The 57671-nt window shown below is 41.0% G+C and carries 52 protein-coding genes (1 of these 52 running past the window's edge); 26 read left to right on the top strand and 26 right to left on the bottom strand.

Features of this window, described 5'->3' with window-relative positions; genetic code table 11:
• The 3 genes from QZT69_RS12385 to sucD form a co-directional block, all read right to left on the bottom strand.
• Nucleotides 1-380: the 5' portion of a 7-carboxy-7-deazaguanine synthase QueE gene (locus tag QZT69_RS12385; RefSeq protein WP_294674584.1), read on the bottom strand. It extends 235 nt beyond the left edge of the window; 380 of the gene's 615 nt are visible here — the first part of the coding sequence; the start codon lies at nucleotides 378-380; its stop codon lies beyond the left edge, outside the window.
• A gap of 80 nt (nucleotides 381-460) precedes the next feature.
• Entirely contained in the window at nucleotides 461-1402 is a 942-nt protein-coding gene (locus QZT69_RS12380) for an ion channel (RefSeq protein WP_294674582.1), read from the bottom strand.
• 144 nt (nucleotides 1403-1546) lie between these two features.
• A complete protein-coding gene (sucD, locus tag QZT69_RS12375) occupies nucleotides 1547-2425 on the bottom strand; it encodes a succinate--CoA ligase subunit alpha (protein ID WP_294674580.1) in 879 nt (292 codons plus the stop codon).
• Nucleotides 2426-2707: 282 nt separating this feature from the next.
• On the opposite strand from sucD, the gene QZT69_RS12370 reads away from it, so the two are divergent.
• Nucleotides 2708-3604 carry a hypothetical protein gene (locus QZT69_RS12370; protein WP_294674579.1) on the top strand — a complete coding sequence of 299 codons (897 nt, stop codon included), beginning with the start codon at nucleotides 2708-2710 and terminating at the stop codon, nucleotides 3602-3604.
• A 57-nt stretch (nucleotides 3605-3661) separates the two neighbouring features.
• The gene (locus QZT69_RS12365) at nucleotides 3662-4588 is read left to right on the top strand and encodes a hypothetical protein (protein ID WP_294674577.1); all 927 of its coding nucleotides are present in this window, start codon (nucleotides 3662-3664) and stop codon (nucleotides 4586-4588) included.
• Here the strand turns inward: QZT69_RS12365 and QZT69_RS12360 are convergent.
• From QZT69_RS12360 to QZT69_RS19185, 7 genes are all read right to left on the bottom strand, one after another.
• Nucleotides 4554-5009 (bottom strand): FKBP-type peptidyl-prolyl cis-trans isomerase, encoded by a 456-nt coding sequence (locus QZT69_RS12360; protein ID WP_294674575.1) that lies wholly within the window; start codon nucleotides 5007-5009, stop codon nucleotides 4554-4556. The genes QZT69_RS12365 and QZT69_RS12360 overlap by 35 nt on opposite strands.
• Nucleotide 5010: 1 nt before the next feature.
• Nucleotides 5011-5856: a TraB/GumN family protein gene (locus QZT69_RS12355; protein ID WP_294674572.1), complete on the bottom strand. Its 846-nt coding sequence runs from the start codon at nucleotides 5854-5856 to the stop codon at nucleotides 5011-5013.
• A gap of 1 nt (nucleotide 5857) precedes the next feature.
• Nucleotides 5858-6577, bottom strand: coding sequence for a bifunctional 2-polyprenyl-6-hydroxyphenol methylase/3-demethylubiquinol 3-O-methyltransferase UbiG (locus tag QZT69_RS12350; protein WP_294674569.1), 720 nt, complete (start codon nucleotides 6575-6577; stop codon nucleotides 5858-5860).
• 73 nt (nucleotides 6578-6650) lie between these two features.
• Nucleotides 6651-7190, bottom strand: coding sequence for a hypothetical protein (locus QZT69_RS12345; protein WP_294674567.1), 540 nt, complete (start codon nucleotides 7188-7190; stop codon nucleotides 6651-6653).
• 125 nt (nucleotides 7191-7315) lie between these two features.
• The gene (locus tag QZT69_RS12340) at nucleotides 7316-8743 is read right to left on the bottom strand and encodes an HD domain-containing protein (protein ID WP_294674564.1); all 1428 of its coding nucleotides are present in this window, start codon (nucleotides 8741-8743) and stop codon (nucleotides 7316-7318) included.
• A gap of 30 nt (nucleotides 8744-8773) precedes the next feature.
• Nucleotides 8774-9331 (bottom strand): L-threonylcarbamoyladenylate synthase, encoded by a 558-nt coding sequence (locus tag QZT69_RS12335; RefSeq protein ID WP_294674562.1) that lies wholly within the window; start codon nucleotides 9329-9331, stop codon nucleotides 8774-8776.
• Nucleotides 9332-9350: 19 nt separating this feature from the next.
• The gene (locus tag QZT69_RS19185) at nucleotides 9351-9689 is read right to left on the bottom strand and encodes a winged helix-turn-helix transcriptional regulator (RefSeq protein WP_367242230.1); all 339 of its coding nucleotides are present in this window, start codon (nucleotides 9687-9689) and stop codon (nucleotides 9351-9353) included.
• Between the two features lie 239 nt (nucleotides 9690-9928).
• On the opposite strand from QZT69_RS19185, the gene QZT69_RS12330 reads away from it, so the two are divergent.
• The 5 genes from QZT69_RS12330 to QZT69_RS12310 all read left to right on the top strand — a co-directional run bounded on the left by QZT69_RS12330 (nucleotide 9929) and on the right by QZT69_RS12310 (nucleotide 13897).
• On the top strand, nucleotides 9929-10612 hold the full coding sequence (locus QZT69_RS12330) for a response regulator transcription factor (protein ID WP_294674561.1): 684 nt from the start codon (nucleotides 9929-9931) through the stop codon (nucleotides 10610-10612).
• Complete coding sequence (locus QZT69_RS12325) at nucleotides 10609-11976, top strand: HAMP domain-containing sensor histidine kinase (protein WP_294674559.1); 1368 nt, start codon at nucleotides 10609-10611, stop codon at nucleotides 11974-11976. The genes QZT69_RS12330 and QZT69_RS12325 overlap by 4 nt, the downstream gene beginning before the upstream one ends.
• Nucleotides 11977-12070: 94 nt before the next feature.
• Nucleotides 12071-12553, top strand: a complete 483-nt coding sequence (locus QZT69_RS12320; RefSeq protein ID WP_294674558.1) for a hypothetical protein — start codon at nucleotides 12071-12073, stop codon at nucleotides 12551-12553.
• Nucleotides 12550-13011 carry a hypothetical protein gene (locus QZT69_RS12315; protein WP_294674556.1) on the top strand — a complete coding sequence of 154 codons (462 nt, stop codon included), beginning with the start codon at nucleotides 12550-12552 and terminating at the stop codon, nucleotides 13009-13011. Before QZT69_RS12320 ends, QZT69_RS12315 begins: the two co-directional genes overlap by 4 nt.
• Nucleotides 13012-13081: 70 nt before the next feature.
• Nucleotides 13082-13897, top strand: coding sequence for a YoaK family protein (locus QZT69_RS12310; protein WP_294674554.1), 816 nt, complete (start codon nucleotides 13082-13084; stop codon nucleotides 13895-13897).
• Here the strand turns inward: QZT69_RS12310 and trmD are convergent, their stop codons facing one another.
• Nucleotides 13898-14590 (bottom strand): tRNA (guanosine(37)-N1)-methyltransferase TrmD, encoded by a 693-nt coding sequence (gene trmD / locus QZT69_RS12305; RefSeq protein ID WP_294674552.1) that lies wholly within the window; start codon nucleotides 14588-14590, stop codon nucleotides 13898-13900.
• Between the two features lie 27 nt (nucleotides 14591-14617).
• The gene (locus tag QZT69_RS12300; RefSeq protein ID WP_294674550.1) at nucleotides 14618-15721 is read right to left on the bottom strand and encodes a hypothetical protein; all 1104 of its coding nucleotides are present in this window, start codon (nucleotides 15719-15721) and stop codon (nucleotides 14618-14620) included.
• A 112-nt stretch (nucleotides 15722-15833) separates the two neighbouring features.
• Between QZT69_RS12300 and QZT69_RS12295 the strand changes: the two genes are divergently transcribed.
• Complete coding sequence (locus tag QZT69_RS12295) at nucleotides 15834-16037, top strand: hypothetical protein (RefSeq protein ID WP_294674548.1); 204 nt, start codon at nucleotides 15834-15836, stop codon at nucleotides 16035-16037.
• Nucleotides 16038-16331: 294 nt separating this feature from the next.
• Here QZT69_RS12295 and QZT69_RS12290 read toward each other — a convergent pair whose 3' ends face one another.
• On the bottom strand, nucleotides 16332-17213 hold the full coding sequence (locus QZT69_RS12290; RefSeq protein ID WP_294674545.1) for a DMT family transporter: 882 nt from the start codon (nucleotides 17211-17213) through the stop codon (nucleotides 16332-16334).
• A 260-nt stretch (nucleotides 17214-17473) separates the two neighbouring features.
• On the opposite strand from QZT69_RS12290, the gene QZT69_RS12285 reads away from it, so the two are divergent.
• On the top strand, nucleotides 17474-19894 hold the full coding sequence (locus QZT69_RS12285; RefSeq protein WP_294674543.1) for a TonB-dependent receptor: 2421 nt from the start codon (nucleotides 17474-17476) through the stop codon (nucleotides 19892-19894).
• A 1-nt stretch (nucleotide 19895) separates the two neighbouring features.
• On the opposite strand, the gene QZT69_RS12280 is transcribed toward QZT69_RS12285, so the two are convergent.
• The 5 genes from QZT69_RS12280 to QZT69_RS12260 all read right to left on the bottom strand — a co-directional run bounded on the left by QZT69_RS12280 (nucleotide 19896) and on the right by QZT69_RS12260 (nucleotide 27258).
• The gene (locus QZT69_RS12280; protein ID WP_294674542.1) at nucleotides 19896-20381 is read right to left on the bottom strand and encodes a YcxB family protein; all 486 of its coding nucleotides are present in this window, start codon (nucleotides 20379-20381) and stop codon (nucleotides 19896-19898) included.
• Nucleotides 20382-20470: 89 nt separating this feature from the next.
• On the bottom strand, nucleotides 20471-21556 hold the full coding sequence (locus tag QZT69_RS12275; protein ID WP_294674539.1) for a methyltransferase: 1086 nt from the start codon (nucleotides 21554-21556) through the stop codon (nucleotides 20471-20473).
• Nucleotides 21557-21592: 36 nt separating this feature from the next.
• Nucleotides 21593-25804, bottom strand: a complete 4212-nt coding sequence (locus QZT69_RS12270) for a T9SS type A sorting domain-containing protein (protein ID WP_294674537.1) — start codon at nucleotides 25802-25804, stop codon at nucleotides 21593-21595.
• A gap of 30 nt (nucleotides 25805-25834) precedes the next feature.
• A complete protein-coding gene (gene murQ / locus QZT69_RS12265) occupies nucleotides 25835-26644 on the bottom strand; it encodes an N-acetylmuramic acid 6-phosphate etherase (RefSeq protein WP_294674535.1) in 810 nt (269 codons plus the stop codon).
• Nucleotides 26645-26763: 119 nt separating this feature from the next.
• Nucleotides 26764-27258 (bottom strand): phosphoribosyltransferase family protein, encoded by a 495-nt coding sequence (locus QZT69_RS12260; RefSeq protein ID WP_294674534.1) that lies wholly within the window; start codon nucleotides 27256-27258, stop codon nucleotides 26764-26766.
• 143 nt (nucleotides 27259-27401) lie between these two features.
• Here QZT69_RS12260 and QZT69_RS12255 point away from each other — a divergent pair, with 143 nt between their 5' ends.
• From QZT69_RS12255 to QZT69_RS12235, 5 genes are all read left to right on the top strand, one after another.
• Complete coding sequence (locus tag QZT69_RS12255; protein ID WP_294674532.1) at nucleotides 27402-28067, top strand: ion channel; 666 nt, start codon at nucleotides 27402-27404, stop codon at nucleotides 28065-28067.
• A gap of 11 nt (nucleotides 28068-28078) precedes the next feature.
• Nucleotides 28079-29086 carry a bestrophin family protein gene (locus tag QZT69_RS12250; protein ID WP_294674531.1) on the top strand — a complete coding sequence of 336 codons (1008 nt, stop codon included), beginning with the start codon at nucleotides 28079-28081 and terminating at the stop codon, nucleotides 29084-29086.
• A gap of 80 nt (nucleotides 29087-29166) precedes the next feature.
• Nucleotides 29167-29592, top strand: a complete 426-nt coding sequence (locus QZT69_RS12245; RefSeq protein WP_294674529.1) for a hypothetical protein — start codon at nucleotides 29167-29169, stop codon at nucleotides 29590-29592.
• Nucleotides 29593-29760: 168 nt separating this feature from the next.
• A complete protein-coding gene (locus QZT69_RS12240; protein ID WP_294674527.1) occupies nucleotides 29761-30606 on the top strand; it encodes a hypothetical protein in 846 nt (281 codons plus the stop codon).
• 17 nt (nucleotides 30607-30623) lie between these two features.
• Nucleotides 30624-32051, top strand: a complete 1428-nt coding sequence (locus QZT69_RS12235; protein ID WP_294674525.1) for a hypothetical protein — start codon at nucleotides 30624-30626, stop codon at nucleotides 32049-32051.
• Between the two features lies 1 nt (nucleotide 32052).
• Here QZT69_RS12235 and QZT69_RS12230 read toward each other — a convergent pair whose 3' ends face one another.
• The gene (locus tag QZT69_RS12230) at nucleotides 32053-32526 is read right to left on the bottom strand and encodes a hypothetical protein (protein ID WP_294674523.1); all 474 of its coding nucleotides are present in this window, start codon (nucleotides 32524-32526) and stop codon (nucleotides 32053-32055) included.
• A 463-nt stretch (nucleotides 32527-32989) separates the two neighbouring features.
• Between QZT69_RS12230 and carB the strand changes: the two genes are divergently transcribed.
• Both carB and QZT69_RS12220 read left to right on the top strand, forming a co-directional pair.
• Nucleotides 32990-35806: a carbamoyl-phosphate synthase large subunit gene (carB, locus tag QZT69_RS12225; RefSeq protein ID WP_294674521.1), complete on the top strand. Its 2817-nt coding sequence runs from the start codon at nucleotides 32990-32992 to the stop codon at nucleotides 35804-35806.
• 199 nt (nucleotides 35807-36005) lie between these two features.
• Nucleotides 36006-36281 (top strand): hypothetical protein, encoded by a 276-nt coding sequence (locus QZT69_RS12220; RefSeq protein ID WP_294674519.1) that lies wholly within the window; start codon nucleotides 36006-36008, stop codon nucleotides 36279-36281.
• Nucleotides 36282-36438: 157 nt separating this feature from the next.
• On the opposite strand, the gene QZT69_RS12215 is transcribed toward QZT69_RS12220, so the two are convergent.
• Nucleotides 36439-37209: an alpha/beta hydrolase gene (locus QZT69_RS12215; protein WP_294674517.1), complete on the bottom strand. Its 771-nt coding sequence runs from the start codon at nucleotides 37207-37209 to the stop codon at nucleotides 36439-36441.
• Nucleotides 37210-37544: 335 nt separating this feature from the next.
• Nucleotides 37545-38132, bottom strand: coding sequence for a Crp/Fnr family transcriptional regulator (locus QZT69_RS12210; RefSeq protein WP_294674514.1), 588 nt, complete (start codon nucleotides 38130-38132; stop codon nucleotides 37545-37547).
• A 262-nt stretch (nucleotides 38133-38394) separates the two neighbouring features.
• Here QZT69_RS12210 and QZT69_RS12205 point away from each other — a divergent pair, with 262 nt between their 5' ends.
• Genes QZT69_RS12205 through QZT69_RS12195 form a run of 3 tightly spaced genes read left to right on the top strand, consistent with a single transcriptional unit; the run spans nucleotide 38395 to nucleotide 40581 of the window.
• Complete coding sequence (locus QZT69_RS12205) at nucleotides 38395-38697, top strand: hypothetical protein (protein WP_294674512.1); 303 nt, start codon at nucleotides 38395-38397, stop codon at nucleotides 38695-38697.
• The gene (locus QZT69_RS12200) at nucleotides 38684-38968 is read left to right on the top strand and encodes a hypothetical protein (RefSeq protein WP_294674510.1); all 285 of its coding nucleotides are present in this window, start codon (nucleotides 38684-38686) and stop codon (nucleotides 38966-38968) included. Before QZT69_RS12205 ends, QZT69_RS12200 begins: the two co-directional genes overlap by 14 nt.
• 5 nt (nucleotides 38969-38973) lie before the next feature.
• Nucleotides 38974-40581, top strand: a complete 1608-nt coding sequence (locus QZT69_RS12195; protein ID WP_294674509.1) for a PepSY domain-containing protein — start codon at nucleotides 38974-38976, stop codon at nucleotides 40579-40581.
• A gap of 21 nt (nucleotides 40582-40602) precedes the next feature.
• Here QZT69_RS12195 and QZT69_RS12190 read toward each other — a convergent pair whose 3' ends face one another.
• The 4 genes from QZT69_RS12190 to QZT69_RS12175 form a co-directional block, all read right to left on the bottom strand.
• The gene (locus QZT69_RS12190; RefSeq protein ID WP_294674507.1) at nucleotides 40603-40944 is read right to left on the bottom strand and encodes a hypothetical protein; all 342 of its coding nucleotides are present in this window, start codon (nucleotides 40942-40944) and stop codon (nucleotides 40603-40605) included.
• A 3-nt stretch (nucleotides 40945-40947) separates the two neighbouring features.
• A complete protein-coding gene (locus QZT69_RS12185; RefSeq protein ID WP_294674504.1) occupies nucleotides 40948-45651 on the bottom strand; it encodes a gliding motility-associated C-terminal domain-containing protein in 4704 nt (1567 codons plus the stop codon).
• A gap of 329 nt (nucleotides 45652-45980) precedes the next feature.
• Nucleotides 45981-46847: a type IX secretion system membrane protein PorP/SprF gene (locus QZT69_RS12180; RefSeq protein WP_294674502.1), complete on the bottom strand. Its 867-nt coding sequence runs from the start codon at nucleotides 46845-46847 to the stop codon at nucleotides 45981-45983.
• 4 nt (nucleotides 46848-46851) lie between these two features.
• Nucleotides 46852-48051 carry a lipase family protein gene (locus QZT69_RS12175; RefSeq protein WP_294674500.1) on the bottom strand — a complete coding sequence of 400 codons (1200 nt, stop codon included), beginning with the start codon at nucleotides 48049-48051 and terminating at the stop codon, nucleotides 46852-46854.
• Between the two features lie 211 nt (nucleotides 48052-48262).
• Between QZT69_RS12175 and QZT69_RS12170 the strand changes: the two genes are divergently transcribed.
• Nucleotides 48263-49324 carry a T9SS type A sorting domain-containing protein gene (locus QZT69_RS12170; protein WP_294674498.1) on the top strand — a complete coding sequence of 354 codons (1062 nt, stop codon included), beginning with the start codon at nucleotides 48263-48265 and terminating at the stop codon, nucleotides 49322-49324.
• 89 nt (nucleotides 49325-49413) lie between these two features.
• Nucleotides 49414-50289: a diphthine--ammonia ligase gene (locus tag QZT69_RS12165; protein WP_294674496.1), complete on the top strand. Its 876-nt coding sequence runs from the start codon at nucleotides 49414-49416 to the stop codon at nucleotides 50287-50289.
• Between the two features lie 88 nt (nucleotides 50290-50377).
• Here the strand turns inward: QZT69_RS12165 and QZT69_RS12160 are convergent, their stop codons facing one another.
• Nucleotides 50378-50896, bottom strand: a complete 519-nt coding sequence (locus tag QZT69_RS12160; RefSeq protein WP_294674494.1) for a thioredoxin family protein — start codon at nucleotides 50894-50896, stop codon at nucleotides 50378-50380.
• A 165-nt stretch (nucleotides 50897-51061) separates the two neighbouring features.
• On the opposite strand from QZT69_RS12160, the gene QZT69_RS12155 reads away from it, so the two are divergent.
• From QZT69_RS12155 to bla, 5 genes are all read left to right on the top strand, one after another.
• Nucleotides 51062-51898, top strand: a complete 837-nt coding sequence (locus QZT69_RS12155) for a hypothetical protein (protein ID WP_294674491.1) — start codon at nucleotides 51062-51064, stop codon at nucleotides 51896-51898.
• 291 nt (nucleotides 51899-52189) lie between these two features.
• On the top strand, nucleotides 52190-54139 hold the full coding sequence (locus QZT69_RS12150; RefSeq protein WP_294674489.1) for a DEAD/DEAH box helicase: 1950 nt from the start codon (nucleotides 52190-52192) through the stop codon (nucleotides 54137-54139).
• 92 nt (nucleotides 54140-54231) lie between these two features.
• Nucleotides 54232-56028, top strand: a complete 1797-nt coding sequence (gene typA, locus QZT69_RS12145; RefSeq protein ID WP_294674486.1) for a translational GTPase TypA — start codon at nucleotides 54232-54234, stop codon at nucleotides 56026-56028.
• A 393-nt stretch (nucleotides 56029-56421) separates the two neighbouring features.
• A complete protein-coding gene (locus tag QZT69_RS12140; RefSeq protein ID WP_294674483.1) occupies nucleotides 56422-56739 on the top strand; it encodes a hypothetical protein in 318 nt (105 codons plus the stop codon).
• Between the two features lie 192 nt (nucleotides 56740-56931).
• Nucleotides 56932-57671, top strand: a 740-nt coding sequence (gene bla, locus QZT69_RS12135; protein ID WP_294674479.1) for a class A beta-lactamase, incomplete at its 3' end; no start/stop codon positions are given.

The following is a 57671-nucleotide window of genomic DNA, read 5'->3' as shown; positions in this document are numbered from 1 at the left end:
GCTTTAAATTTTTTCGGAGAGAAAGTATACCAATCTACATCTCCCGCCAAATCGCTGGTACCTGATGTTTCGATGGCTACATACTTACCAATAGCGTGGAGTGCATCTACTAAAATTGTTAAATCATACATGGCAGGTTCTCCGCCGGTTATAACGACCAATTCTCCGGGATATTGGGAAACAATATTCATTAGTTCTGCTACGCTCATCTTCGGATGAATGTCCGCGTTCCAGGATTCTTTCACATCACACCACACACAGCCGACATCACATCCTCCCAATCGAATGAAGTATGCAGATGTGCCCGTGTATTTTCCTTCACCCTGTAAAGTGTAGAAATGTTCCATAACCGGGTACAAAGTAGAACTGTATTGTGTCATACTTCAAAGTTAATTAAATTATCAATTAGCAATTATCAAGTGCAGCAAGGCTGGATAATTTAATCTTTGCTCATTGATAATTAGGAAAGGACTTCCAGGTCACTGATCTCATTGATGTTTAGAATGATTGTTCCGGTATCGTCTGCACTGAAGTTCTTTTTGAATTTTACACCGGTAGCCCATTGGTGCTCGGCGTAGGAATGTTTGCGGATCACTGTTTGTGAATAGGTTTCATCAAAAGCTTCAATAATGATGAGAAGTTCGGCTAATTTCCCCTTGATTTCGGTTAACGTAAGGTCATATAGAGGAGAATCTTCATTAATTACGTGCACAAGTGTCCAGGTAAGCGGAAAGTAGCGCACGAAATCGACTTCTAAGGGAATGGTGTAATATTGCCTTTTTAGCATGGCCGATTCCGAATCTTCATCTACCAATGACAGGTTAACGTGAACTTTTGTGTTTAGAAGTACACTGTTTCGCTGATTGACAATTTTGAACATCAGTGCCATTTGATCTTTGTGCGGGGTAATAATCACATTGTGCGAAAAAGCGATTTTGGTAGATGGTCTCGAAAAACGGCCATAGATCAAACCGGTTGCGATGGCAAAAGCAATTAATCCGACAAAGGCTTCCATAGCAGCAACAAAGGAAGTCAGATTTCCAGCAGGAGCAATGGCCCCGTATCCAACGGTTGTGAATGTTTGAGCACTGAAATAGTACGCTGCCACAAATTCATTTTGGTTCGGATTGATACCATGTAAATGTTCCGTTCCGATCCAGCAATAGATCCCCGCGAAGAAAAGGTTTGCGACCAGGAAACTTCCCACCAGGAAAAAACCGAATTTCCAGGCATTGAGGTCGACTAAGTATTTGTAAAAATCTTTGAGCATGCGGATGGTTCCAATCCGTTTGATATTGTAGGAACCATCTTCGTTCAGGATTCGTTTGACTGATTTCTGGTAAGCTGTTCCGAGCCCGGGGTCTTGTGATTCGTATTGTTTGAATTTGCGTTGTTTGTCCATAACGGCTTGTTTGTTCGAATGATCACCTGAAGGTAATCAATCGGATGGTTTCTTTGATATAATTGCGAAATTACGTCAGACTTTTGTAAAATAAAAAATCCCCCCGGCTTAGCCGAGGGGACCCTGTAGTATTAATTAGAGCGATTACGCTGTAACTCCTAAAATTTCTGCCATTTTCGAACCAATGTGAGCAGGAGAATCAACTACGTGGATTCCACACTCGCGCATGATACGTTTTTTAGCTTCTGCTGTATCGTCATCACCACCAACGATTGCACCTGCGTGACCCATTGTACGTCCTTTCGGTGCTGTTTCACCGGCGATAAATCCAACTACCGGTTTTGTACCGTTTTCTTTGATCCAGCGAGCAGCGATTGCTTCCAGGCTACCACCGATCTCACCGATCATGATAATACCTTCGGTTTCCGGGTCATTCATTAATAATTCTACGGCTTCTTTTGTTGTTGTTCCGATGATCGGGTCTCCACCGATACCGATTGCAGTTGTAATTCCCAAACCTGCTTTCGCAACCTGGTCAGCTGCTTCGTATGTCAGAGTTCCTGATTTGGAAACAATACCGATTTTTCCTTTTTTGAAAACGAATCCTGGCATGATACCCACTTTCGCCTCATCAGCAGTAATAACACCCGGACAGTTTGGCCCGATCAAACGAGCTCCCGTTCCTTTCAGGTATTCTTTTGCCTTCACCATGTCATTTACAGGAATACCTTCGGTAATACAAACGATTACTTTGATACCTCCGTTTGCTGCTTCCATAATAGCATCAGCTGCAAATGCAGGCGGAACGAAAATAATAGAAACATCAGCACCAGTTTTAGCTACTGCGTCAGCAACTGTATTGAAAACAGGACGATCCAGGTGAGTTGAGCCACCTTTCCCAGGAGTCACACCACCTACAACGTTTGTTCCATAATCAATCATTTGACCTGCATGGAAAGTACCTTCACTTCCTGTGAATCCTTGTACAATTACTTTAGAGTTTTTATTAACTAGAACACTCATGTTTGAGAAATTAGATTTCGTTTTTAAAATGCGATTCAAAAATAGCGGTTTCTTTTCGTTTTAACAATGTTTTGATTGATTTTATGTTTCGAAAAACTGCTTTTTTTAGTGATTTTTGAAAATGTATGAAAATGAGCTTTTTAGAGCTGATTGATGAAGGTTTTTCATTCCTATTTGAATATGGTTGGTTTTGTCTTTAGCGTTTCAGGGGTACAGGTCTTAGATGTTCTAACACAATAAATAAGTGATTACGCTGTTAATCAGTCATTAAAATTTATTTTTATGAAAACCTGCATAGCTCTATTATCGGTATTGATCACAGGAATTGGTTTTTCCCAGCAAAAAGATTCGTTGAACACCAAAAATCCCCGTTTTATTGTGAAGATGACACATGGAATGGCAAACAGTGTAGAATTTGATTTCACCCGTTCACAGTGGGATAAAATGACTCCGGGCTTTGATATTCCGGATTCTTTGACCACCTCACTCAATGGAAAGGATATCAACGACAATAATTATTCGACTTCTGCTAATCAGTATTATATGTTTTCATTTTCATTGATCAACGGTTCAGCGAAACAACCCGGTCGTAAATTTCTGGCTACAACGACTTTCCATCTGGGGTATGGTCCTGAACTGCGTGCTGAAAAACGCTGGTATCATGAGAACCGACAAATTATAGATACGCTGACATCCAGTCAAAATGGAATGGAATATTATGTTTATGGAAACAGAAATCAGACAATCGCAAAAAGGTATACCTCCAGAAGTATTGTGTTTGGAATTGGTCAGCACATTGCTACGAATCCCGCTAGATTGTTCCAGTTTGAAACAGGGTTTGATGCCTTATGTATGATGAGTATCCTTAGTGAAACCAGAGCTTCTTACCTGGATTCTTATCAGGTAGAAGGAATAGCCGAAAACGGTCCTGGATTTGGTTATCCGCAGCCTTTATTGAATGAAAGCCGTGCAGAAACATTTTCAAGCAATTTTATTATGGGAATACTTATGCGGGTGCCATTGGAAATGAGCTTCAAATTGTCGCGGAAAAGTCCTGTGGCGAGCCGCATGCGGATAGGAGCAGAACTGAATCCCGGACTCGCAACTGTTTTTACGGGAGGATTGATCACCACGAATTTCAATATGACCGGAGGAATGAATTTTCGTTTTGCTTTTTGATAAACCGAAGAAGGGATAAAGGTTTAATTGCTAATTTTGGGGCATTAAAACCAACTGATGAAAACCTTTATCCCTTTTTTATTTCTGTTAGTCACAGGAGTTAGCTTTTCTCAAAAACAAGATTCTCTGAAAACGAAAACCATTTCCTATGTTTTCAAAGCCGGGACAGGTGCTATTAATCCCAATAAAATTGCTTTTTCAGAAAAAGGTTGGGATCAGTTAACACCCGGATTCCAGGTTCCGGACTCGTTCGGGGTAAATGCGAATGGTGCAGATTATCTCAGTAGGAAAACAGATGATGGTTATACTTTGTTCTCATTTTCCTTCGTGAATAACACTAAAAAATGGGCCGGTAAGAAGTTCAGGTTCTCAACGACCATTCATTTTGGTTACGGATCGGAAGCTCAGGTTTCCGGATATTGGTACCATGAAAATAAAACCGTTATCGATACTTTAAATTCCAGTCAAACGGGAAGTCCCTATTATGTAATCGGAAACAGGAGGCAGGATATCCAAAAGTATTACCACGTCAAATCGACCATGATTGGAATCGGAGAGCGTTTTGCACTAAGGCCGGATCGGATTTTCCAGTTTGAGACAGGTTTGGATGTGTATTTTCTGTTTGCAAAACCTATGGTAGTTCAATCCCAGATCAGGGATAATTATTATATAGAAGGTGTGAATGAGAACAATTATCAGTCGCCGGTTCCTGCGCCAGATCTGAATGAAACACAAACTGCGGATTACACTGCAAAAATGGCGAAGGGATTATTGATATCCGTGCCTTTGGATATCAGTTTTGCCTTATCAAAGAAAAATCAATTCTTTAAAAGAGTCAGGTTGGGATTTGAAATGAATCATGGAATTGCTTTTCAATTCACCCCTGGTAAAACGAGCTATAATTACAGTAGAAGCGGGCTGGTGAGTTTACGTTATGAATTCTTTGAATTCAGAAGACCTTTTCAACCGAAATCTCAAAAATAAGGGTTGAATTCGCTGGGATTTTATCCAAAGCACCATCTCCATAACCCAAATGAGGCGGAACAACCATGCGTATTTTCGTTCCGGCAACATGTCCCAAAAGGCCTAACTGGAATCCGCCGATCAATCCTTTTAAATTGGATTTAAGTGGTTTTCCGGGTTCTGTCTGGTCAAATTTACGACCATTTATGAGTGTTCCTTTGTAGGAAAGTTCCAATTCACTCCCGCGCTGGATTTTTTCGGTTCCGGTTCCTTTTTCCAAAACTTCTACAACTAAACCTCCATCCAGGACTTCATATTTCCAGTGGTGTTTTTTGGCATATGCTTCCGCTTTTGAAACGAAACCCGTTTTCTCTTCTTCCGAATAAGTGTTGCAGCTCAAAACGAAAGAGCCTGTCAATAGTATAAATAACAGATTACGCATATTAATATCGAACGGGAGTTACTTCATATCCTTTTTGGCGCAGTAATTCAATTACTCCGTTTGGTCCGCCTAAATGTCCTGCACCCACTGCAAAAAAGCACGATTTGGTTTTCATCAGTTCTTCCATTTTTGGGATCCAGTTGTGATTTCTTTTGTCGAGAAGTTCCTCAGCAGAACTGCCGAACTCATCACTTTCCAGGATAAGTCTGGCCAGGCTTTCTAAGTCCTGCTGATAATAGAATAAGGCCATTTCCCTGAAAGTCTTTTCACCTTCTTCCGGATCTCTTACAGTTTTCATAATGAATTCGGCCATTTCTTTTGGAGGGATTTTATCGAAAATGGAAATTTGGTATTCCACCGTTTCCAATCCGCTCACAGGTATTTGATCACTTTTGGCCTTAGACTCAATTTCCATGTCAACCATGCGGACTTTTCCGGTTATCATTTTTTGGAAACTCAGCTGAAGCAGGGTGAAAGGTTTTACTTTTTCGAATCCCTTTTCAAATTGGGCAGGAGTAATCCCGGATAATTCCGCTCCCCAATTAATGACTGAATCCTTCTGTTGGGGAGTGAAAATGTCGAAACAGGAACCAGAATCAAGAACCATTAATTGCATCATTTTTCTTTGATCCGAAAGATTTGCGATTTCCAAAATGACTTCGTCCGATTTGGCGATAATTTTGTCCAGTTTTCCGGGAAAATAATAGAGCGAATCCGGGATCATATGGATCGTTCCAAATAGGTATGAAACCTTTTTGTCTTTTCCTTTCACCTGGTACAATAACGAATTGTTCTGTCCGAAAACAAAACCCGAAAGGAGTAAGAAGATCCAGGTCAAAAAACGCATCTTATTTCTCCAGTGTTATTTCAGCCAGGTAATGATCGTCTTCTTCCAGGACACGGCTTGCTTTCAAACCGACTTTTTTAGCTGCCTGGAATAAATTGTCAAAATCCACGTATAACCAGTCGAACCAGGGACCTTTTTGCTTTTTGTATTTCATCTGAAAGCGGAAATTTCCGTAGTATTCCGTATTCAGGTCTACCCACAATGCCCCGTCTTCATCTTCGTATAAAGAATGGATATCTGAAGAGTCACATAAGATCTTTCCTCCCGGATTCAAAAGGGATTTTGCATGCTCCAGTGTTTTTTCCAGGTTTGATAATTTTCCGGCGATCCCGATTCCGTTCATCAACATAAGGATTGTATCGTATTTTCGATCTTTCAATGAAAAGAAATTGATGCGTTCTGCATTCAGGTCGTTGCTTTTCAAATATTCAACGGCTCCTTCTGAAATATCGATACAGTCGACCTTGAATCCAAGATCCTGAAGATAAGTAGCGTGAATTCCTGCTCCGGCACCAACGTCAAGTACGTGTCCTCTTGCCAGGGAAAGAGCCTTTTGCTCGATCGGAGGCATTTCATCGTATTTCCTGAAAAGTACTTCCAACGGAATGATATCGTCTTCACAGATGTCGGAGGAAACGATAATATCTTCCGGACGTCTTTTATCTGCGTATTCTTTGATGGCTGCTCCAATCGGATCGCCGTATTTTTTTTCGTTGCTCATATTCTAATGTAATTATCAATGAGTTAATTATCAGTTATCAAGCTTTGATAATTAAACCATTCATAATTGATAATTAATATTCGTATTCTTCGTAACCTGACAAGTCGTCTTCGTCGTAGCCATCGCCGAAATCTTCGTCAAAATCATCGAAATCTTCGTCTTCTTCTCCAAAAAAAGCGTCATCCTGGATCATCTTTGAATCTTCAGGCGGAGCAGTTCCCACGGCTAGTGCTACTTGTGGTTTATCCGGTGTTTCTTCGGTACGCTCCTGCAATTCGATCAGGAAGATCCACATTCTCAGGAAATCGTATACCAGGATGATCTTTTGGTCCGGTGCTTCCATAAAATTATTCAGCTTAGCTTCCGACATCACGCTTGTGATCTCCGTATCTTCATCAGAATAGCTCATGTCCATCAAACTGATTTCATGACCTTTGTCCCATTCGTCGTTTGACATAAAGAATGAACCCATTTCTTTGCCTTCAAAGTTGAAAGAATTCAATATAGCCCGATAGAATGATTCAAAGTTCTCATCTTCACTGATGACAATGTCTCTGAATATTTCCTGATCTTTTTCAGAATCTAATAACACGCGGAATTTTAGCGCACCCATGCAGTTGTTTTTTACAAAAATACTTTAAATTGAAAAGTTAAAAGGTAAAATTGAAAAGTTTAAACTGTTCAACCGTTCAAAGAGTTTAAAAGGTTCAATCATTCAATTCTTTTAACTCTTGAACTTTATGGTTCCTTTTTAACTGTCAAGCCGATTTCTTCTCCGATTTGAAGCATCAATTTTTTTGCCGTTTCGAAGTCGTTTGGAATTTCTCCTTCCAGGATAGCTTCTTTTATGCGGTTTTTAATAGTTCCGATTTCTCCGCACGGTCCGATATTAAAGGTTGACATGATCAGTTCACCGGAAATAGGAGGCTGGAAGTTCCTAACATGGTCTTTTTCTTCCACGGCTTTCAACTTTTCAACAACCAATTCAAAGTTTTTCTTGTATTTCTTGACTTTGAATTCATTTTTGGAAGTAATATCTGCATTGCACAAGGTCATCAGATCGTCAATATCGTCGCCTGCCTCGAAAAGTAAACGCCTCACGGCTGAATCCGTCACATTGCTTTTCACCAGTGCAATTGGCCGCAGATGAAGTCGAACCAGCTTCTGTACATATTTCATTTTCAGGTCCAGTGGAAGTCTTAATCGGGCAAAAATCTTAGGAACCATTCGTGCTCCAAGTTCTTCATGTCCGTGAAAGGTCCACCCCACCTGTGCATCAAATCGTTTTGTAGGAGGTTTTGCAATATCGTGGAGGATTGCCCCCCACCTTAACCACAAATTATCGGAATTCAGTGCTACATTGTCTAATACTTCCAATGTATGATAGAAGTTATCTTTATGACTTTTCCCTTCTCTTGTTTCCACTCCATGCAATGCTATCATCTCCGGAAAAAACTGATGCAATAGTTTGGTGGAATTTAATAGTTCGAATCCTCTTGATGGTTTTTTTGCCAGGATGATCTTATTTAGCTCATCCATTATGCGTTCTTTCGAAATGATTTCTAAACGGGAGGCATTTTCCAGGATTGATCTCAAACTTCTGCTCTCGATTTGAAAATCCAATTGTGTTGCAAAGCGTATTGCACGCATCATCCGTAAAGGATCATCGGAATAAGTTGTGTCCGGATCAAGTGGTGTTCGAAGAATTCCCTTTTCCAAATCCGCCAGTCCATCGAACGGATCAATAAGATTTCCAAAAGTTTCTTCGCGCAAATCAAGTGCCAATGCATTAATTGTAAAATCGCGTCTTTTTTGGTCGTCACTCAGGGTTCCGTCTTCCACGATCGGTTTTCGGGAATCTCTTTGGTAAGATTCTTTTCGGGCACCAACAAATTCAACATCCAAATCTTTGTAATTGAATTGCGCCGTACCAAAATTCTTAAACAGGTTGACTTTTTTTACACGCAGTTTCTCTCCGGCCGCCTGGGCCAATTCCATTCCATTTCCAACCACAACTATGTCGATGTCTTTGGATGTCCTCTCCAATAATAAATCACGCACAAATCCGCCGATTACATAAGCTTCCAAGCCTTTTTCGGTAATGATCTGAGAAACAACCTTAAAAACAGGGTGTTTGAGTTTATGAGCGAAATTTTCTGTTTGCATGCGGGTGCAAAGTTACAGAATTAAGTGTAATCAGCTTCTGATAACCTGGATGGAACTGTCTAATCCGATTTTGATTATCTGAGAAGGAGTTGAAAGTTGCTCGGAGGTACGTAATTCAAGTACAGCGTCAACACGCTCTTTGATTTTTGGATCGATGTTATTGAAATTGGTAGGAAAAGGCTTACCGGAAATGTTTGCCGAAGTAGATACCAAAGGTTTGCGGATACTACGAATTAATGCAAGACAAATAGGATCTTTTGTCAGCCGGATTCCCACAGAACCGTCCTTTGCCAAAACACTTGGAGCCAGGCCCTGAGCGTTAGGATAAATAATCGTTAAAGGTTTGTCGGATAAATCGACCAGGTCATAACACACATCCGGAAATTCCGGGATGTATTTTTCAATCATTTGAAAACTGTCGGCCAATAAGATAAAGCTTTTATTCTCCGGTCGCTCTTTAATTTCAAGGATTCGTTGACAGGCTTCTTCATTAGTGGCATCACAACCGATTCCCCAAATGGTATCGGATGGATAAAGAATTGTTGCCCCTGTTTTTAGTGCTTCAAGGATGTTTTGATCGATGATCATTTTCTTTTTTTGAACAAAGTTACTCCAGATGACTCAAATGATAAGTCTTTCTTGTTTCAAAATTGAAGAGCGTTTCTAGTTTTTTGTAGTTCCTAATTTGTTCAGGTGTTATTTCAATACCAAGCGAATGTGGAAAGTAATTGATATTGATTAATCCTGCATCCCATAGTTTTTTGAGGTGAAGATGAACTGTGGATTTGGATAGATGTAGTATCTCTGTTAATTCCCTGTTCGTCAAATTCGGATACTTAATAAGTAATTCAATCATTTTGATTCTGCATGGATGAGCAAGAGCTCTTCCTGTAAGTGAAATGGAAATTTGTTTCGGAGAATAATCCTGAGGTCTTGACGTTGGCATAATGTGTTGAAAATTAAATAAATAAAGATGTTTTCTAAATTAAGTTAGGAAAAAACAGCTCATGAATCAAGCGGTTTTGGAAAAATAAAGACGAAAATTTAAGAATTCGAGAATTCGATTGTTCGCTAATTTGCGAACAGAATCTGATTTAGAACATTGTTTTTCAATTACTTATTATTTTTTAATTAAAATTTTTGTTCTCTCGCTTTTTACTAATTTTATCACTCAATCCATTTTCAGTGAAAAAAATATTGATAATCGAAGACGATCCGCAAATTAGCTCATTGGTGCAAAAAGGACTTGCGGAAGAGAACTTCGAAACCAAAATAGCTAACAACGGACTGAAAGGTCTGGACGAATTCCATTTTTGGAACCCGGATTTGATCATATTGGATATTATGCTTCCCGGACTAAATGGAATGCAGGTCTGTTCAAAGATCCGAGAAACCAGCCAGGTACCAATATTGATGCTTACGGCTCTTGGAACTCCTGAAAATGTTGCTCTCGGACTGGATTCCGGAGCAGATGATTACCTGCCCAAACCTTTCAAGTTCATAGAACTCAATGCACGTGTAAGATCATTACTCAGAAGGATTGATAACCAATCAACAAATCACAGTGTCCATTTTAATTTTGGAGATCTTGTTATAGATGATGACCGGAAAACAGTTACAAGAAATGGAAATCTGATTAGTCTTACATCGACAGAATATCGTTTATTGCTGCTTTTTGTCATGAATCCACGGAAGGTGTTTTCCCGGATGGATATTTTGGAGGAGGTATGGGGGATTGGTTTTGAATCAGGAACCAATGTGGTGGATGTTTACGTGAATTACCTGCGTAAGAAACTGATGCAGTTTGGCGGTTCCCGGTTGATCCATACTGTAATTGGAATGGGGTATGTAATGCGTGAGGAAGAATGAAAATTCGGGTACGGATCATTTGGCTGCTGAGCAGTACATTCGTTGTTTTGGTATTGCTATTCAGTACGATAGTTTATGTCTTGTCTTCAAACTATGTGTTCAATGATTTTTATGACCGGTTGGAGACACGTACCAATACAACCATTCGTATAGAGCTGGACCATCGTGGAGATAAGGAGTTTGTAAAGGAATTCAAACAGGAGTATTTGGAAAAATTACCGTATGAAAAAAGCATCGTAATAGAGTTGGATGATTCCGGAAAACCTTTGCTTAATTCAAGGCAGGCGAAAGAGGACTCCAATTTTATTTACAAGGTTATAAAACATAAAAGTGCAAAGGAACGAAGTAAAAACCTTTTGAGATTCGGAAAAATGTATGTTACGAAACAAGGGAAAAGTTACGTGGTTTATACCTCCGCTAAGAATATGTATTATACAAAGTACAAGCACTACTTAGGCGGATTGCTGATATCGATGTTTTTTTCTACCGTATTTTTAATCATTATTGTTTCGCTTTGGTTGTCTAAAAGACTTATAAAACCGATTACAGATTTAAGTAGCAGCGTTCATCGCATTGGTACCGAAAACCTTCATTTCAGAATTCAGAATAAACAAGAGGGCGACGAATTGGGTGAGCTTATCAAGACCATGAATAGTATGCTGGACCGTTTGGAAACCAGCTTTGAAACACAGAATAATTTTATCAGTAATGCTTCGCATGAATTAAATACACCCCTTACAAGTATCATTGGACAGGCAGATTTGATGCTGAGCAAAGACAGAAGTGCGGAGGAGTATAAAATTGCTCTGAACCATATCCTCGAAGAAGCGGAGAAACTGAATAAAAAAACAAAAGCATTGTTGTTTCTTGCTCAAACAGGTTTCGATGGCAAGAAGATGACCATTGAAAATCTACGGGTAGATGAACTTATTTTCGAAACAATAGAAACAGTCAATCGGATTATTCCGGGTAACAAGATCAAGTTTGATTTTAGTACGCTTCCGGAAAACCTGTATGCATTGGAAATAAAAGGAAACTCACAACTGCTTCAGCTGGCTTTATCCAATGTCCTATTAAATGCATCGAAATATTCCGAAAACCAGGATGTAAGAATTTATCTAAGTCATACCAAGGAAACAATTTCTATTCATGTCAAGGATAATGGGATTGGGATTCCTCCGCAGGACTTGAGTCATATTTATGATCCGTTCTTCAGGGCTTCCAATACAACCTCTTTTGAAGGATACGGAATCGGGTTGCCGCTGACCAGGAATATCATGCGCCAGCACAAGGGAAAAATTATCGTTCATTCGGAAGAAGAAAAAGGAACTTTGGTGAGTCTGGTAATTCCCTATAAATCCTAAAGAAAAGTTAAAACTAAAATTCTAATCCCGTTTTAATCCGGCTCTTATTCCGTCCTTATGACCGTGCTCTAAATTTGGTCAAAAATAAATGGACATGAGCACAACAATTCTTATACCAACAGATTTTAAAGTTTCCTCATTGGAACCCTTAAAAGCCTTACTTCAATTTCAAGCAGAGGATTCGATAAATGTGCTTTTGGTACACGGAATCTATCTTTCGAATTCCATTTCAGATCTGCTGTTCTTTGATCAGAGCGATTTGAAGATCGAAATGGCAGGAAAAGAGTACCTGTCAAAATTATACGATTTGGAAAAGGAACTAACACCAAAGGTAGCTTCTATTCAGGTTGTTTTTTTTACCGGTTTTACTCAAAGTTCATTCGAACAGTTTACGGAAACCAATAAGATCGACCGGATCATTATTCCATATGAACTGAATTTCGACTGGTCTCATAAAAAAAGTATGGACGTTATTCCATTCTTGCAAAAATCGAAAGTCAAAAAACAATTGATTGCCTGGGATAACAATCAGTATTCGAATAAATCCAATCAAATAATTGTCACTTCATTGATATGAAACGAAAACTAGTCATATCGGCATGTATTGCAGTGATCACACTGACGTCATTCGGCTATTATGTGTTCAGTCATTCCGCTTATCCTGAAGTGGCTATAGTAGGCGAGTGGAAAGAGGTTTCATGGGTATATGACAGGAATAATGTGGATGAAAAAGTGAAGCAGGAAATCGGTACCGATGAGCGGGTCGATATTGCAAACCATCTGGTAATCCATGAATTTGAGAATTGGACTTTCAGAAGGAATTACAGTATTAAGCTTCATGAACTCAACGGTAAAGAACATTGGGCTAAATGGCGCTTGAAAGACCGTGGGCGCATCCTGACATTATTGAATGCTGATGGAACGACGGAAGTTTACTCGGTCGAATCCTTAAAGAAAAATGAATTGGTTCTTCACTTTGATACGGATGTGCATGCGCGCGGAATCGTGAAGATTACACTTAAAAAAATCAACTAAGAGTTCGTCAGCTGACGATCGATGAAATATCCGCTAAAGTGGATTTCAAAACAAATTAAATTAGTACAATATGCTTCGCAGATTTAGTAATAGCAGGACTTTTCAGGATAATTTAAGACTGGGTGTATTCACCGCTCTCATTGCAGGAATGGTGAACGTTGCTTCATTGGTGCTGTTTTATTCCTTTACGTCGAATTTGACGGGACATTTCGCCATTCTTGCACAGGAAATTGCCGATGGTAAATGGTTCCAGATGCTGGTTGTTCTATTTTGGATACTTCTCTTCTTTTCAGGGAGCTTCTTGTCTAATAACCTGATCATTAACAGCACTAAAAAGAATGCCTTTGTTTCTCATAGTATTCCTATGATACTGGAAATTCTGTGCTTTGTTTTTGTAGGGATCTATGGTCAGTTCTTTTACACAGAGACATTGACTCAAACAGAAATACTGGTTTCCATTCTCCTGTTTTCGATGGGACTTCAAAACGGTTTGACGGCAAGCATTTCCAATTTCCAGGTAAAAACAACCCATTTGACAGGTTTAACAACAGACCTGGCACTTCATTTATCCATGCTTACGAAGAAAAAATACCGGTTAAATGCCCAGTTAGTCGAAAAAACAAAGTTGATGGCAGCAATTATGGGGTCTTACCTTTCGGGTGGAATTATATCCGGTTTGATCATTCATTATGTGCAGTTCCAGGTGTTCTATTTCATTTCTGCCGCAATGCTGGGAGTGCTTGCTTACGATTTTGCAAAAACTTATGTGCCTTTCTTCATGAATAAAAAGAAGCACGATAAGACTCTGAAAGCAAGATTGGAGAAGATCCAAAGTTCCATCCAGAACAATACAACAAAGAAAAACAGTGTGCTGGAGAGTAAATAATTATTCTTCTCCTGTGAATTTTTTATAGATATCAGGTCTTCGGGTTCGGGTTCGCTCGATAGCCTGCTGTTCTCTCCACTGCTCGATTTTACCAAAGTCCCCGGATAATAACACTTCGGGGACTTTCCATCCGTTAAACTCCGGCGGACGCGTATAAACCGGGGGAGAAAGCAGATCATCCTGGAAACTATCCGTTAATGCAGAAGTCTCATCGTTCATAACGCCGGGGATTAACCTTCCGATACTGTCTACCAAAACTGCCGCCGCCAATTCGCCGCCTGTCAAAACGTAAGATCCGATTGAAATTTCTTTGGTAATGTAATGTTCGCGGATGCGTTCATCAACCCCTTTGTAATGCCCGCAAAGGATCATGATATTCTCTTTTAAGCTCCATGAATTACTGTGTCTTTGCTCCAATAATTCGCCATCAGGAGTCATGTAAATGATCTCATCGTAGCTGCGTTCCGATTGGAGTTTTTCAATTAGTCGTGCGATGGGCTCAATGGCCATCACCATTCCTGCACCGCCGCCGTATTGATAATCATCCACGTTCTTGTGCTTATCTGTTGAATAGTCGCGGATATTGTGAATGTGAATTTCCAAAAGTCCGCGTTCCTGCGCGCGTTTCATCATCGAAACATGGAAAGGGCCTTCCAAAAGTTCCGGAAGAATGGTGAGTATATCGAATCGCATAGTGCAAAGTTAGTGAAATTCGCCCGATCACTTTCTCTTCCTTGCCTTGAAATAAGTGAAAATTGAAAGGATGAAAACAACTATTACCAAACCCATCCAAAGCACAGGGGAGTTACTTGTTTTGGTTGGTTGAATTACTTTTTTGGTTTCCGGCTTTTTCGGGGCGGGTTTGATCTGCTCCGATTGAACTGGCTCTTCGACAAGTTTTAAATGTATAAACGCGAGTAATTTCTTGGGGTCTGTTTCGATCTTTGACCAGTTTACCAAATAGTTGTCTGCATTGGGGTTTTTCAAATAGGATTCATAAGGAACCCCGGTTATTTTCCCCACGTCCGAACCATCCATAACCTGGTGCGGTTCAGGTTGAAGGTGTGCATATTTTGAACGGAGCTTGCGGACTTGTTTGATTTTTTCTTCAATATCCGTTCTCTCGGATTGGTAGTAAAGTTTCGCAATTTGATACAATCCATTGGCGTGTTCAAAGGATATGCTGGCTGTATAGCAATCCCCCAAATCGATTAGCAGATCTGCCATGACAGGATCGGGGCCTTTACAGAATGGAAAGCGTTCCCGTAACTGTGTAAAAAGCTGTTTGCGGATAGCCTCTGATGCTTCTTGTTTTGGAGTTAGTTTTAATATGGTGTTTTTTTCAAAGTAGTGAGGATCTTTTTCAAGTGCAATTTTGGCAAGCAGCAGCTTCACATGGATCCATTCGCTTCCGTCATGAGAATCCGGGTTCAATTTCAATCCTTTTCGGATATATTCAAGTGCTTTTACATTGTTTCCGCTTAATTCATAAGTAGTACCGAGGTTGGAAATAATACTGTACTCATTCGGATAAGCTTTTGCCAATGCCTCAAAAAGAATCAATGCTTCTTTAACTTTTCCGCCTCTTACGAGGTATAAACCATAATCGGATAATACCTTGAAATCTGCTTTTGACTGAAGCTTCTTTCCCAGTTTTGCAAGCTGATTTTCAACACGCCGAAGATCGAAATTGGTTTGAAAACGAATGGCACCGACTTCTACCTGGTGGAACCGGCCTTTGGCATCCAAAGCATAAAATTCGTTGTAACATGAAAAGACGTATGTATAACAGGAAAGTAGTAAAAAAGTGAGGGTGTAACGCATCTGATTGAGTTTGGTTTTTCTAAAATAACGAAAAAAAGGATTGATAATAAGCGAATTGAGTATATTCGCCCGATAATTGATTAAACTGTTTTAACGAAACCAAACTGTTCACATGAAATTCATTTTAGCCTTTGCTCTTGCGTGCTGTTTCTCCACAGGAGACGGAACGGTATATGTTTGTGATTCTCCAAATTCCGTAGCTTTTCATTATAAAAGAGATTGCCGCGGACTCAATAACTGTAAACACGAAGTAAAAAAAACGACCGTTTCTGAAGCCGAGAAATTAGGGTTAAGACTCTGCGGCTTGGAAGACTGATTATATTTCCCGCAGAGGACGCAGAAGAGCGCAGAATATATTAAGTAAAAATTAGATTAGTTAATACATTCTTTAATGTGATCTATACTTTTCAAAATGTTGGGTAAAATACTAAAATGGCGACCGGTGCGCCTATGCTGACCTTGATCTGCCGAAACGCTTATGCTGTAGCTTGTGCCGCCGCTAAAGCTTTGGCGACATGCGGTCAGCGAATGCACAGTGGCTACACAAAGGCAAGAGCTACAGTGTAAGCATTAGGCGCCATCAAAATCTGCGGTAAATTAATAGGGAACATTAGTGGGTTCTTTTCCTTGTATTCATAAAGACAACAGTAGCTACAATTAGCACTACTCCGAACCATTGCATGAGCGAAATATGCTCTTTCAGTACCAGGTGAGCAGAAAGGATTGAAACCGGTATTTCCAGTGCGATTAGTATTCCTGCTATTCCCAATCCGATCAGTGGAATGCCGCGCGTGAACAAAATGGGAGGGATAACCGTTCCGAATAATCCAAGAACCAATCCGAATTTCAGGAAGATCATCCAATCCAGGTGTGGTGGAATTTGCACGTTCCAGAAAGCCACCACCGTGAGGAAACCACCCGTTACAAGGTAAAAACTGCGTGTGAGACTCGGTATTTGTTTTTCCACATGGTTCGAAGCATGCAGACTGATCGTATAAGACAAAGCCGCCGCCAGACCGTACAATAAACCGATCAATGAAAGTTTAACATCCTGCTGGATCAGGTTCGTAGCAAACACGGTTCCGATCAGGACAACCAAACTTCCGGCAAGCTTACTCCAATGAGCTATTTTCTTCTGCTGGATCATTTCCCAGACAACGCTCATCCAAATGGATTGCATCAATAGGATGATACCGATGGAAACCGAAACGTATCGGATGGAAATGTAATAAAGACAACTGGTCAATCCCATTGAAATCCCGAACAGCAGGAGCTTTATTTTGGATTTCGGTTTGGGTTTGGGTAATTCAGGCTGCTTCCGGTATTGGAGGGTCATCAAAACAAAAAGAGAAACAACTCCGACCAGGGCCTGGTAAAAAGTCAGCGCGCTGGTATGAGCTCCCGAGTTATTAGCAAATTTGACGATCGTGGCAAGAATTCCATAGCTTGCAGCTCCGACCCCTACTAAAATAACTCCCTTCAGTTTGCTCATAATTCCGTTTGAAGCCTAAAATTACTCCTTTTTTCAAGCCGTGAAACTCCCGGAAATTGCTAAAGCGATATAGTGAATGAAATAAAGTTCACATTTCGACTTCGCTCAATGTTCTTAGTATTATCAATGGGTGACTGAGCGGAGTCGAAGTCAACCCTTTGTACATCATTCTTAACCGTTCAGCAATCCCTAAAAACAACTGATCACAAACTAATAATTGATAAGTCAATTAAAAAAGATCTTTGTTTAAAATTGATCCCATGAAAACAGGACTACTCATTTGTTTGCTCGTTTCCGTTCAATCTTTTTCGCAGGAAAAAGTCTGGATAAAAGGTCGTATTTCCGATCCGAAGAATGAAGGTGTGGCGGATGCGTTATTGTTCATTTATTCCACCGATTCAACGCTTTTGTCTATGGCTGTTTCCGAGAAAGACGGACACTTTGAAGCAGATGTGCTCCCGGTTGATGCAGTTTTTATCCGGGCAACCCATGACAATTTTACCGAATTTAAAACAGCTGTACTTCCTTTTTCGGAAACGTCGGATTTAAATCTGTCATTCCAAAACAGGACGAAGGAAATGGGGGAAGTAACTGTTTCTGCAACGAAACCAATGATTGAGCGAAAACCAGGAATGATGGTCCTGAATGTGGAGCAGTCTCTCAGTGCTACAGGTTCTTCCGCATTTGAAGTATTGGAGAAATCTCCCGGAGTAAGTGTTAGTTCGACAGATAATATCAGTTTGAACGGAAAGAGCGGGATTATCGTCCAGATTGACGGAAAAGCACAGCCGATGTCGGGAACTGACCTGGCCAATTACCTGCGCGGAATTCCTTCTTCTGCAATTGACAAGATCGAATTGATCAGTAATCCTTCTGCAAAGTACGATGCTGCGGGGTCTGCCATTATTAATATCCGTTTAAAGAAAGATACGCGTTTGGGAACAAACGGAACCGCAACGGTTAGCTACGGACAGGGAATTTATCCGAAAGCCGGAGCCGGAATCTCCCTGAATCATCGCAATAAGAAGGTAAATGTTTTCGGATCTTATAATTATGCTTATCGAAAAGGATTCAATCACCTGGTATTGGAGCGCCGTTTTTACCAGCAGGATACTTTTAAGGGAGCTTACATCCAGGACAACAATTTAAAATTCCCGGTTTCCAATCACAGCGCCCGTTTCGGGATGGATTTTCAGCTGAACCGGAAAAATGCACTTAGTTTTGTGGCAAACGGAATGAGCAATGCCTTTACAATTGACGGGATTAACCGGTCGGATGTTCAAATACAGCAGGATGTAATAGCTTCCCGTTTTGTAACTACCAATGACAGAGAAGAGAAATGGTTCAATGGCTCCGCCAATTTAAATTACAAACACGTCCTGGACTCAGCCGGTTCTGAAATCACAGCCGACCTGGATTATGCCGCTTACCAAAATCAGAACAATCAACGATTTAATGCAGGCTATTATGATATCAGCGGAACAGCTATCCAAAACCCGTATATCCTGACAGGGGATTTGAAAGGAAATCTGGCTATACATGCGGCAAAAATGGACCTGCATCAGGTCTTAAATGCGAAGAACTTCCTGGATGCGGGAGTTAAATCCAGTTATGTAATTGCTGATAATAACCTGGAATTTTTTGACCGAAGCACCGGAATTCCGGTTTATGACACTACCAAAAGCAATCATTATATCTACCGGGAAACGATTGGTGCGGGATACCTGACCTGGAATTATGAAGGCAAAAAGTGGTCCTTTCAATTGGGAGCCCGCGGAGAATATACACATGTGAAAGGAACGCAACGGATGACAAATTCGGTTTCGGATACGGGTTATTTCCAATTGTTCCCGACAGCTTACCTCGGGTTCAATCCGTCTGAAAAACATCATTTTGAATGGACCATGAACCGGAGAATTGACCGTCCGAGCTATGACCAGCTGAACCCGTTCAAATTCTACCTGGATCCGTCTACCTACAGAGAAGGGAATCCATACTTACGTCCGCAAACAACATATACCTTTGAGCTGGGTTATTCCTTTAAGAATGTTCTGTTTGTAAACGCCGGGATTGCAACCACCAAAGACAATATTACCGAAGTGATTGCTCCATTGACCCAAAACCAGAATGTGACCGTCCAAACAAACATCAATCTCAAGCGGGCAGATCTGATTTATGCCAATATTTCTGCACCGGTACAGGTGACGAAATGGTGGAACAGTGTCAATAATATCAATGCGTATATTGCTCTTTATTCCGGGAATGTAGCACAAACGAACCTTCAAAACAGGGGCTCCGGAGTATTGATCTTAAGTACGGTAAATACTTTCACACTGAAAAAAGACTGGTCGATTGAGTGGAATGCTTCGTACCACACGCCTGAAATTTATGCCTTTGATCATATCAAGGAGATATGGCATACCGGAATCGGGGTTCAGAAGAAAATTATGCAAAGCCGCGGAGTGATCAAATTTGCCTGGACAGATATCTTCTACACCAATTACATCCGTGCAAATGTGGCATTTACGAATTACAAAGAGTATTTTGACGTAAAACGGGATACACGCGTGGCGACCTTGAGTTTTACCTACAAATTCGGGAAAACAAGTGTGGCGGGAAGCCGAAGAAGAGGAACAGGAGCCGATGACCTGAAAGGCCGCGTGAATACCGGAGGAGGATAGATCAGAGGTTCGACGGAATGTTTTTCCTTGCGATAAGTGATTTCATTTCGTTCAGCTGTTCGGTACTTACATCCTTTACCGCAATGACATTTGCAATCAATTTATTCTGCCAGATCAGGATCAGTCCGGCTTTTTTGCGGATGCGAATAATTTCGTTCCATTTGATGGTGGAGGCATATCCTTCTTTGGAGATGGAAACACCTTTATCCGAAAACTCGTAAGTGGTTTCCTGGCGGATGCGCGGATTGTTCTGGTAATGGCGTTTTGCGTTATTGAAAATGCTGAATGCAAATAAACCAAGAAATACAACAGCCACAAAAACGAGTATGTAGGCATCTTTGTTGCGGAAAAAGATAATAGCGATCAAAGCCCCGATGATTAAAGCAATAACTGCTAAAATCAGGAAGAGCACCTGTAAGCGTTTCAACAGTAAAATCCCGGTTAATTTGGCGAATTGGTTTTGTGTAAGTGTTGTTTTGATCTGCATCTTTCAAAATTACGAATTCCCAATTACGAATTCCCAATTGTGGGTTTATTTGTTTGTAGGGACGAAAAAAAATTTCACCCCTACAAGGATTATTTAATTTTCAAAACCCAGCACTCCACCAATTCCTCCGCCCGCCAAACAGCTTTGCGTTTTGTTTTAGACGAAGCAGCCGCGACTTTCTTGGTCGTTTTACGGACCAATTCAAAGCGTTTTCCGGTTTTCAATTCGGCCTCAATCGGGTGAACGAAGTTGGGATACATCAATCCGGCTAAATTGGAAAACAGGATAACCACCTGTTCTTCCGGGTTAAGATGTTTGTGAGCTTCTTCGAAAAACCGCGGAAACAATTCCTTGTCGTAGTAAATAGCGAGGTCAATTCCGGAAACTTCTTTTGGTAAAGGAATCCAGGGAGGATTAAATACAACTACGTCCGATTGAACTTCCGAACCGGCAAATAAATCCCCGTAATAGAGAGTGGTAGAATGAGATGGGGGAGAATTTTTATCATTCTGTTTCTCATTTTCATTCTGAAAAAGGGCTCCAATCAGTGCATTCGGATTAATATCTGAAGCATTAACCTCTTTAAAACCAAACTGATGGAATAGCTTACTTAAAATACCACTTCCGATCCCGATATCAAATGCACGGTCTTTTTTACCTGAATAAGCTTTGAGATAAGCAACAAACAAGTCAATGTGCTCGAAGCGGGTAGGGAAATATGTTCCGTAAAATGGGTGAAGAGTTTCTTTCAGCCCGGGAATGCGGATTCCTTTTTCGTACCACTGCCAGGAGCTGTTTAATCCCTGTACGTCTGTAAACGGAAGGAAAAAATCAGGAAGTTCCGGGTACAGGATCTTGATCCAGCCGATTTCCGGGGCTTTTCGCACATGCAGTTTGTGGTCAGAAATTTCAATCAACAATAACTGATTTACCTTCCGAAAAGTATCCCGGTAACTGCGCTGGGATTGAAAAGAATCATCGGTCTTATTTTTCGACAGCTTCTTCTTCAATTCATCTAAAACGGCAATTCCGCTGCTGAACTGATCAGCCACCAACACATAGTTTCCTTCCAGCAAAGCTTCCACGGCATATTTCGGATCAATGTTCTTCGAATATTCCAGTACCGGAATATTCTCCGTTACCGGTTCCGGACGATTGAGTGTTAATTCAGTCAAATTTTTGATCAATCGCCCCATATCATGTCTCTTTTCTTAGTTTTTTACAATTACAAACTCCGAATTTTTATTCTCAGCAGAAATTCGAATAAAGTAAGTTCCTTTTTCAAAAGGAGAAAGATCCAATTGATATTCATCAACGCCTTGTATTGATGATTCTAGGATTTTTCTACCATCGTTTGAATGAACAATGATATTTACGTCTCCGATAGTATGTCCAAAACTAATTAGCGTTTTACTACTTGTTGGGTTGGGATGTATGGAAACGAACAGATCAGATTCCTTAACAGATAGATTTGTATAGGAAAAACAAGTCGAAGTATCGATACATCCATTATTGTTTAAGATAACTGCATAGTTCCCACTGACGGTAGGTGTGTAGATGAATGACTGTCCGTTAAGAAGATTTGAGAAATCAGTACAATTAACCCATTGATACAGGTAATTAGGATTGGAAGCAACTAATGAGTTTCCATTTTGAGTGATTTGATTATCAGTAATGATCGTATGAATATTTATAGTAACAATACTGTCACAACCATTGAAACTTTGAAATACCAGTTCGACTAAAGTATCTTGTTGGATGCTGGTTATGATATTTCCATTATCCAGTGTTATGTCATTTCCCTGGCAAGCTGTTATAGAATGTGCTGAAACGGTTAAAGGAAGCACATTAAATTGTCGCCTCCAAATACTATCACAGGCATTTTGGGAGGAAATCAACTGATCATAAACAAAATCGGTTTGTATGTTATTGAAAATCGTATCATTTGGAATTTCATAATCTGAGCCTGAACAAACTTCTACCGTTTCATAATGGATGGGAATCGGATTTACTATGATTTGATATTTAATAATACTATCCAAACCAGTGGATGTAACCAGTTGGTACTGGTATTGAAAGGTTGAAGTTAACCCAGTTTCGGTATGTCCATCTCCAAAAGTGTAGGAAGATGCATAACAAATGGTATCATAAGTCTGAACCAAATAATGGGGTAGATAAGTAATTCCCTCTTGAAGATTAAACTTTGTTTGTATCCCATCCTCACTTCCGGTAGAGGTAAGCGTAAAACCCCAATCGGATGCGTTAAAGTTAGGATAGAAGTAGCTGCTTTTAGTATGAAGAAAAAAGTTGTCAGGTAGTTTTAGGAGTTTAGGATGATCAGCTATGTCCATATTAAAGAAATCAGGTCCGTTTTTACTAATACTACGAATAGCTCCCAATGTATCATAACTGGCAATAAAGTAATTAGCATCTGTAAATTGCGGTGAAACTACAGTATTGTTCTGTCCTGTAAAATTGCATTGAACTGGTAGACCACTTTGTTCTCTGACTGATCCTAACACGTAAATAGAGTCTGCATCCTGGAGAATACTGAATCCATATCCATAGTAAGAAGAAGTATTTCCGTTAATCCATTCACAAATCCCATTCGAATTTATTTTAGTTAGAAAATATCGACCACCGTAAAAATGAGTAGTAGTCATATCTGAATTTACAATAATAAACGGGTATTGTGGAAGAGCGCTGTTAAAGTTATTACTTCCGGTAAGGTATAAGTTTCCGGAATGGTCTACCAAGGCATCAAAGGCCTGAGTTTGGCTATTGGGCACTGAAGGAGAAGGAATATAACTGCTGCGGATTTTCCATTGAAAAATACCTGAAGCATTGAATTTAACTGCATACATTTGAGAAAACGGATTAACAAAATCATGGGGAAAATTGAAAGTGTCATTAGGTGAGATAGGAGAATGAATGGACATGTAAGAGGAATAACTACCCCATACAAAAAGATTGTTGTCATTGTCGAATTCCAGATGTGGATCAACATTGCCGGATCCAACATTGCTTTCAATACCAAAGCTATTTATGAATCCACCATTTGGGTCATATTTAAGCACAGTATATGTGGAATTACAGAATCCGCATAGTTGATTTGTTTGTAAAGTACCGCTAACAGTGGTCTCATTAAAATAAAGTGGAATGGCTTGATTACCTGAAGAAAGGGATACTAAATATGGATTATCGTCCTTATCACAGGATATCTCTCCGAAATAGCAGGAAGATGAAGTACTTGGATTACCCGTAATACTCCATAAGAAACGGCCTAATGAGTCAGTTTTTACTAAATATTCACGATCGCCAACTATTGTGTCGCCGGTATTGTCAATTAGGAAACCATTAGAACCAGCCCCAGCTATATAAAAATTGCCGTGACTGTCTTCAGCGAGACTTCTTACTCTCCATACTGGTTCAAAACCACTATTGTTAGGGGCTTTTATTATCCACTTCAAAATCCCGAAATTATTGTACTTGGCAACGTAACCGCCAGTTCCATTAAGAATACAGGAATCGCCTATGCGCGACATTAAAATACGATTTTCGTATTCGCCTCTGAGCAATACACCGTTGTGTACTTTTATAGCATCCATAATATCATTTTCGTAACTCTGAGGAATGGATGCTGGTGCAGTCTTTTTATTAATCATTACCCAGGACGTATCGTCCGAATAAGGTTGGTATATGAAAGGCCCTCTTATTGTTATAGAGTCAAAGCAATTATTGATTGTTCCCGAAATCAATGTAACCTGGGAAGAACCGATTCCCATAAATGAATTGGTAGGGTTGGCAAGCGTAGAAGTGGAAAGAGTAGGTGAATTGGTAAAATGCCACTCAAAAGTGATTGCTTCCGAGGAGTGCTCGTAAAAACGAACATCCTCATTGGTTTCTGCGTTAATGACGTCATAATAAATCTTTGAAACAGGTTTTTCAACGGAGATTGAAATAACCTGAGTGAAATTTGCAGAGCAATCGGCTAAACTACTTGTTGCTCGCAGATAATAGTTTCCAGCCTGACTTAACAGGTTGGTTTGAAAATTCAAATCACTTCCGTTTCCCGTCATTGAACTCCCGAAATAAGCATTGTTCCCTGATTTATAAAGCGAGTAAAATACGTTGTTCTCAGCAGTGAAAATGGTAAAATCCAATACTTCCTGCTTACAAAGGATAGTATCTATTCCTTCCGTTAAAAGATTAATTTGCGGAGTTGGAACAATTGAAACTTGTTTGGTAATTGTTTTTGAATAGCTTCCATTGGAAATCAATAGTTTTATTTCGTGAGTTCCTGAAGCGGAAAAAGTATGAGTGTAATTGCTGCAGTTTGAATTAACAGGAGCACTATTGACAAAATTGGTACAACTGGATACAGTTCCCTTGGTCGAAACGATTGTAAGAGGGGTATTCAGACAACCTCCGTTAAAATCAATTTGAGCATATGGTTCAGGATTTCCTCCCTGATCAGTTGTATATAAAATGGTTCCATTCTTTCCACATGCAAATAAGGTCGTTCCACTAAGTTGAATTCCCAGTATGTGATATCCAGAGGTTGCCGGCTGAAATTCCAGAATCTCAGTGTTATTATAAGAACGGTAGATCCCCGAACTCGTGCCGATAAAGATTTTACCTGAATAGTTTGTAATTGTATTGGCATCTAAAGAATCTGCGTAGTACTGATGTGGTTCTGTAACAGTATTTGCGATTCTATGTAGAATATTTTTACCAACGGCATACATGTTGTTGACTGAAGTGATGTATAAAACATCTCGGATCCTTCTATTCTGATAACTATCCTGGGAAAAGCTAATCATATTCGGAAAAGTTGAGTTAATGAGCCCTCGAATAATTGTATTACTGGAACCAATGACCACATAATTGTTCGCTATAGATATCGAATTCAAATCCAGATTAAGGCCTGTGTTAACAATATCAAACACTAAACTAATTTGGTTAAAAGATACGATCAGACCATTATTTCCAACTACATATACGACATTTCCGTTTTGTGATAAATCGTTGAATTTGCTATTTAAGGGCCCGGTATATAATACCCCGATTTTGTTATTGGTAATGTTATATTCGAAAACCACTGCTGTATGTGTTACAGTGTCTTCTCCACAAAAGAAAAATTTATTTACTGCTGCATAGCAGCGAATGGATCCATAAAATTGTGAATGATTATAAAGTAATGAGTCATTTGCACCAATATAGCTCTGAGCTCTAACCCAGCTTCCTGCAGTTGTTCCTCCATTGGTTGAAATATAAACTCCCTTTTTTCCGGTTATTATCCCGGTGGTTCCCAAAAATGAAATACTTGTCAGCTCATCATTAATACCTGAATTAACATTAATCCAGGCGCAATATGATTGTGAGATAAAACTAAATGAAATTACAAGAAGGAAAAAACGCATTGTTTTAATTTAGGAGTATATGATTAATAGTTATCGCTTATTAAAAGCTTCCACAGCTGCCCTTACAGAACCATGCTTCAGCAATAATTCATTTGCTTGTTCTTCTTCCAGTCCCGTAGCTTCCATAACCATTTTTGTTCCTCGGTCGACCAGTTTTTCATTCGACAACTGCATGTCCACCATCCGGTTTCCCTTCACTCTTCCCAAACGGATCATGATGGCCGTTGACAGCATATTCAAAACCAGTTTCTGAGCTGTTCCGCTCTTCATGCGGGTGCTTCCGGTAACGAATTCCGGACCCACAACCGGAGTTATGGCAATGTCTGCCAGCTGGCTCAAAGGTGAACCCGGGTTGCAGGAAATACCACCGGTCAGAATTCCATGTTTTTTAGCGGTTTCCAAAGCTCCAAGAACGTAAGGTGTTGTTCCGGATGCGGCAATTCCGACTACGATATCTTTTTCCGTGATGTTGAAAGCTTCGAGGTCTTTCCAGCCTTGTTGGCGGTCATCTTCCGCGAATTCAACGGCCTTTCGGATTGCCTGATCTCCACCGGCAATAATTCCTATCACCATTCCGTGCGGGACACCGAAAGTAGGAGGGCATTCACTGGCATCAACAATTCCGAGACGCCCGCTGGTGCCCGCTCCCATGTAGAACAAACGACCGCCGTCGCGCATGCGTTCAACACACCCATCGACCAATTTTTCAATTTGCGGGATTTCTTTTTCCACTGCCAGTGGAACAGTATGATCTTCTTCATTGATCCCGATTAGCAAATCTCTTGTCGATTTACTGTCCAGGTCATGATGATTGCTTTCGGATTCTGTTATTCGTTTCATAAATGAAAGTTCAAAGCGTTCAAAAGTTTTGTTGTTCAAAGTCGAAAAGTTCAAAGGGAAAGAACTACTGTGTAAATGGTTGAACTTTTTGAACCATTTAAACCTTTGAACATTTTTGGTTATACCAAAAAAGCCTCCAGCGAACCGTTAGAAGGCATTACTTCCACGCGTTCACCCAAGGTTGTTGTTAAAGTCATTCCTACAAAATCACATTTAATAGGATACCTGCGGTGCATACGGTCAACCAATGCAACCGTTTTTACACTTCTTACGGGCTGCTCCAGGATTTTCATCACACCATACTGCATGGTAGTCCCGGAATTGATCACATCGTCAACGAGGATGACTAATTTCCCGTGAAAGAGCGTCGGATCAATGGAACAGTTGATTTCCGAGTCAAGCGGATGGTCCTTGTCCAGTTCGATTTTGAAATACGTTACCGCCTGGGAACTGTTCTTTCGAACTATTTCCGTGATCTGCTGAGCAAATGTTTCTCCGTTTCCGATGATCCCGCCGATAAACAATTCGGGAATTCCATAAGTATTCTCCAGGATTTCATGCGCCAAACGCATAATCTTTTGCTCAATCTGATGCTGATTTAAAACCAATTTCATGGAAACATATTTTGTTGTAAAGGTACTTTTTTCAGCTCAGAAACGAACTGTTTTCAGGAAACAATGTGCCTTATTTTTGATGAAAAATTCGGGGACGTTATTTGGATGGAAAAATTATCTTTGAGAATAAATGGATGCTAAGGATGGCGAAACTGCTTGAATTTTTTGGACGAAGGAAGTATGAAGTGCTGCTTGTTGCTTTGCTTCAGCATTTATTTATCGGGATTTTTATTACGGACCAAAACAATTACAGGGATGTGATCTGGCCGATCAACATGCTGCTTCTCGGTTTGGCCTGCACCGGGATTTTCATAGGTAAGGACAAGTGGAAAAGCTGGATCAAGAACTTGTTGTTCATCCTGGTCGTGCTTTTTCCGATAGGTATTTCCTTTGTGAAAGATGTGAGATTTTATTTCGAAGTACTGAATATCGTTTACGTGCTTTTCTTCATTTTTATTTTTTACGAAGTCCTGAAGTTCCTGCTAAAACCGAGTTACATTGATACTGACGTTATTTCGGCAGCAGCTTGTGGTTACTTCTTACTCATTGAGATCAGTGTTTTTCTGCTTCAACTTCTGATTTATAACAATCCTCATTCATTTCATGGGGTGGATATGAAAGGAAGTGCCTCCATTTATATGGATTTGGTTTACTTCAGTTCGATCTCGATGACAAGTATCGGTTTTGGAGATATTGTTCCAACTGCTCCTAATACCAAGCTTGTTGCTTCTATTATGGGAATTGCAGGACATTTCTACACCGTTGTTTTAGTCGGGATAATTATCAGCAAATTCACCTCAAGAAAATAAACTAAAAACACATGCACGCAGGAAAATCATACCATATCGGAGAGTTTATTATCTGGACCCGCAGAAATATTTTTTGGTTAACACTGTTGGGAATTTTCCCGGTCGTTCTCTTCGAGATCTTTCAAATTTACTGGATTGCAATTCCATGGACAGTTGTAGCTTTATTGGGTACAGCTACAGCATTTATTGTTGGTTTCAAAAATACGCAGGCCTACAATCGAACATGGGAAGCCCGGCAGATTTGGGGATCAATTGTAAACAGCAGCCGCTCGTGGGGAGCAATGAGCAAAAACATGGTGTCCGATGATGCGAGAAGCAAAGAGTTGATTTACCGTCACTTTGCCTGGTTGACAGCGCTTCGATATCAAATGAGAGATTCGCGAATCTGGGAAGCAGCTTCAAAATCCTATAACAAGGAATACAGCAAATACTTCCACGTACCGGAAAAAGAATCCGATTTTGAAACCGAAATGATTAAATACATCAGCCGGGAGGAACTGGATGTGCTTCTAAAGACTAAGAATCGTGCCACCCAATTATTGGCAAAGCAGTCTAAATTACTGAAAGAGTTATTGGATTCCGATCAGTTGAATACGTTTCAACACATTGAAATGCAGAAAGTATTGAACGAACTTTTCGAACACCAGGGAAAAAGTGAGCGGATCAAGAATTTTCCTTATCCCAGACAATTTGCTACGATCAATATGTTCTTTATCCGGTTGTTCTGTTTTCTATTGCCTTTCGGAATGCTTTTTGAGTTTGCCAAACTGAATGAGCACGTGGATGGTTTCATGAAAGGGTATATGGTTTGGCTGGTTGTTCCTTTCAGTGTGTTGATTTCCTGGGTTTTTACCTCTTTGGAACAGGTGGGCGAAAGTGCAGAAAATCCATTTGAAGGCGGAGCGAACGATGTCCCGATCTCACAAATCAGCCGTACCATTGAAATAGACCTGCGCGAAATGCTCGGAGAAACGGATCTTCCCCCGGCTTTAACTCCGGTAAATAATATTGTGTTGTAACTGTGAAAATCATCCGAAGCTTATCGCCACGGAATATTCTTCTCCAGTTGTTTTCGTTGTTCTTTTTTGAAGAAGCATTTATGAAGTTTTGCATTTTCCGGCGATCGGATCTGTATGAATGCCTCAGGAGAAGTAATTCCGATAAGATTGGTCGATGCGGGGAGCTTTACATGGAACCTGATGTTACCGTAGGTCAGCTGATCTCAGAGCCGATTCACTTCATGATGTTTGGACTGGCCTTCGGATTGATTCTAACATCCATCATCAATTGGATACGGAAAAAGTCGCTTTGGAATACGGTTGCTGTAGTGTTGCTCTACCTGTTTTTATTTTTCATCGGAGCATTCAAATACCGTTTTATAAATCAATCCATGAATTGGTTTGCAGGAAATTTTTCGAATAAAATTGCTGTTTCAAGTTTAATTGGATCACAAATCGCTTTCATATTTGGAATTTTATTAGTTTGGCTGAGCGTAAAAAATTTTACACACCAAAAAGATCGTTAGTTTATGTTTTCACTGAACCATTCCTTGTTTATAAAGTTAGTTCCTGTTTTGATACTTTTTGGAATGGTTTCTTCCTGTAATCAAAAAAAGGAAGTCCGTTTTCTCTACTCGAACGGAAGGGAGATTAAAGATTCAACGGAAATTCGGTTTTTAACCAAACAACTGCAGGTGTCAGTGCCCGAATTTGACAGTACGAAAAGCCAGACAGTCCGGACATTTTTAAATCCCCGGATAGAACGGGAGGTCAACCGTTACATCGCCAAAGATTCCGGTAGAAAGGTTAGTGGTATGATGATCCTGGAAAATAAAACCGGAAACGTCGTTTATTGGAAAAACTCGGAAGAACTCCGGGTGTACAGCCAAAGGTTCCAAATGATGAAAATGTACGGAATATTGCTGTCATTTGAGAAAGGAGTGAAATTGGCAGATTCTTATTCCTGGATTGGAAAGTACAGCCGTAAAAAATACGACAGTACGGTTTCCAGGCTTTACCGGATGTCGGCTCCTTCATTGGAGTACAAATACCCTTTTGATGATTATTCCTGCGGCCAATGGTCGGCGTTTCTTAAACAATTGGATGTGTCTGAGAACGAACGGGATTGTGCTGACGGTGAAATCTACCCGAGGTATTATTTCAGGACTTCACTTTTTGACCTTGTTAAGACGGGAGTGTTGATTCATCAAAACGGTGTTGCCAGTGCGAACAATCTCTTCGGAACGATAAAAGATCCGTCTGGGAATATCATCCATAAGGCGGCTTTTGTGAAAGGGAAACGACTGAAACGAGATACTTGTCTGAGCGCTAAAAAAGTCCTGAAACGTGATCCTTTCGATGTTATAGAGTTTAGCTATCCGATTTTCCTTTTTACTCACGGCGAGATGAGAAATGGAATGATACTGTCGACACCAAAATACACTATTGGTTTCCTATCTGCCTCAAAATCCGGTAGTAATGGTTTTGTAACAAAAGAAATTTATACACTGGCGTCACTTCTGGAGAATCTACGACACTAACACACTAAAATAAACTCATGAAAAAACTTACCGTCATTGCAGTGCTTTGCCTGCTTTTTCAAACCGCATTTACCCAAAACATCGGTTTTCAATTTAAGGTCAGTAAACCTTACTGTATTTTTAACTTCCTGGAAACTGCTATTTATAATCGCTCTACATCAGGCACGCTTCAGAAATTCATTGATGAGAAAACAGCAGGAGACAAGGAGTTTGCACAACTGGCGACAGACTTTGCCCGGATTCGTTTAGATTACCAGTTCAGAAGAGATGAGTTTCCTGAGAAGCGTCGTCAAACCCGATCTACGCACGATTTCATAGACATTGCCCTTGTAAACTCATCTACGATTGATGAATTCCGGGACAAGATAATTGGGGTTTTACCGAACAGTGATTTGCAGAAACTGATTTCAATCATGCAGAAAGCGGAAGTTTATTATGACCGGATCATTTGGAAAGACTATGAAGCAAAACTGACCGATCAACGCAATGCTTTGGAAAAATATGCTTCTCAATGCTCCGAAGCTTTTACGAAAATCAATCATTTTTACAATTCCTGCTGGATAACTGAAATGCCTTTTGTTGTAGCCCTTTATGCGATCCCGGGAAACAGTGGAAATACAACAGCCACTCCTCATGCAAATAGTTTGTGTATAGGTGTGTTGACGGATGAAACAGATCACGTGGGAAGAATAGGTGTGGTTTTGCATGAAATGTGCCATGTATTGTACGACGAGCAGCCTGCTGGATTTGAACATGAAATAGACAAATGGTTTGAGGAAAATCAATCACCTTATAAGTCGTTTGCTTACAATTTCCTCGATGAAGGATTGGCTACGGCTTTGGGCAACGGATGGGCAAGTAAGTTCCTGAACGGTGAACCGGATCCTAACGCCTGGTATAATAATGAATACATTAATGGATTTGGAAAAGCATTGTATCCTTTGGTTTCGGAATATATTGCTTCAAACAGGCAAATGGACCGGGAATTCATAAACAAAGCAATTGACTTGTTTGCTGCCACTTTCCCTCATTCAATTACGGATTACGGGATTCTGTTAAATCGTGTGTCCATTTACAATGATGCCAACGACGGTCCGTCAATAGACGAAGTGATGAATGGAGTAGGGAATTATTTCCAATTAACCAACTCGCATTTCTCTTCGCCGATATTGGACCCGACTGCATTGGAACACCTGAAAACAGGTGATCAAACACAGTTAATTATCATCGACAGAAACCAGGAAACAACCATTAAAGCAGTGAAAAAACTCTTTCCGGAACTTTCTAAAGTAAAAATGACAACCAACAAGATCTATGCATTTTTCGATGAAAAAAAACGACCGGTTATTATTTTGACAGCATCAGATAAGTCAAACCTGGATTCATTGCTGAAAGAGATGGAAGCGAAAAAGTATTTTGATCAAACCAAAATCGTTCAGAATTAATTTATCCGACAGCCTGCTTTTTAGTAATGTAGCGTCGTACCACATTCGTATTGGTCATTATCAATAAACTGATGAGTGTCAACGTAGAATAGATAATGATATTGATCGTTTTCAGACTTTGACTGGACAATAAGTCATCTTCTAGGTATAAATAGATATTTTCAACCAGGTTTGGAATTGCATTGACAAGCAGTGCTCCGCCAATAAGTAAAATGACAATTTTTAGTAATCTGTTGTAAGGGATCGCCAAATTAACCCGGATTCCTTCAAAAGCCTTGTCCAGTTTCAAGAAATCGATTGTTCGGTGTGATCTGAGGATCAGGAACTGAAAAATGAGAAAGTAAATGACGGAGACAAAAACAGCATTTAAAATTCCAATGGTTACATTCATTTCCGAAGCAGGAGTTGTGAAAAGAGCTATCAGGTTGTAAATCATGTTTGGCAGGGAGATAAACAGATTAATGATTAGCCACATGCCAAGTGTTTTAAGACAAATAAGCCAGAAGTTACGCGAAGACATTAGTTCAGTATTTTGTAGTTATTGTGAAATTGAATAAAAAAAATGATTAATCCAAATATCCTCATTAATAATCAGTTACTTTATTGTTGGATTATGATTAGTTAAAAAACTAAGTTTAACTTCTGTTTCACCGCTTTTGATAATTACACTTGAGGATTACGACAATTAAACTTGTAGTTAAGGGACCTGCATTGAAATGAAAAAAATCTATAATTAAAGAAATAGTGATTCTGGAATAGGTTTGGAATAGTTGTAATTCACTCGTGTTAATAACTCCGTAAAAAACAAAATCGGTTTTGTAAGAATCCGGATTAATTTCATTAAATTTGCGCTCAATTTGTAGTATAGGTAGAGCCATTTACCATGTTGCAAAGATTTGATTACAAAAATTACAAATTGAACTCTTAAAAAGCGCATAATGCCGAAAAACAATTCCATTAAGTCCGTACTAATCATCGGTTCAGGTCCCATCGTTATTGGTCAAGCATGTGAATTCGACTACTCAGGTTCTCAGGCCGCTCGTTCCCTAAGGGAAGAAGGTATTGAAGTAACGCTGATCAACTCGAATCCGGCTACAATCATGACAGATAAGGTCGTTGCTGACAATGTTTACCTGCAACCTCTTGAACCTGAAAGCATCATCGAAATTTTGAAAAATCACAAAATTGATGCTGTACTGCCAACTATGGGAGGACAAACTGCTCTGAACCTCGCAATCAAGTGTGATGAAATGGGGATTTGGGAAGAATACGGTGTGAAAATCATCGGTGTGGATATCGCAGCCATTGAAATTACCGAGAACCGTGAAGCGTTCCGTGAGTTGATGGGTAAAATCGACGTGGGCATGGCTCCGCAGGCCACTGCAAAATCTTTCCTGGAAGGAAAAGAAATTGCACAGGATTTTGGCTTCCCGCTTTGTATCCGTCCTTCCTATACTTTGGGAGGTTCCGGGGCTTCGATTGTTTACGATCCGAAAGAATTTGACGGATTATTGGAGCGTGGACTGCAATTGTCCCCGATCCACGAAGTAATGATAGATAAAGCATTGATCGGATGGAAGGAATACGAATTGGAGTTGCTGCGTGACTCAAACGATAACGTAGTAATCATCTGTTCCATTGAGAATTTTGATCCGATCGGGATTCACACGGGTGATTCCATTACGGTAGCACCGGCAATGACTTTGTCGGATACTACATTCCAGCGTATGCGCGATATGGCAATTAAAATGATGCGCTCTATCGGGAATTTTGCAGGTGGTTGTAACGTGCAGTTCGCAGTTTCTCCGGATGAGCACGAAGATATCATCGCCATCGAGATTAACCCGCGTGTATCGCGTTCTTCCGCATTAGCATCAAAAGCAACGGGATATCCGATCGCTAAAATCGCTGCAAAGCTGGCAATTGGTTACCATTTAAATGAATTGAGCAATCAAATTACGAAAACAACTTCGGCTTTATTTGAGCCGACTTTGGATTATGTAATCGTAAAAATACCACGTTGGAACTTCAATAAATTCCCGGGAACAGACCGCCGCATCGGACTTCAGATGAAATCGGTAGGTGAGGTGATGGGAATCGGTCGTTCATTCCAGGAAGCGTTGCAAAAAGCTTGTCAGTCCTTAGAGATTGATAGAAACGGGTTGGGTGCCGACGGAAAAGAATTGACCAACCAGGATGCTATTCTGCATTCATTGGAGAATCCGAGCTGGAACCGTTTGTTTCATGTATATGATGCGATCAAACTGGGAATTCCTTTCAAAACGATCTTTGAAAAAACACGCATCGATACCTGGTTCCTGAAACAAATTGAGGACCTGATCAAATTGGAGCGTCGTATCGAGAAGTTCCACCTTGGGAACATGCCGAAGGATTTGATGTTCGAAGCGAAACAAAAAGGATACGCGGATCGTCAGATTGCGCACCTGCTAAGATGCCTGGAATCCGAAGTACACAACAAGCGCTCCGAAATGGGGATCAAACGTGTATTCAAACTGGTAGATACTTGCGCTGCGGAGTTTGATGCTCAAACGCCTTATTACTATTCAACGTTCGAGCTTGAGAACGAAAGTAAAGTAAGTGACCGCAAGAAAGTGGTTGTTTTAGGTTCAGGACCAAACCGTATCGGACAAGGGATTGAGTTTGATTACTCTTGTGTACACGGAGTTTTGGCAGCGAAAGAGTGTGGTTATGAAACGATCATGATCAACTGTAACCCGGAAACGGTTTCTACCGATTTCGATACAGCAGATAAATTGTACTTCGAACCGGTTTTCTGGGAACACATTTACGATATCATCCAGCATGAGAAGCCGGAAGGTGTAATCGTTCAGTTGGGTGGGCAGACGGCATTGAAACTTGCAGGAAAATTGGAACGTTACGGAATTAAGATTCTTGGAACCAGCTTCGAAGCATTGGATTTGGCTGAGGACCGCGGACGTTTTTCCAAAGTATTGGAAGAGCACGGTATTCCTTTCCCGAAATACGGGGTGGTGGAAAGTGCTGAACAGGCAATTGAATTGTCTAACGACCTTGGTTTCCCGTTATTGGTTCGTCCGTCATACGTATTGGGTGGTCAGAAAATGAAGATCGTTATCAATAAAGAAGAATTGGAGCACCACGTGGTGGATATCATCAACGAAATGGGAAGCAACCAGATTCTGCTTGACCACTTCCTGGGCGGAGCGATTGAAGCGGAAGCTGATGCGATCTGTGACGGAAAAGACGTTTACATTATCGGAGTGATGCAGCACATCGAACCTGCGGGAATCCACTCCGGAGATTCGTATGCCGTACTTCCTCCTTATAACCTGGGAGATTTCGTGATGCAGCAAATCGAAGACATTACGAAGAAAATTGCAGTTGCTTTGAAAACAGTCGGGTTGATCAATATCCAGTTTGCTATCAAAGACGATAAAGTATATGTGATCGAAGCTAACCCGCGTGCGTCACGTACAGTTCCGTTTATTGCGAAAGCGTACGATGAACCGTATGTGAACTATGCTACGAAAGTAATGCTGGGCGAGAAGAAAGTGAAAGACTTCAACTTCAATCCGAAGAAAGAAGGATATGCGATCAAGATTCCGGTGTTCTCTTACGAGAAATTCCCGGATGTGAAAAAAGAATTAGGACCTGAAATGAAATCTACCGGTGAAGCGATCCGTTTCATCAAGAATTTAAAGGATCCGTTCTTTACGAAGATCTATTCTGAAAGAAACATGCACTTATCTAAGTAAGAGGAAGCACTGCTTCCGATTCGATACAGACAAGCGTTGCGCCTTCGCTGACCGCATGTCGCCAAAGCTTTAGCGGCGGCACAAGCTATTGCGTAAGCGTTAGCGCGGTCGTCAAATGGGCTAAATGGGCTTAGTAAAGATAAATGATGGTCAGCGCTTAAGTGAGTCTAACAGTTAAATAGGAATAGCAATAAATTAAATGCACACATTAGTACATCCTGAAGTAATTGAAGCGAGCATATCCGGTTTGTTTAAAACTGCGTTGATGATACTCGGAGCCTTGATTTTACTCCGGTTTCTCGGACGTGTTATGATCGCTAAAAGAAACCTGGATGAAGAACGCGCAAATCTCGCACGTGAAAAGGAGTTTGTCAGGGAACGAAATGAAAAACTGAAGAATTTCGGGAAGGTTTCCGTTTCCAAGTCAACTCCCAAAGGCGATGTTCAGGATGTGGATTATGAAGAGATAAAATGATTAAACAGCACGCAGATCTTGCTGATTTCGCAGATAAACTATTCGTATAATGATGTTTTGGTATCTGCGTTATCTATTAAATCTGCGAGAGAAAAAAGAAGGCTGTCCACTTGGACGGCCTTTCTTGTTAATACTGTGGAAAATAATCACCGGTGAATCATAAATTATGAATCCAATTCAATGTATACTCCGCAACTTCTTCCCAGCCTTTTTCTCCTGCAATAAAGTGGCTTCTTCCTGCGAAAGATTTAAAATCAACCTGGCTGTTCGGGTCTTTGTATGATCCTGCAATCTTCTTAGTAAATGTAGCAGGAAATATCGTGTCATTTTCTCCGCCGATGAATAACAGGGGATTATGAGCTTTCTTAAAGTCGACTTTGGCGAATGGTTTCAATAAAGAATCCCAGGCAATTTTGCGGCTTTCCGGAACAGCGATTTCATTGTAGAATGCATCACTTTCACTTTTTGTATAGTTGTTGAAGAATGCTTTGTGATACCATTCTCTCGTGCCCATGTATGGAGTTCCTGTTTTGAATGGATTGACCACAGGAAGTACCATTTTGATGGTTTGCCACGGAGCCAATACATTTTTTGGAGGAGCCCCGTCGATGCTTACCCCGGCAACGGCTTTGTCCAGTTCGATCAGTTTCTGAACAACCAATCCGGCTAATGAATGCCCGATTACAATTGGCTTTTCAGGAAGTGTGTCAATTAGTTTTACGATGTTCATCACCACATCTTCGAAACCGACTTTCGTAAGGCCAGGTTGGATATTTTTTCTCAGATCAGCCGGATCTCCTACATGTCCGGGATTTGCCGGTGTGTGAACAGTATAACCCTGGTTTTCAAAATAAGTTTTCCATGCTGCCCAGCTTGTGTTGTTGACGAATAATCCGTGGATCAGTACGATTGTTTTTGACGTTTTCATGACTTTTTCATTTAGTGCTCTGACTTTGTTATCAGTTGCTGTTTCTTATAAGACAAAGTTGCACCCTTTCAATCGCACTAATTTTAACCCAGGTTAAAATCGTTTGTTTTATCAAAAAAAAAGATCTTGCAGCGAAAGTTTCCGCTCTCCGGAAACAATGGCAATCTATGAAATCAGCGAGATCAGCGAAATGCGCGTGAAAAAAAATGAAGTGTTTTACGAACTATTTACTCCAATCACATAGGTTCCCGTTCGCCGGAAACACGTGGTGAATAATTATGATATCTGCGAGATCTACCAGATCTCTATGCAAAAACACACGGTAGACTTCACAATTATTTTCCCGATAACCTCTTCCTGATCCTGCTCAAAGAAGGTCCCTGAATGCCCAAATAAGAAGAAATGTGGTACAAAGGAACAGTATTAAAAATATCGGGGTGGTGCTTAATCAGGTTCAGATAACGTTCTTCTGGGGTTTTAAAGAGAAAACTTTCACTGCGATCCATTGCAACGTTGAACGCTTCCTGCGCAAGCAATCTTCCGAAACGTTCCCACTGATGGGATTGCTGGTAAAGAGCAAGCAAGTCAATAATATTGATGTACAAAATCGTCGAATCCGTCATTGACTGCGTATAATAGTCACATGGAACCTGGTTGATGAAGCTTTTGAAAGAAACCACGAATTGATCGGATGAATAAAGGAATACGTTTTTCTCCTCACCGGTTTTTTCTTCGATAATGTAACCGCGGAAAGTTCCTTCAATAATGAATCCGAGATTTTTGCAAATATGGCTCCGTTCGTTATAGAACTCGCCTTTTTTGAAGGTTCGTTCCTGCCAGAAGGGGAGAGAAAGTTGAAATTCCTCCGTATTCATTTTGGAAAACGATGTAATGGCAAATGTCAATTTTTCAATAGCTGTCATGTATGCAGTGTATAAGATTGGTACAGCGGATCGTAACTATGTTTATTGCTTCCCATCTTGTTTTTCATGAAGTCAATATAGAAATAATTATCAATTATCAAGCGGCTAATTATCAATGAGAAGGCCAATTAAACTTGATAACTACTAATTGATAATTCAATCTACCTTCCAAAAGGAATCCGATGAATCGTTATACCCTAATTCAGGTATTGAAGTCGCCCCGCTAAAAAGCTAGTTTTGCCGAAAATTTCTCCTGCAGCACATGGTTTTTGGTTTATTCATCTTGAAATGCATCGGGTTTTACCTGCTTTACTCCAATTCTGCTAAGACAACGTACGTTTTAACAGCCTGGGAGCAACAGATCCGCAAACAACGTAAATTATCGCTGAGCCTCGGAGGTTTTCTAATCGGGATAACCTTAGCAGGATTCATGTTCCTGTTTGGTTTTGCAGGCGGATTATTCTATGATTTGGTCTGTTTGATGATGCTCGCAAGCCTGATAATTCTGCTAAGGCCTCTTTTAACAAAAGAACAATCCAAAACACATTTCCATGCCGGCAAATAAGAAATACCTTTCCTCCGGCTGGCAGCGCTTTGCAAAAGTAACAGCAGCTATCATCGGCAGTTTGTTGATCTCGTCTTTTTTGTTTGCTGCTCTGGCTTTCTGGCTTCCTGATTATAAAACAGCAGTAATCACTTCCGTATACGGATTGTTCCCGGTTTGGATAACCTTAATGATCCTGCCGTTCCTTTTCGAAAATGGCTGGAAATGCTGGCTATATTACGTCGGGATCTTAATCGTGCTTTACGTACTCATTTATTTCGGAAGAAATTGATCTTTATGAACAATAGAAACTACAACATATTTTTTCATTTGCATACGGTCAGCGGAATTACGATCACCGTAGGACTCTTCATTATTTTCTTTGGAGGAGCCTTTGCTTTGTTCCGCCAGGAAATAGGTGATTGGGAAACCGGGAAGTATCAGGCTGTAAAAACAGCAGCTGTCAAGTCCGAAACGGCCGATTACAACCGGATCATGGATTCGATTGCGAAAAATGTGCCTTCGCTTTACGGAAGGAATGTCTACGTTTATTCCGAAGGAACTTCTGACAAACAAGCGGTTTATATTTCCGGTTCGGTAAACCCTAAGACGGATTCTTTGGGAAAAATAATCCATGAGTACCAGGTAAATCCGAAGGATTATGCCCTGATGGGTCATGAAGATTCATTCAGTTTGGGAGAATTGTTGTATTTGCTGCATTTCTACTACCAATTGGACCGCATCGGTTATTACATTTCAGGGTTGGTAGCTTTATTCTTCTTCCTGGCCATCGTAACGGGAATCCTGGTGCATTGGCAAAAGATCAAATCCAATTTCTTTGTTTTCAGACCCAAACAGAAACTGAAAACGGTTTGGACAGACGCGCATACCGCTCTTGGAGTGATCGGACTTCCGTTCCAGTTTATTTATGCCTTAACAGGATGTATGTTCGGATTGGGTATTGTTGTGGCCGGTTCGAATGCTGTATGGATTTACAATGGCGACACGGCGAAGATGTATGACGATGTGATCCGTGAAGCTTCTTCAGCTGATACACTTGGGAAAGAACAGACCTATGTGGTTGATTACAACAAACTGGTTTCAGAAACCACCAACAAATGGAAGGATTTTAAAGTAGACAGGCTGCATGTCGAATTTTACGGAAGCAAGACCATGAAAGTGGAGGTTAGCGGTTCCGAAAGCATTCGTGAACGGTTCCTCGGGCAGGGATCGGTCACCTTCCGTGCGGAAACAGGAAAAGAGCTTCGTGTAAAGGCTCCTGGGAATATGGGCTATTACGACGATGTTTGGTCTTCTGTCCGACGGCTGCATTATGCGCAGTTCGGAGAGATAGGAACGTTCAGCGCCTATCTTTTGAAAGTGGTTTATTTCTTAATGGCATTCTTAACTTGCTTCGTGATCATTTCAGGTGTTTTGATCTGGCTGGAAGCCCGCAACAAGAAAAATATTACCGAGAAAAAGAGACGTTACAATGAACGTGTCGGATCGATTTACCTGGCAATTTGTTTATCCATGCTGCCAATCACAGCCGCAGGTTTTATCCTTTCAAAAGTACTTCCGGAAAACTTGTCAGGATCGCGCGAAGCTATCCTGAACTACAGTTTTTTCCTGGGCTGGCTGGTACTGAGTATCCTGCTTGCCAGGAAACGGAATAAGGCATTCACCAATAAATTCTGTTTACTCACCGGAGGTGTTTTGGGTTTGCTCATCCCGGTAGTAAATGGAATCAGCTCCGGAAATTGGTTTTGGAGAACCTGGAATAGTGGAGAATATGGAATTTTCTCCGTTGATGTAATTTGGTTGTGTATCGGAATTATTTGTTTACTGGTTGTAAAACGTTTGCGAAAAGACAAATCGTTGGTCGTTTCAGGAAATGCAGCGTAGAAATGAATGATCTGTACATCTTTAATCGGGAAGCCCGTATTTGGTGTCTTTTACCAATGCACCACGAACCAACCGAATGGCATTTCCGGGCTCACCGTATTTCCATCCCAACCCGATTGCTTGTTCGATCAAAGGCTGAATCATTTTGGGAGTGACACTTTCAGGAGATTGATTATCATAGCCTCCGTAAGCCCTCGTAAATCCGATAGAAATAAATACTACCTGTCCACCCGAAATGTGTTGAACAGGAATGGCCTGTTCAACATTGTGAGCTTCGTTATGGGAAATCTTCTTCCGGATCTTCCAGAGAAAAACTTCACCGTTTACAGTAATTTTGCGCATTCCTTTTAATGAAATAGCCATCCCCTAATCCTTTCCTACCACATGTATAAAACCATGCTTCGAGTAGCCCGGAGCTTCTTTTCTTCCGTTCGGATAATACACGTAAAAATATACTCCGTCAGAAGCTCCTTCGCCGTTCCAGTCATTCAGGTACGGACTTGCTTCAAACATCAGGTTCCCCCAACGATTGATAATGATGATCGAATTCCCTAACTGCGAATAAGCATCGTCGATAATGAAGTAATCATTGATTCCGTCACCGTTCGGCGTAATGATGTTAGGCAAATCATTGTCACAATCTACAACGTTTAACTCCATGGTATCCGATCCGATACATCCGTCAGGAGTTACAACATTCAATACCAATACCTGGTTAAAGGAAATCGGGATATAAGTACTTGTGCCGTAACCCGTCCAGTAATAAGAATTGTCATCGTTCGGGAAGTGGAAGTTGAACACATCATTAGCACAGAAAACGGTATCCGGTAAAATATCCAGGCTCGGAACCGGTGCCAGCGGAACGAAAATGGTATCGATGTAAGCGCAGCCCATATCGTCCCAGGTTGTTACATAGAAATTACCTGAATTTTGCTGGCTCAGTGTAAATGACAGCGGGTTGTCTGTTGAATTCCCGAATGGAGTGATCCATGAAATACTGTCGGAAGTGGTATTTACACTGATGTTCCCGCTCGTTCCCGGACAGAAATTCGGGAAGTTGAGAGCGGAAGAGAGGTTATAAATAGAAGTATTGACAATCAATGTTGCACTTTGAGTCTGACAGCCGTGCTCATCAATAGCAGTTACAGTAATTGGCGTGTATGTCAGATTCCCGTAAACAGTTAATTCATCGTCAGTGATGGTTCCGAAGCTTCCGGTCCAAACCACAGAACTGAGATTGTTATTGGTCAGTTGAGCGGTTTCGGAATCGAAGTAGCACACACTTAGCGTGTCATTTTCCAAATTCAGTTCCTCAGGAGAAATAATCCGTACGCTGTCTATACGTGTTGTGGTAAAACAGTTATTAGATAATTCAACAGAGAATACGTTATCGGCATTCAGTGTAGCAAACGGGATCGTAATCGGGTTGGCTGAACCCAAAGAAACTCCGTTGGAGAACCATTCCACGTTATCCGTTGTATTGACATGGAATACACCGTCCTCGTTGATGCAAAGGATTGAATCACCCAGGATTTCAGCTGCTATCGGCGGAGCGGCAATAGTGACCGAAACCAGCGAGTAACTGAATCCGCAAACGCTGTTCGGTGCAGTATTTGAAAGGAGGAAACTCGTATCCTGCTGTACATTGGTTAAACTGATAGTTGTTCCGGTGTAAACAGGAGTTGTGTCCAGTGAATACCAGACAATTGTATTGGAATTGGTCAATGTTGCATTGTCTCCCGGACAAATAGTCTGAGAAGGAATCGTTGGCGGAGCACTTCCCGGAACGTTCGTGATTGTAATGGCATTTGTTTGCGCCGTACAACCCGCACTGTTTGTTACCAGGGCCGAATAAGTTCCGTCTGTTGTGGTACTGTAAGAAATTCCGGTGATATCTCCGTTCATCCATTCATAGCTTCCCCCCGCGTATGAACCGGTAAATACAGCTGTATCTCCGTAACACAGGATCGAATCACTAACCGAAATAGAAGCCGTAAACGAACCGTTAATGATGATAACTGTATCTGCAGTTGTGATCCCGCATTGGGTAATTTGTACGATGTAAGTTCCCGGTGTACTGGTTGTAATGTGATCACTTGTGGAACCGTTATTCCATTGGAAAGAGGCATTTCCGGAGTAACTGATTTGAATATCAACAGGCTGGCTGTCACAAATGGTTGCTCCGGGAGAAACGGCAATGGAAGGGGTAGAGTATTCGAATACTTCAAACGGAGGACTCGTTAAAACACATCCTTCGACATCCGTTACACTGCAGACATAACTACCTATCTGATCCGTATAGCACTGGGAAGTAGTTGAAAGTGTATCTCCGTTCGGACCGAACCACAGGTAAGCATCATAAGTATTCGGCACGGTCATCAATAAAGAATCCAGCGGACAGATAACAGCGTCTCCCGGAGAAGTAATATTCGGTGCGACTTTTACTCCGACGTAATGATTGAACGACAGGAATGAACTGCATCCTGTTAGTGAATCGGTGAGTTGCCCGGTATAATTGTACCAGCCCGGGGCATTTACTTCAATACTGTCTGCATTATTTGTCCACAAGATATTGGACCCCGACCAGCTCAGGTTCGGGTTCGGGTTAGTGGCGACCAGGAAACTCGTTTCATTCGGACAAAGCAAATTCGATCCCGTAATGGTTGTTCCCCAGCTCGGATTTGGGTTCACTTGTATATAAAACAGCTTGGTTGCCGTATAAACAGTTGTGTCCAAACCACACAAGTTGTCATAACCTTTAATCACCTTAATAAACATGGTGTACCAACCACTTGAGTTCGGGGTGAAAATAGTTGCTGCAGTGTCGTAATTGATCAATGAAGCACCGTTTACGCTCCAGATTACCGTATCAATCGGTGGTGCGACCATTGGGGAAAAATTCCCCAGCGGATTGGTTATCAGGTCTATTCCGTGGAATTCAACGGGTGTTCCCTGGCAGATATAAATCGAATCACCGGTAGGAACAGGAGTGTTCATAGCTATAGACAGTGAAATGCTGTCGTGCGGGGCAGCTTCGTCATGTATGAAAGTAAAGCTTCCGATGTTGACACAATACTCATTGACAGCATATACATAATACTGGTATTCCTGGTTGAGGGTGTGTGGTCCGGGACCGGTGAATGTTACTGAGTTCCCGACTGTCGTAACGGTTGTTCCGGGGTCAATGTTGGTGAAATTGATAATGGCACTGTCCGGGTAGCAAAAATGGTAGTTGTTATAATTAGGTCCCGGATTATTGACATTGACACTTTGATTATCCGTTAATAACGGAAGATTCGGAATGGTTTCCTTGATTCCGTATATGGAATCCGGATCCATGTAACACTGATCGTCGCGTTCGTGCTCTATCCAGTATGTTCCTGTTGCTGAAATAATGTTTGTTTCGTTTTGGCTTCCGTCATACCAGGTACTGGTATAGCTTGGCCCGAAATGAGGGAATGTCAGTGTTCTGTAGAACAATTCAGCTTCTGTACAAAAGTGAACGGTATCCAGATTGGCGGAGATGGTTACATAATTAGCGGATTCAAATGCGCTGATATAACCTGCTATAGAATCGGAAGTAGCAACGGAATAATAATTGTAATTGCCGTACAAAGCGTTGACCTGATTGGTTAAGAATGAGTTTCGGCTCTGATCACCCACAAGGTAAACGTGATAGGGTTCCAGCGCCAAAAAGGGGTTAAACGTAAAGTTATCGTATCCTAACGTCGCTGCTACCGGAAGAAAGTTCAGGTCATCCGTATAGCTGCCGCAAAGAACCGGTTTGTCGTTTTGATTAACGGCAACTCCTTTTCCTTCGTCATCCAGCTTACTGCCGAATTGCTTGATATAAGCACGAGCTCCGTTATTAGAGAACTTTAAGAGATAAGGATCTCTGTACCCAATAGAATTAAAGATGGTTTCTGTGGAGTCCTGTATTTGCGAAAGGTCACATTTGAAATAACCGGTCACGTAAATGCTGTTTCCGGGATCAATAGAAAGCGTTCTTGCGGAAAGTTCATTATCGGAACCCAGGGTATTATTCCAGATATATTGACCGGAATTACTCGTTTTTAATACAAAAACCTGCTTATCGTAAGGGTTTTGAATAGAGTTGGTGCCGGCCACATCGTGATAGGTCATGTTGCCCAGGAAATCACCTGCAACGATCGGTTCGCTGTTTTGGTTTACTTCCACATCATAAGGCATCACATAACCGGCTTTCATTAAGTTCATAAACTGAACCTGTCCGGCCGGGTTTAATTTACAGAGAAAACCTACGTTTATTCCATTGTTGACATAGGTATTGGAAGCAAATGTTAAGGTGTTTGAGAATTGACCCGTGAAAAAGATATTGTTGGAAGCATCTGTTGCAACTGAAAGTCCGCGGTCATCTAGGTTTGCATTTCCACTCAGGGACCAGACCGGTACTCCGGCAGGGGTATATTTGGCAATAAACAAATCAAAAGAGGGCTGACCTGTATTAACATCATTCGTACTGGTAAAAGTATTTGCCCCGATAGTTGCTGTTCCCTGGTATTCACCGGTAAGGATAATGTTATTTGCGTTGTCGATGGTGAGTTTGTAGGAGTTTTCAGGTGAATTTCCGCCTTCTTTTCTAGCCCAAAGGATATTTCCGGCAGGATCCATCTTGATAATGAAAATATCTTTGGAGTTCGAGCTGGAAGTGAGTGTGGTGCTTCCGAATGTTACCGTTCCGAAAAAGGATCCGGTAACTACTATGTTCTGATCGGGGCCAACTGCCAGGTCAACCGCACGGTCTGCTGCCAGCCCTCCGAATTGTTTTACCCATAAAATTGCTCCGGATGCGGAATATTTCGCAACATAAGCATCTGTATTTCCCTGGGTTGAAGCCAGTGAAGTAGAAGGTCCGAAAGAGGTTTGCCCGGAGAAATACCCGGCAACGTAGGATTCGTTCAAAGTATTTAATTCGATGTCAGCAGCTTCATTGGTAGTTTGGCTAAAAGTACTGGCTCCCCAGGTTTGGGACCATGCCGGTAAGACAGGTACAAAAAAACAAAGTGAGCAAATAATGATGATTAGCTTCATAGTATTGGTAATTTACTGGATAAAGACGTGACAACCGGCAAAAAGTTGGATCAACGAAAAGACTTTCCCCGTTAAAGTGATTGATTTTTGAGTAAAATCCGAAAGCAGTGTTCTCAACATTCTGTTAGTTAATCCGTTACTGTTGGAAAAAAGGAAAACAATAAAATGGGAGAGAGTTCTATCAGCTAATCTATGGGGAAGATAATTATTCCCCACGCATTAGAAGACGTGTTTTGTTAAGAAATGGTTGCCAATCCAAAAAATCCGACGGATATGTTCTCTTTGTTATAAGAATCACAAAATAATGAGGAATGGCATGTTTTCATTTGTCAGAAACGGTACACCACCAGCAAATCCATATTGTAGTCACTGAATATGATCGAATAATCAAAAGACGCTCCGGCCTGGAAGTGCTTCCCGATATTTCCGCGGATAACAAAAATATTGCGCAGCTCCAGAATACGGATTGCATAGGAGATATCAACTTTTTGAAAAAGACCGAGGTTCAACCCTGCATCCAGGTTAAAATTCCGCTCCTTATAGAATAGAAAAAAAGGAGTTAATTCAGCTTTCTGCCTGAAAAGTTTAAAGTTATAGGAAAGGTTCCCATAGATTTCGCGCTGGTCCTTGATAAGTTCAAGTCCGTCTACTTTTACCGAACTTGCAAACAAGTTTTTAGCGGAAAGCCCGAAAGTTAATCCTTTCACCTGGTATTGAAATCCGAAGTCCAGGTCCGCATTTACTCTCAGTTTGCCCGTGGGATGATCGGAGATTTGCCCCAACTTGTCCCAATTGATAGCATTGAAATTTATTACAGTTCGCGCACCAAGATTCAATCTGCTGGATTTTCCCCAGCGGAACATGCGTGTATAGCCCAGGTAGATTATATTTCGGTTGTAGAAAGAGTATCCGTCGTAGAGGTAAGAAGCATTGATCGAATTTTTTGAATCCAGGTTATAAATGTGGTTGAAATACAGGTTTACGGGTTTCACCCAAACCTCGTCGTTGTCAGAATGAACGTATTTGTATTTTGCATATCCTCCGAATGATGCACGGAACGCTGTATCTTCTATTCCTGATGCAGTATTGTAATAATGCATGTTTTGGAAATAGATATTGGGGCGCAGGGTATTTTGGGCGTACAATCCGGTTGATGCGGAAACGAAAATCAGCAGGGGCAGGATGAATGTTTTCATACGGTTACTTTAAAGCATTAAAATCGTTTAAGGTAATCTTGGTATAATGTTCCAACTCGGAGGTGTGCGTTCCCCCCGCGTAAGTGTACAAAGTAATGTCGCCGCCTGCAGCCCCCAAACCATTCAGTGCATCGACCGAATTAAAATAGTAAACAATCTGGTCAGAATCTCCGTGATGCAGAAACACTTTCCCGACCGGATTCCAGCCGCTGCTGAATGTATTCCTGTCGATGACCTTGTTTACTGCAGCATCCGAACCATCAATAATGCGTGCCAGGAAATATTCCCGGAATGTTTGCGAAGGAATTCGGGAAGGAGTAAAAATAGCCGAATTTTGATCGTAAACGGGATAAGCATAAAACTGGTCGGTTGGTCGTTTCAATTCAGGGCTGAATTTATTCAGGCTGTAAAGTCCCCAGGAGAAAATATTGTTGGTGATCAGTTCCTGGTCTTTCCTGGAGAGAATGTCAGCGATAAACCCTTTTAAGTTGTAAGGTCCCGCAAGTCCTGAACTTGCAGTAACTGTGAATTCGGATGCGTACTGCTCCTGGATGAATTTGTGGGCAGAAAGACAAGCTCCCGCGCCCTGTGACCAGCCGGCAAGAAACAAACGATTGTCATAGATTTTTCCTTTTTCAGCAAGAAAATGCTTCACCGCCAGTAATCCGTCTATGTTTGACTTGAATAATTCATCATAAGCCAAATAGGGATGCTCTTTGTCTGCAGTAGCGCCAAAACCGATGTAATCAGGTAGAAAAACAGTGTAACCAGCAGATGCCCAGGCTAATCCGATATTACGTGTCTCCAGGAAATTACCGGTTCCTCCCTGGTAATTGGAAGGAGTTTCTTTTTTCGACTGGTAGAAAGCACTTAAGTTAATCGGAATGTGCGTTCCGTGCAGATAAGCAATGAGGTAAGTTGAATCCACATCATCCGGGATGAAAAGCAGTCCGCGGGAATTGATTTGTTTTCCTTCACACACCGTTCGGTAGGTAATGGAGTAGAAAGTAACTCCGTTCTGAACAATTTCCTGTGCAGGGTATTCATCGATCATGCCGGGAATTTCACTTGACGGAATATGTCCTTTGAAGGTGTACTCGATAAGCGTTCCGCGTTCTTTGTATTCAAGCTCCGAGATTTTCTTGCAGGATTGTATACAGATAAGTAAAAGGAGCGATAGTATTTGGATCGAATAATTTTTCATAGGAATAATTATATCCATGAAGATAATTGATGGGGATTTATTATCCAAACGGAACCTGGTTTAAAGCTTTTTACATCAATAATTACCAGGGTGAATTTATTTAGTTGACAACTTAAATCTGTTAAACGTGAATATTAGTTCATTCGTCGAAATTAAAAATTTAATGCGTGCATAATGACATACTTTTGCACCGGAATTTAAACCCTAACAAATGCGTAAGAGACTGGCACTAGCTCAGCTAGGCTTCATGGTAAGCCTGTTTTTCATTATTTTTCTGAACCGTGCAAATGCACAATGTTCCGTTACATCAACAAACGGATACACTGTGAACGTTTCCATTGTTCCAAAAACGATTGTGGTAAGTACCACAGACTGCATGTGGGGATACAACTACAATGTGAGATTTGATTACAACATTTCGATAACAGGTCCGAATGCGGCTGCTCAATATACGCTTCAGGCCCGAATTTACTGTGTGAACGGTCAAATGAACGGAGCTTACTCGCTGCCTCTGGGAGGTGGTTCCGGCTCTGCAGTTACAACCACCAATCCTTCCGTTCCGCACAATGGAACTGCTTACGGATACAATTCCCCTTATGTTTCCTGCACCAATGCAAACGTTTCAACCATGCAGTGCAACTCAATCGACCTGATTATCCAGGGACCGGGAATTCCTTACCAGGTGATCCAATGTAACAGTGTCATTTCACCGATGCCTGTTGAATTCCTGTATTTTGAAGGCGAGAAAAAAGAAAACGGGAACTTATTGACATGGGCTGTAGAATCAGAAAGCCGCAACGATTATTTCACCATTGAAACAAGCACGGACGGAACCAATTGGAAAGAATTCGCACAGGTAAAAGGAGCCGGAAATTCTACGGAAGCAAAAACGTATGAATTCCTGGATTCGAAGAATGCTAACGAATCGACATATTATAAATTGAGCCAAACGGACCTGGATGGAACACGCAACGAACTGGCATTAAAATTCATTCCTGTCAACGATTTTGAGTTCAGAGTGTATCCAAACCCTACTGCTGATGGCAAAATACATATTGATTTCTCCAATGCTTCTGATGATGCCTCATTTGTGGTAGTAAGAAACGAATTGGGACAACCTGTATTCCAAACGGAACTGGAGTCAATCGCAAAATCCGGAAAAAAGACTTTTTACAGCTCAGATCTTGATTTGGGTCAGCCGGCCGGTGTTTACTTAGTGGAAGTTCATTCCGGGAACCAGTTGGTCGAGCGCTCGAAGTTGGTTATCCGGTAAGAATTATCAATTATCAATGACTCAATTATCAGGAAGGGTATTCTTTCTTGATAATTAATAATTGATCATTCTTCCATACCTTCGTTCCGATGAAAGAGAAAGCAATCGTATTGTGGTCGGGAGGAAAGGATTGTAACCTGGCATTGCACCTGGCGAAAGAAGCCGGTTATGAGGTCACCGCATTAGTTACTTTTTATTCGAAAACGACCGAATTCAGAGCGCACCCGAAAGTGTGGATGGAATTGCAGTCCAAATCTTTGGGCATCCCGCATGTAATGCTTGAGATTGATGAGCCTTTTGCACAGAATTACGAGATCCGGCTGCACAAGCTGAAAGAGCAAACGGGAATTTCGACTGTTGTTTCCGGAGATATTTCCGAAGTTCATGGAAATTCTAACTGGATCACCGATCGGGCACAAGCAGTAGGAATAAAAGCCTTTCTTCCCCTGTGGCAGAAGAATAGGGCAGAAGTCATGGAACTGTTATTCAAATTCCATTTTGAAGTAGTCCTCACACTGGTGAAATCGCCGTGGCTGGATGAAACCTTCCTTGCCCGCAAAATCGATGCCGGCCTGATTGAAGAATTTGAGATACTCGGTGAAAAGAATGGTCTTGACCTCTGCGGTGAACAGGGAGAGTATCACACGATGGTAACGAATGGTCCGGGTTACCGTTCACCAATTACTTTGAATCGTTTCAAAACCGTTCAGTACGAAGAACTATTTCATTTATCGGAACCGGAGCTCACACTTGAAAGCGATTACCAGGTACCGGTACTGGAAAAATCCAAAAAGTGTGTGAATTGCAGCAAACCCTTCTCCTGCTTCACAGATGGCTGCTGGTGCGCAGAACTGCCTATGATCATGCCGATGGAAAATATCACCGATTGCTTGTGCCCGAATTGTTTGAAAACTGCCATTGAAGAAAAATTGTCGAACGGAAATGGAAATTCCAAACAAGAGTAAATCATCCGGCTATCATGTTTATGTCACAATCCCTTTAACCCTTTCTAAGTCTTCTCGGAGGTGTTAGAGGTCTTTTTTTTCTCCGCAATTAATGGTGAATACTTTCTTCCAGCAAATCTTTGAAGTTATCAGATCCGTCAGCATATGACCACACTACAGCCAATTTTCTGTCGGGAGTAAGAATGTAAAGCATAGGCTGTCCGATCGAGTTGAAATACTCTTTTTGGAGTTTGGCGTAGCGTTCTCCTTTTGTTTCTGTTTGTCCGCGTTCCTTTTGATTGTCGTCCACATAAGCTACAGCGTACACGAAGTTCTCTTTGATAAATTTTTCAATTTCAGGCTGTTTCAAAACCTGTTCTTCAAATTTTCGTGCATTTACACAGGTATATCCCGAAAAATAAATCAGGCAGTTCTTGTTTTCCTTCTTTGCTTTTGACAAAATATCTTCCAGGGATACAAGTTCCGGGAAATCTATGGTGTTTTGAGTGCTAATAGCCGGCTCGCGGGTTGTGGTAATTTCCTGTTCATGCTTTTTATCTTGTGAACAAGCTGTTGTATGGATTAACAATAAAATCCCGGTAAATAGGGTGAAAGTTGATTTTTTCATGGGCTAAAAATAAGCATATTCAGAAATCGGCAATGTATTCTGTTTAAAAGTTATTCGTTTCAAGGCTGTATTCCGGCAGATTGGAATTTTGAAGAAAAGTGTTTTTCTGACAGTGGATTTCTTATGAAACTTTCCCTAATTTAGCGGTCTAAACCCTTTTTCAACATGACAATTCTTTTCGGCTGGAACCGTTTCCGACTTAAATCATTCACTTTCCAGGAATTAAATCTTCCGGAACTCGAGCAATTTCCAAATGCAACCTTCCAGGTGGCGCAGTCTTATTTTCATCTGTTTTACATTCCGGTTTTCCCGATGGGAAAGCGATATGATTTAGTGATGGACAAAAAGTTGTATCATGTTCCACCCAGTTTGATGAAAATGGTAAACCCGGAACAAGTCAACGTGCGCGGAAAATGGTACGCGTGGTCTTTGCCGATATTGATTTTATTGATAATGGGAGCTGTTAAGATAAACGGTGCAGTCAAGCAAAACCAGGCTCAGGCAGATGCAATGGAACTTGCTCAAATGGAGCAGCGATTCTTCGACAATCCTGCGGTAGGGGATCACATCTGGTTTACAAACAATAACGATCTGGAATTTGATGCGGAAATATTCATAGTAGGAGAGAAAAAAATAACCTTGTTCGTCAATTTAATGGAACAATTGGATGAGTTGGCATTGGAAAATGCAGAAAACGGAAAAGCCCGTGTGGATGCAGATTCCATGCAAAGCTTGATCGACCAGCGCAATGAATTGGTTGAGACTTCATCTTTTAATGACTCTCTTTACGAGGAACACCCCGATCAACCAATCTATCGAAAATTGCTGATGTTTGGATTGCATAAGTATCCGATTGATTACAAGTTTGTTGAATTGACCTATAAAGAATACGAAGCATTGAAACAATCCATAGGGGACGGAGACAAGAAAAAAGCGAAGAAAATCAAGATTCCGGCATTCCATGAGATTACGAAGCAAGCGCTTTTCGTAAGCCCGGATTGAAAACTCACCAAGCTCCAAAAACTATATGTTATATGGATTTATCCCGAATTACGGGACAAGATGTGGTTAAAAGTCTGAGAGCGCAGCGAAACAACAATTGCGCAGATAGGGATCTGATTATTCCTATTCTTCTGCGTTCCTCAGCGCTCGTCTGCGGGAAATAAGACCTCGTAGCTTCAATTTATCACTATTTCTTAAGCTCTAAATCTATTAATTAACAATAACTTGCAACTTTATTAACAAACATCAAAAAAAAGGTCGTACCTTTGCGCCAAATTTTAGATTTATTATATGACCTTTAAAGAACTCGGGTTAAGAGTTGAGGTTCTGCAGTCGATAGAAGCAATGGGTTTTGCAGAACCAACTCCGATCCAACAAAGTGCCATTCCGCACTTGTTACAATTAGAAAGCGATTTTGTCGGACTCGCACAAACAGGGACAGGGAAAACAGCCGCATTCGGCCTACCGTTAATTCACAAAGTAACAGACCGCCCCACTGAAACACAAGGTTTAGTCATCGCTCCAACGCGTGAATTGTGTTTACAAATCTCCAAAGACTTAGAAGCATTTGCTCAGTTTGATCGCCAGATTAAAGTAGTTGCCGTTTACGGTGGTACGGATATCCGCAAGCAAATGAGTGATATTAAGCGCGGTGCAACAATCGTTGTAGCGACGCCAGGGCGTTTGGTTGATTTGATCAATCGTAAAGCAATCAACTTGAAAACAGTTGAAACAGTAGTGCTTGACGAAGCAGATGAAATGTTGAACATGGGCTTCAAGGAAGACATTGATGCAATTTTGGAAGCTACCCCGGATACAAAGAATGTGTGGTTATTCTCCGCAACCATGCCGAAAGAAGTGGCAGCAATTGCTAAGAACTACATGACCGATCCTTTGGAAGTTGCCATGGGCCACAAAAACCAAAGTAACGAAAACATCGAACACATCTATTATACAGTAAAAGAGCGTGATCGTTACGATGCATTGAAACGATTAATCGATGCCAGCCCGGACATCTTCGGATTGGTATTTTGTCGTACACGTAATGAAACGGCTACCGTTGCCGAGAAATTGGCAAAAGAAGGATACAGCGCAGAACCATTGCACGGAGATTTATCCCAGGCAATGCGTGATCGTGTAATGGACCGTTTCCGTGAGCGCTCAATCCAGTTATTGGTTGCAACAGATGTTGCGGCTCGTGGAATTGACGTAGACAATATTACACACGTAATCAATTACAATCTACCGGATGATATCGAGAATTACACGCACCGTTCAGGTCGTACAGCTCGTGCCGGTCGTCAGGGGAAATCATTGGTATTGATCAATACACGTGAGAACTTTAAGATTAAAGCAATCGAGCGTCAGATCCGTACAACGTTTACGGCAGCATTGATCCCTGAAGCTTCTGAAATCTGTGGAATTCAATTGAATAAATTGATTTCCAAAGTGAAAGAGATCGAAGTAAAAGAAAATGATATCGCTCCGTTCCTGCCTGCAATTATGGCTGATTTCGAAGAATTGTCCAAAGAAGAAGTGATCAAGAAATTCATTTCAGCGGAATTTAACCGATTCATCGAATACTACGACCGTGCAGGGGATCTGAACGTGACTTCCGGAAAAGGAGAACGCGGAGACCGCAAGGAAAGAGGGGATGATCGTTTTGATCGCAAAGACCGTTTCGAAAGAGGTGAAAGAAGCGAGCGTGCTCCGAGAGCAGATCGTGATAATGGAAACAGAACGCGCTTCTTTGTAAGCCTTGGAAAACGCGACGGATTGAACCCGGGAGGTTTATTACGTGTAATCTGTGACTCTACAGGTTTGAAAAGCGCATCTATCGGAAGAATCGACGTAATGCCGAACTTCTCATTCTTTGAAGCAGACAAAACGGACGAAGGAGCAATTCTTTCAAAAGTGAATGGAGCTGATTATGAAGGACACACCGTAAGTGTGGAAATCACCCAGAAAAAAGACGGTGGTGAACGCAGAGGCGGCGGGGATCGTGAGCGCAAAAGTGGATTTGGCGGTGGAAAATCCGGAAGTTTCGGAGACCGCAAATCGTCTTTCGGAGGAAGTGACCGTCGTTCATCCGGTGGAGGTTTCAGAGGAAACTCCAGCTACGGAAAATCAGAAGGTGGAAGCGAACGCCGTTCAGGCGGAAGTGACCGCAGAAGCAGCGGAGGTTCAGATCGCCGTTCTTCAGGCGGAGGACGTAAATTCAGTTCAAGCAGCTACAAATAATTAACAATTATCAATGATTTAATTATCAAGTGAGTAATCTCAACAGAGATCTCACTTGATAATTGATAATTATAGAATTCATAATTAATAAAATGGAAATTAGAAACATCGCAATTATTGCACACGTTGACCACGGAAAAACAACATTGGTTGACAAAATGATTGAGGCAGGACAGGTAATTAATGAGCGCGACCGCCCGACAGGTGAATTGATCATGGATAACAATGACCTGGAGCGTGAACGTGGAATTACTATCGTGTCTAAAAACGTTTCTGTTACTTATAAAGGAACAAAGATCAATATCATCGACACTCCCGGTCACGCCGACTTTGGTGGTGAGGTAGAGCGTGTATTGAATATGGCAGACGGAGTTTGTTTGTTGGTGGATGCTTTTGAAGGTCCGATGCCCCAAACACGTTTCGTATTGCAAAAAGCACTTTCAATGGGAATTAAACCATTGTTGGTTATCAATAAAGTAGACAAGGATAACTGTACTCCGGATGAAGTACACGAGAAAGTATTCGATTTGATGTTCGAATTGGATGCAAACGAAGAACAGTTGGAATTCCCGACTATTTACGGTTCTGCAAAGAACGGTTGGATGTCTACTGACTGGAAACAACCGAAAACGGATATTTCGGATCTGTTGGATAAAATTTTGGAATATTTCCCACCACGTAAGATCGAGGAAGGAAATACCCAAATGTTGATTACATCATTGGATTTCTCCACTTACGTAGGACGTATTGCAATCGGTCGTTTACACCGTGGAAGCCTGAAAGAAAACCAGCCGATCGTATTGGCAAAACGCGATGGATCCCAGGAAAAGCACCGGGTGAAAGAATTGTTCGTTTTCGAAGGAACAGAACGCAGAAAAGTAGAATCGGTTGATGCCGGTGATATCTGTGCGGTAACCGGGATTGAAGGATTCGAAATTGGTGATGTGATCTGTGATGCTGAAAATCCGGAGCCATTGGCTTCAATTTCTATTGATGAACCGACTATGAACATGTTGTTCTCCATCAACGATTCACCGTTCTTCGGAAAAGAAGGAAAGAAAGTTACTTCCCGTCACATCCAGGAGCGTTTGACCAAAGAATTGGAGAAAAACCTGGCAATGCGTGTTTCTGAGACAGATAAGGCAGACAAATGGATCGTTGCAGGTCGTGGTGTATTGCACTTGTCGGTTTTGATCGAAACCATGCGTCGTGAGGGGTATGAATTGCAAGTGGGTCAGCCTCAGGTAATTATCAAAGAAATTGACGGCGTGAAATGTGAACCGGTAGAGGAATTGACTATCGACTTACCGGAAGAATTCTCCGGAACAGCGGTTGAAGCAGTTACAAAACGCAAAGGGGAAATGACCAATATGGAGCCGAAAGGTGCCCGTATGGTAATCCAGTTCCAGATACCTTCCCGTGGAATTATCGGGTTGCGTAACTACTTATTGACACAAACTGCCGGTGAGGCGATCATGACGCACCGATTCTTAGAGTACCAGCCATACAAAGGAGAAATCCCTGGTCGTCAGAACGGATCATTGATCTCATTGGAATTGGGAACTTCGATTCCTTTCTCCATGAACAACCTGCAGGATCGTGGTAAATTCTTCATTTTCCCGAACGAAAACATCTACGAAGGGCAGGTAATCGGTGAGAACTCACGTGCAGGTGACTTGTGTGTGAACGTAACGAAAACGAAAAAGTTGACGAACATGCGTTCCTCCGGAGCAGACGACAAAGTGCGTTTGGCGCCGCCGAAAGTATTCTCTTTGGAAGAGTGTTTGGAGTATATCCAATCGGATGAATACGTGGAAGTAACACCGGAAAACCTGCGTATCCGTAAAATCTTATTGAAAGAAACAGATCGTAAACGTGCAGGAAAATAATTTCTAATTTGAAGTCGTCTTTCACTTCCCTCCTTGAGGAGGGATTGAGGGCGGTGGCATAGAATAATTGAAGCGGATTCCACTGGAGTCCGCTTTTTTTTGTGCCTTAGGTTCGCGATCCGTTTGGAAAAATAACGGCATTAAAAACGATTGGATTTACCCCACATGTAAGTACGTGGGATATTCAAAAAATGAACTCGCTATTTGATGATTGGCAGTAAAAATCAGTATTTTTAGCTAAGCGCAACAAACCTTCACCTATATATCTCATTTTAGTAGTTTGAGAGCGGGTTTCTAGCGTTTATAAGTAAGTTATGGGGTAATCCCTCTGTCCTCAGAAGCGCTGATTGCCATAGCTATTGAGAAGAAAAAACTTTAGTCAAAAAGCATAGAATGAATTATTTAAAAAAACTGCTATTTATTCCTTTAATTCTTTTTAGTTGCACAAATGCGAGTGAAAAGAATGATTTTTATTATTCTTTGAATGGGACAATGATTATTGATAAAAAACAAGGTAAAACCATTTATTTGCATAACATGAATGTCCCGGAAGAAGTATTAGGTTTTGATTTTAGTAAATTTTACAGTGACCTAGATATAGAAAAACTTAAAGAAGGTGACACAATAAAAAAATCACACTTGACTTACAGCATTATAAGAATGAAGAACGGTCAAGATGTAACTATTAAATCTAAAATAAAGCACCCATAACAGCAAGCAAGCAAGCAAGCAAGCAAGCAAGTGCCAGCCCAAATCTTACTTCGAAATAACAAGTATTTTTTAAGATTAATAAGTTTTATCTTCGAAGAAACGATCTTGTGAAAAGTGTGCCGTTCGCCTGCTTGCAAACCGTTAGCAGCAATTTTAAGAAAGACATCATAAACAAAAAATGGAACATTAAAAATGAATAGACTATTTCAGTTGACAGTTTTACTATTATTACTTGCGACAAGTTGCAAGACGCCAAACAATAAGACCGATTTGTTACGGAAAAAAATTGAACAAATCGTATCCAACAAAAATGCAGTAGTTGGAGTTTCAATTATTGGAAATGAAGGTAAAGACACTCTTTCGTTACATGGAGATAGACGTTTCCCAATGCAAAGCGTTTTTAAATTTCATATAGCATTAGCTGTCTTGTCGGAGATTGACAAAGGAAAACTTGCATTAGACCAGAAAATAGAGATAAGCAAAGATGAACTATTACCCGAAGACTTTTGGAGTCCGCTCAGGGACGAAAATCCTAACGGTGGCAGTTTTACAATTGAAAAACTAATTCAATATTCTGTTTCTCACAGTGACAATACCGCTTGCGATATTTTAATAAGACTTATTGGAACACCTAAAACGATTGAAGAGTATATTAAAAAGAGTGGAATAGATGATATACAAATCACTTTTAATGAAGAAGAAATGCAGGTGAAGTGGGAAAATATGTTTCAAAACTGGACTACACCAAAAGCAGCAAGTGCAACTCTTGAACTGTTTTATGAAAATAAAAACAACTTACTTTCAAAAACCAGTTACGACTTCTTTTGGAAAACCAATAAAGAAACGACAACAGGGAAAAAACGAATAAAAGGACTGTTGCCCGAAGGAACAATTGCTGTCTCTTATACACATCTGACGCTGCCGACGAAGAG

This window comes from uncultured Fluviicola sp. (assembly GCF_902168135.1).
Taxonomy (GTDB): Bacteria; Bacteroidota; Bacteroidia; order Flavobacteriales_D; family Crocinitomicaceae; genus Fluviicola.
Note: the sequence above shows the minus strand (reverse complement) of the source record. Positions and strands in the feature narration are given on the sequence as shown.

Excerpts from the sequence above, each read along its gene's own strand:
- QZT69_RS12380 (WP_294674582.1), bottom strand. The coding sequence starts at position 1,402 with ATGGACAAACAACGCAAATTCAAACAATACGAATCACAAGACCCCGGG.
- sucD (WP_294674580.1), bottom strand. The coding sequence starts at position 2,425 with ATGAGTGTTCTAGTTAATAAAAACTCTAAAGTAATTGTACAAGGATTC.
- QZT69_RS12370 (WP_294674579.1), top strand. The coding sequence starts at position 2,708 with ATGAAAACCTGCATAGCTCTATTATCGGTATTGATCACAGGAATTGGT.
- QZT69_RS12365 (WP_294674577.1), top strand. The coding sequence starts at position 3,662 with ATGAAAACCTTTATCCCTTTTTTATTTCTGTTAGTCACAGGAGTTAGC.
- QZT69_RS12360 (WP_294674575.1), bottom strand. The coding sequence starts at position 5,009 with ATGCGTAATCTGTTATTTATACTATTGACAGGCTCTTTCGTTTTGAGC.
- QZT69_RS12355 (WP_294674572.1), bottom strand. The coding sequence starts at position 5,856 with ATGCGTTTTTTGACCTGGATCTTCTTACTCCTTTCGGGTTTTGTTTTC.
- QZT69_RS12350 (WP_294674569.1), bottom strand. The coding sequence starts at position 6,577 with ATGAGCAACGAAAAAAAATACGGCGATCCGATTGGAGCAGCCATCAAA.
- QZT69_RS12345 (WP_294674567.1), bottom strand. The coding sequence starts at position 7,190 with ATGGGTGCGCTAAAATTCCGCGTGTTATTAGATTCTGAAAAAGATCAG.
- QZT69_RS12340 (WP_294674564.1), bottom strand. The coding sequence starts at position 8,743 with ATGCAAACAGAAAATTTCGCTCATAAACTCAAACACCCTGTTTTTAAG.
- QZT69_RS12335 (WP_294674562.1), bottom strand. The coding sequence starts at position 9,331 with ATGATCATCGATCAAAACATCCTTGAAGCACTAAAAACAGGGGCAACA.
- QZT69_RS19185 (WP_367242230.1), bottom strand. The coding sequence starts at position 9,689 with ATGCCAACGTCAAGACCTCAGGATTATTCTCCGAAACAAATTTCCATT.
- QZT69_RS12325 (WP_294674559.1), top strand. The coding sequence starts at position 10,609 with ATGAAAATTCGGGTACGGATCATTTGGCTGCTGAGCAGTACATTCGTT.
- QZT69_RS12320 (WP_294674558.1), top strand. The coding sequence starts at position 12,071 with ATGAGCACAACAATTCTTATACCAACAGATTTTAAAGTTTCCTCATTG.
- QZT69_RS12315 (WP_294674556.1), top strand. The coding sequence starts at position 12,550 with ATGAAACGAAAACTAGTCATATCGGCATGTATTGCAGTGATCACACTG.
- QZT69_RS12310 (WP_294674554.1), top strand. The coding sequence starts at position 13,082 with ATGCTTCGCAGATTTAGTAATAGCAGGACTTTTCAGGATAATTTAAGA.
- trmD (WP_294674552.1), bottom strand. The coding sequence starts at position 14,590 with ATGCGATTCGATATACTCACCATTCTTCCGGAACTTTTGGAAGGCCCT.
- QZT69_RS12300 (WP_294674550.1), bottom strand. The coding sequence starts at position 15,721 with ATGCGTTACACCCTCACTTTTTTACTACTTTCCTGTTATACATACGTC.
- QZT69_RS12295 (WP_294674548.1), top strand. The coding sequence starts at position 15,834 with ATGAAATTCATTTTAGCCTTTGCTCTTGCGTGCTGTTTCTCCACAGGA.
- QZT69_RS12290 (WP_294674545.1), bottom strand. The coding sequence starts at position 17,213 with ATGAGCAAACTGAAGGGAGTTATTTTAGTAGGGGTCGGAGCTGCAAGC.
- QZT69_RS12285 (WP_294674543.1), top strand. The coding sequence starts at position 17,474 with ATGAAAACAGGACTACTCATTTGTTTGCTCGTTTCCGTTCAATCTTTT.
- QZT69_RS12280 (WP_294674542.1), bottom strand. The coding sequence starts at position 20,381 with ATGCAGATCAAAACAACACTTACACAAAACCAATTCGCCAAATTAACC.
- QZT69_RS12270 (WP_294674537.1), bottom strand. The coding sequence starts at position 25,804 with ATGCGTTTTTTCCTTCTTGTAATTTCATTTAGTTTTATCTCACAATCA.
- murQ (WP_294674535.1), bottom strand. The coding sequence starts at position 26,644 with ATGAAACGAATAACAGAATCCGAAAGCAATCATCATGACCTGGACAGT.
- QZT69_RS12260 (WP_294674534.1), bottom strand. The coding sequence starts at position 27,258 with ATGAAATTGGTTTTAAATCAGCATCAGATTGAGCAAAAGATTATGCGT.
- QZT69_RS12255 (WP_294674532.1), top strand. The coding sequence starts at position 27,402 with ATGGCGAAACTGCTTGAATTTTTTGGACGAAGGAAGTATGAAGTGCTG.
- QZT69_RS12250 (WP_294674531.1), top strand. The coding sequence starts at position 28,079 with ATGCACGCAGGAAAATCATACCATATCGGAGAGTTTATTATCTGGACC.
- QZT69_RS12245 (WP_294674529.1), top strand. The coding sequence starts at position 29,167 with ATGAAGTTTTGCATTTTCCGGCGATCGGATCTGTATGAATGCCTCAGG.
- QZT69_RS12235 (WP_294674525.1), top strand. The coding sequence starts at position 30,624 with ATGAAAAAACTTACCGTCATTGCAGTGCTTTGCCTGCTTTTTCAAACC.
- QZT69_RS12230 (WP_294674523.1), bottom strand. The coding sequence starts at position 32,526 with ATGTGGCTAATCATTAATCTGTTTATCTCCCTGCCAAACATGATTTAC.
- carB (WP_294674521.1), top strand. The coding sequence starts at position 32,990 with ATGCCGAAAAACAATTCCATTAAGTCCGTACTAATCATCGGTTCAGGT.
- QZT69_RS12220 (WP_294674519.1), top strand. The coding sequence starts at position 36,006 with ATGCACACATTAGTACATCCTGAAGTAATTGAAGCGAGCATATCCGGT.
- QZT69_RS12215 (WP_294674517.1), bottom strand. The coding sequence starts at position 37,209 with ATGAAAACGTCAAAAACAATCGTACTGATCCACGGATTATTCGTCAAC.
- QZT69_RS12210 (WP_294674514.1), bottom strand. The coding sequence starts at position 38,132 with ATGACAGCTATTGAAAAATTGACATTTGCCATTACATCGTTTTCCAAA.
- QZT69_RS12205 (WP_294674512.1), top strand. The coding sequence starts at position 38,395 with ATGGTTTTTGGTTTATTCATCTTGAAATGCATCGGGTTTTACCTGCTT.
- QZT69_RS12200 (WP_294674510.1), top strand. The coding sequence starts at position 38,684 with ATGCCGGCAAATAAGAAATACCTTTCCTCCGGCTGGCAGCGCTTTGCA.
- QZT69_RS12195 (WP_294674509.1), top strand. The coding sequence starts at position 38,974 with ATGAACAATAGAAACTACAACATATTTTTTCATTTGCATACGGTCAGC.
- QZT69_RS12190 (WP_294674507.1), bottom strand. The coding sequence starts at position 40,944 with ATGGCTATTTCATTAAAAGGAATGCGCAAAATTACTGTAAACGGTGAA.
- QZT69_RS12185 (WP_294674504.1), bottom strand. The coding sequence starts at position 45,651 with ATGAAGCTAATCATCATTATTTGCTCACTTTGTTTTTTTGTACCTGTC.
- QZT69_RS12180 (WP_294674502.1), bottom strand. The coding sequence starts at position 46,847 with ATGAAAACATTCATCCTGCCCCTGCTGATTTTCGTTTCCGCATCAACC.
- QZT69_RS12175 (WP_294674500.1), bottom strand. The coding sequence starts at position 48,051 with ATGAAAAATTATTCGATCCAAATACTATCGCTCCTTTTACTTATCTGT.
- QZT69_RS12170 (WP_294674498.1), top strand. The coding sequence starts at position 48,263 with ATGCGTAAGAGACTGGCACTAGCTCAGCTAGGCTTCATGGTAAGCCTG.
- QZT69_RS12165 (WP_294674496.1), top strand. The coding sequence starts at position 49,414 with ATGAAAGAGAAAGCAATCGTATTGTGGTCGGGAGGAAAGGATTGTAAC.
- QZT69_RS12160 (WP_294674494.1), bottom strand. The coding sequence starts at position 50,896 with ATGAAAAAATCAACTTTCACCCTATTTACCGGGATTTTATTGTTAATC.
- QZT69_RS12155 (WP_294674491.1), top strand. The coding sequence starts at position 51,062 with ATGACAATTCTTTTCGGCTGGAACCGTTTCCGACTTAAATCATTCACT.
- QZT69_RS12150 (WP_294674489.1), top strand. The coding sequence starts at position 52,190 with ATGACCTTTAAAGAACTCGGGTTAAGAGTTGAGGTTCTGCAGTCGATA.
- typA (WP_294674486.1), top strand. The coding sequence starts at position 54,232 with ATGGAAATTAGAAACATCGCAATTATTGCACACGTTGACCACGGAAAA.
- QZT69_RS12140 (WP_294674483.1), top strand. The coding sequence starts at position 56,422 with ATGAATTATTTAAAAAAACTGCTATTTATTCCTTTAATTCTTTTTAGT.